Source organism: Nocardioides luteus (genome assembly GCF_000960475.2).
Classification (GTDB): domain Bacteria; phylum Actinomycetota; class Actinomycetes; order Propionibacteriales; family Nocardioidaceae; genus Nocardioides; species Nocardioides luteus_A.
Map to the genome: position 1 here is coordinate 1 of NZ_JZDQ02000014.1, position 54723 is coordinate 54723.

At 70.3% G+C, this 54723-nt stretch carries 62 protein-coding genes and 1 other RNA gene (1 of these 63 only partly in view); 26 read left to right on the forward strand and 37 right to left on the reverse strand.

The window, feature by feature from the left end:
* Positions 1-150 precede the first annotated feature (150 nt).
* Positions 151-1392: an inositol monophosphatase family protein gene (locus UG56_RS11300; RefSeq protein ID WP_256206564.1), complete on the forward strand. Its 1242-nt coding sequence runs from the start codon at positions 151-153 to the stop codon at positions 1390-1392.
* A gap of 10 nt (positions 1393-1402) precedes the next feature.
* Here UG56_RS11300 and UG56_RS11305 read toward each other — a convergent pair whose 3' ends face one another.
* Genes UG56_RS11305 through UG56_RS11315 form a run of 3 tightly spaced genes read right to left on the reverse strand, consistent with a single transcriptional unit; the run spans position 1403 to position 3513 of the window.
* Complete coding sequence (locus tag UG56_RS11305) at positions 1403-1975, reverse strand: hypothetical protein (protein WP_045548521.1); 573 nt, start codon at positions 1973-1975, stop codon at positions 1403-1405.
* An 18-nt stretch (positions 1976-1993) separates the two neighbouring features.
* Positions 1994-2638 carry a class I SAM-dependent methyltransferase gene (locus tag UG56_RS11310; RefSeq protein WP_045548522.1) on the reverse strand — a complete coding sequence of 215 codons (645 nt, stop codon included), beginning with the start codon at positions 2636-2638 and terminating at the stop codon, positions 1994-1996.
* Positions 2635-3513 (reverse strand): alpha/beta hydrolase, encoded by an 879-nt coding sequence (locus UG56_RS11315; RefSeq protein WP_045548523.1) that lies wholly within the window; start codon positions 3511-3513, stop codon positions 2635-2637. The genes UG56_RS11310 and UG56_RS11315 overlap by 4 nt, the downstream gene beginning before the upstream one ends.
* Before the next feature lie 45 nt (positions 3514-3558).
* Here UG56_RS11315 and cls point away from each other — a divergent pair, with 45 nt between their 5' ends.
* Genes cls through UG56_RS11330 form a run of 3 tightly spaced genes read left to right on the forward strand, consistent with a single transcriptional unit; the run spans position 3559 to position 6276 of the window.
* A complete protein-coding gene (cls, locus tag UG56_RS11320; RefSeq protein WP_045548524.1) occupies positions 3559-5025 on the forward strand; it encodes a cardiolipin synthase in 1467 nt (488 codons plus the stop codon).
* A gap of 49 nt (positions 5026-5074) precedes the next feature.
* Positions 5075-5563, forward strand: a complete 489-nt coding sequence (locus UG56_RS11325; RefSeq protein WP_045548535.1) for a thioredoxin family protein — start codon at positions 5075-5077, stop codon at positions 5561-5563.
* Positions 5560-6276 carry a cytochrome c biogenesis CcdA family protein gene (locus UG56_RS11330; protein ID WP_045548525.1) on the forward strand — a complete coding sequence of 239 codons (717 nt, stop codon included), beginning with the start codon at positions 5560-5562 and terminating at the stop codon, positions 6274-6276. The genes UG56_RS11325 and UG56_RS11330 overlap by 4 nt, the downstream gene beginning before the upstream one ends.
* A gap of 8 nt (positions 6277-6284) precedes the next feature.
* Here the strand turns inward: UG56_RS11330 and rdgB are convergent, their stop codons facing one another.
* The 5 genes from rdgB to UG56_RS11355 form a co-directional block, all read right to left on the reverse strand.
* Positions 6285-6899: an RdgB/HAM1 family non-canonical purine NTP pyrophosphatase gene (gene rdgB / locus UG56_RS11335; protein WP_084100916.1), complete on the reverse strand. Its 615-nt coding sequence runs from the start codon at positions 6897-6899 to the stop codon at positions 6285-6287.
* Positions 6889-7596 carry a ribonuclease PH gene (gene rph / locus UG56_RS11340; RefSeq protein WP_045548526.1) on the reverse strand — a complete coding sequence of 236 codons (708 nt, stop codon included), beginning with the start codon at positions 7594-7596 and terminating at the stop codon, positions 6889-6891. The genes rdgB and rph overlap by 11 nt, the downstream gene beginning before the upstream one ends.
* 9 nt (positions 7597-7605) lie before the next feature.
* Complete coding sequence (locus UG56_RS11345) at positions 7606-8385, reverse strand: SGNH/GDSL hydrolase family protein (protein ID WP_045548527.1); 780 nt, start codon at positions 8383-8385, stop codon at positions 7606-7608.
* A gap of 73 nt (positions 8386-8458) precedes the next feature.
* Positions 8459-9298, reverse strand: a complete 840-nt coding sequence (locus UG56_RS11350; protein ID WP_045548528.1) for an ABC transporter permease subunit — start codon at positions 9296-9298, stop codon at positions 8459-8461.
* Positions 9295-10224 (reverse strand): ABC transporter ATP-binding protein, encoded by a 930-nt coding sequence (locus UG56_RS11355; RefSeq protein ID WP_177191461.1) that lies wholly within the window; start codon positions 10222-10224, stop codon positions 9295-9297. Before UG56_RS11355 ends, UG56_RS11350 begins: the two co-directional genes overlap by 4 nt.
* A 133-nt stretch (positions 10225-10357) precedes the next feature.
* Here UG56_RS11355 and UG56_RS11360 point away from each other — a divergent pair, with 133 nt between their 5' ends.
* Both UG56_RS11360 and UG56_RS11365 read left to right on the forward strand, forming a co-directional pair.
* Complete coding sequence (locus UG56_RS11360; RefSeq protein WP_256206565.1) at positions 10358-11518, forward strand: sensor histidine kinase; 1161 nt, start codon at positions 10358-10360, stop codon at positions 11516-11518.
* Complete coding sequence (locus tag UG56_RS11365; RefSeq protein ID WP_084100919.1) at positions 11515-12201, forward strand: response regulator; 687 nt, start codon at positions 11515-11517, stop codon at positions 12199-12201. The genes UG56_RS11360 and UG56_RS11365 overlap by 4 nt, the downstream gene beginning before the upstream one ends.
* Before the next feature lie 131 nt (positions 12202-12332).
* Here UG56_RS11365 and UG56_RS11370 read toward each other — a convergent pair whose 3' ends face one another.
* Together UG56_RS11370 and murI are read right to left on the reverse strand one after the other, a co-directional pair.
* A complete protein-coding gene (locus tag UG56_RS11370; protein WP_256206567.1) occupies positions 12333-13103 on the reverse strand; it encodes an MBL fold metallo-hydrolase in 771 nt (256 codons plus the stop codon).
* Positions 13100-13957, reverse strand: coding sequence for a glutamate racemase (murI, locus tag UG56_RS11375; protein ID WP_045550181.1), 858 nt, complete (start codon positions 13955-13957; stop codon positions 13100-13102). Before murI ends, UG56_RS11370 begins: the two co-directional genes overlap by 4 nt.
* 118 nt (positions 13958-14075) lie before the next feature.
* On the opposite strand from murI, the gene UG56_RS11380 reads away from it, so the two are divergent.
* From UG56_RS11380 to UG56_RS11400, 5 genes are all read left to right on the forward strand, one after another.
* Positions 14076-15074: an alkaline phosphatase family protein gene (locus UG56_RS11380; RefSeq protein ID WP_084100922.1), complete on the forward strand. Its 999-nt coding sequence runs from the start codon at positions 14076-14078 to the stop codon at positions 15072-15074.
* Between the two features lie 42 nt (positions 15075-15116).
* The gene (locus tag UG56_RS11385; protein WP_045550178.1) at positions 15117-15782 is read left to right on the forward strand and encodes an alkaline phosphatase family protein; all 666 of its coding nucleotides are present in this window, start codon (positions 15117-15119) and stop codon (positions 15780-15782) included.
* Positions 15783-15803: 21 nt separating this feature from the next.
* On the forward strand, positions 15804-16136 hold the full coding sequence (locus UG56_RS11390) for a hypothetical protein (protein WP_045550177.1): 333 nt from the start codon (positions 15804-15806) through the stop codon (positions 16134-16136).
* 91 nt (positions 16137-16227) lie between these two features.
* Positions 16228-17460 (forward strand): FAD-dependent monooxygenase, encoded by a 1233-nt coding sequence (locus UG56_RS11395; RefSeq protein WP_045550176.1) that lies wholly within the window; start codon positions 16228-16230, stop codon positions 17458-17460.
* Between the two features lie 30 nt (positions 17461-17490).
* Complete coding sequence (locus UG56_RS11400; RefSeq protein ID WP_143055004.1) at positions 17491-17835, forward strand: hypothetical protein; 345 nt, start codon at positions 17491-17493, stop codon at positions 17833-17835.
* A 7-nt stretch (positions 17836-17842) separates the two neighbouring features.
* Here the strand turns inward: UG56_RS11400 and UG56_RS11405 are convergent, their stop codons facing one another.
* On the reverse strand, positions 17843-18790 hold the full coding sequence (locus UG56_RS11405) for a PLP-dependent cysteine synthase family protein (protein WP_045550174.1): 948 nt from the start codon (positions 18788-18790) through the stop codon (positions 17843-17845).
* 90 nt (positions 18791-18880) lie between these two features.
* On the opposite strand from UG56_RS11405, the gene UG56_RS11410 reads away from it, so the two are divergent.
* Genes UG56_RS11410 through UG56_RS11425 form a run of 4 tightly spaced genes read left to right on the forward strand, consistent with a single transcriptional unit; the run spans position 18881 to position 22428 of the window.
* Entirely contained in the window at positions 18881-19828 is a 948-nt protein-coding gene (locus UG56_RS11410) for an ABC transporter ATP-binding protein (RefSeq protein WP_045550173.1), read from the forward strand.
* A complete protein-coding gene (locus UG56_RS11415) occupies positions 19825-20568 on the forward strand; it encodes an ABC transporter permease (RefSeq protein ID WP_045550172.1) in 744 nt (247 codons plus the stop codon). Before UG56_RS11410 ends, UG56_RS11415 begins: the two co-directional genes overlap by 4 nt.
* A gap of 13 nt (positions 20569-20581) precedes the next feature.
* Positions 20582-21808 carry a sensor histidine kinase gene (locus UG56_RS11420; protein ID WP_045550171.1) on the forward strand — a complete coding sequence of 409 codons (1227 nt, stop codon included), beginning with the start codon at positions 20582-20584 and terminating at the stop codon, positions 21806-21808.
* The gene (locus UG56_RS11425; RefSeq protein WP_045550170.1) at positions 21805-22428 is read left to right on the forward strand and encodes a response regulator; all 624 of its coding nucleotides are present in this window, start codon (positions 21805-21807) and stop codon (positions 22426-22428) included. The genes UG56_RS11420 and UG56_RS11425 overlap by 4 nt, the downstream gene beginning before the upstream one ends.
* Positions 22429-22538: 110 nt before the next feature.
* On the opposite strand, the gene UG56_RS11430 is transcribed toward UG56_RS11425, so the two are convergent.
* The 3 genes from UG56_RS11430 to UG56_RS11440 all read right to left on the reverse strand — a co-directional run bounded on the left by UG56_RS11430 (position 22539) and on the right by UG56_RS11440 (position 25190).
* Positions 22539-22814 (reverse strand): MoaD family protein, encoded by a 276-nt coding sequence (locus UG56_RS11430; protein ID WP_008358635.1) that lies wholly within the window; start codon positions 22812-22814, stop codon positions 22539-22541.
* A gap of 32 nt (positions 22815-22846) precedes the next feature.
* Positions 22847-23275 (reverse strand): Mov34/MPN/PAD-1 family protein, encoded by a 429-nt coding sequence (locus UG56_RS11435; protein ID WP_045550169.1) that lies wholly within the window; start codon positions 23273-23275, stop codon positions 22847-22849.
* 82 nt (positions 23276-23357) lie between these two features.
* Positions 23358-25190, reverse strand: a complete 1833-nt coding sequence (locus UG56_RS11440; RefSeq protein WP_045550168.1) for an ABC transporter ATP-binding protein — start codon at positions 25188-25190, stop codon at positions 23358-23360.
* Between the two features lie 73 nt (positions 25191-25263).
* Between UG56_RS11440 and UG56_RS11445 the strand changes: the two genes are divergently transcribed.
* Complete coding sequence (locus UG56_RS11445) at positions 25264-25680, forward strand: MarR family winged helix-turn-helix transcriptional regulator (protein WP_084100928.1); 417 nt, start codon at positions 25264-25266, stop codon at positions 25678-25680.
* On the opposite strand, the gene UG56_RS11450 is transcribed toward UG56_RS11445, so the two are convergent.
* On the reverse strand, positions 25669-26259 hold the full coding sequence (locus UG56_RS11450) for a DUF2017 domain-containing protein (protein WP_045550167.1): 591 nt from the start codon (positions 26257-26259) through the stop codon (positions 25669-25671). The genes UG56_RS11445 and UG56_RS11450 overlap by 12 nt on opposite strands.
* Complete coding sequence (clpS, locus tag UG56_RS11455; protein WP_040755277.1) at positions 26259-26552, reverse strand: ATP-dependent Clp protease adapter ClpS; 294 nt, start codon at positions 26550-26552, stop codon at positions 26259-26261. Before clpS ends, UG56_RS11450 begins: the two co-directional genes overlap by 1 nt.
* A 26-nt stretch (positions 26553-26578) precedes the next feature.
* Between clpS and UG56_RS11460 the strand changes: the two genes are divergently transcribed.
* Genes UG56_RS11460 through UG56_RS11470 form a run of 3 tightly spaced genes read left to right on the forward strand, consistent with a single transcriptional unit; the run spans position 26579 to position 29768 of the window.
* Positions 26579-27871, forward strand: a complete 1293-nt coding sequence (locus UG56_RS11460) for a nicotinate phosphoribosyltransferase (RefSeq protein WP_071327033.1) — start codon at positions 26579-26581, stop codon at positions 27869-27871.
* Between the two features lie 21 nt (positions 27872-27892).
* Positions 27893-28468 (forward strand): isochorismatase family protein, encoded by a 576-nt coding sequence (locus UG56_RS11465; RefSeq protein WP_045550165.1) that lies wholly within the window; start codon positions 27893-27895, stop codon positions 28466-28468.
* 55 nt (positions 28469-28523) lie between these two features.
* Positions 28524-29768 (forward strand): MFS transporter, encoded by a 1245-nt coding sequence (locus UG56_RS11470; protein WP_045550164.1) that lies wholly within the window; start codon positions 28524-28526, stop codon positions 29766-29768.
* A 5-nt stretch (positions 29769-29773) separates the two neighbouring features.
* Here UG56_RS11470 and UG56_RS11475 read toward each other — a convergent pair whose 3' ends face one another.
* Complete coding sequence (locus UG56_RS11475) at positions 29774-30373, reverse strand: TetR/AcrR family transcriptional regulator (RefSeq protein ID WP_045550163.1); 600 nt, start codon at positions 30371-30373, stop codon at positions 29774-29776.
* Between the two features lie 61 nt (positions 30374-30434).
* Between UG56_RS11475 and UG56_RS11480 the strand changes: the two genes are divergently transcribed.
* The 4 genes from UG56_RS11480 (at position 30435) to UG56_RS11495 (ending at position 34496) form a co-directional block, all read left to right on the forward strand.
* Positions 30435-31373, forward strand: coding sequence for a patatin-like phospholipase family protein (locus UG56_RS11480; RefSeq protein WP_071327034.1), 939 nt, complete (start codon positions 30435-30437; stop codon positions 31371-31373).
* Entirely contained in the window at positions 31370-32851 is a 1482-nt protein-coding gene (locus tag UG56_RS11485) for a flavin-containing monooxygenase (protein ID WP_045549839.1), read from the forward strand. Before UG56_RS11480 ends, UG56_RS11485 begins: the two co-directional genes overlap by 4 nt.
* Positions 32848-33687 (forward strand): SDR family oxidoreductase, encoded by an 840-nt coding sequence (locus UG56_RS11490; protein ID WP_045549838.1) that lies wholly within the window; start codon positions 32848-32850, stop codon positions 33685-33687. The genes UG56_RS11485 and UG56_RS11490 overlap by 4 nt, the downstream gene beginning before the upstream one ends.
* An 83-nt stretch (positions 33688-33770) precedes the next feature.
* Complete coding sequence (locus UG56_RS11495; protein ID WP_045549837.1) at positions 33771-34496, forward strand: response regulator transcription factor; 726 nt, start codon at positions 33771-33773, stop codon at positions 34494-34496.
* Positions 34497-34532: 36 nt separating this feature from the next.
* Here the strand turns inward: UG56_RS11495 and UG56_RS11500 are convergent, their stop codons facing one another.
* A complete protein-coding gene (locus tag UG56_RS11500; protein WP_045549836.1) occupies positions 34533-35072 on the reverse strand; it encodes a DUF1697 domain-containing protein in 540 nt (179 codons plus the stop codon).
* 58 nt (positions 35073-35130) lie between these two features.
* On the opposite strand from UG56_RS11500, the gene UG56_RS11505 reads away from it, so the two are divergent.
* Complete coding sequence (locus UG56_RS11505; protein ID WP_045549835.1) at positions 35131-35556, forward strand: MarR family winged helix-turn-helix transcriptional regulator; 426 nt, start codon at positions 35131-35133, stop codon at positions 35554-35556.
* Positions 35557-35560: 4 nt separating this feature from the next.
* Here the strand turns inward: UG56_RS11505 and UG56_RS11510 are convergent, their stop codons facing one another.
* From UG56_RS11510 to UG56_RS11535, 6 genes are all read right to left on the reverse strand, one after another.
* Positions 35561-36292 carry a copper homeostasis protein CutC gene (locus tag UG56_RS11510; RefSeq protein WP_045549834.1) on the reverse strand — a complete coding sequence of 244 codons (732 nt, stop codon included), beginning with the start codon at positions 36290-36292 and terminating at the stop codon, positions 35561-35563.
* On the reverse strand, positions 36289-37815 hold the full coding sequence (locus UG56_RS11515) for a M81 family metallopeptidase (protein ID WP_218145198.1): 1527 nt from the start codon (positions 37813-37815) through the stop codon (positions 36289-36291). Before UG56_RS11515 ends, UG56_RS11510 begins: the two co-directional genes overlap by 4 nt.
* A 128-nt stretch (positions 37816-37943) precedes the next feature.
* Positions 37944-39734 (reverse strand): DEAD/DEAH box helicase, encoded by a 1791-nt coding sequence (locus UG56_RS11520; RefSeq protein WP_045549832.1) that lies wholly within the window; start codon positions 39732-39734, stop codon positions 37944-37946.
* Positions 39731-40009: a DUF3039 domain-containing protein gene (locus UG56_RS11525; protein WP_008358664.1), complete on the reverse strand. Its 279-nt coding sequence runs from the start codon at positions 40007-40009 to the stop codon at positions 39731-39733. Before UG56_RS11525 ends, UG56_RS11520 begins: the two co-directional genes overlap by 4 nt.
* A gap of 21 nt (positions 40010-40030) precedes the next feature.
* A complete protein-coding gene (locus UG56_RS11530) occupies positions 40031-40597 on the reverse strand; it encodes a YqgE/AlgH family protein (RefSeq protein WP_045549831.1) in 567 nt (188 codons plus the stop codon).
* A gap of 176 nt (positions 40598-40773) precedes the next feature.
* Positions 40774-41304: a hypothetical protein gene (locus UG56_RS11535; RefSeq protein ID WP_045549830.1), complete on the reverse strand. Its 531-nt coding sequence runs from the start codon at positions 41302-41304 to the stop codon at positions 40774-40776.
* Between the two features lie 125 nt (positions 41305-41429).
* Here UG56_RS11535 and UG56_RS11540 point away from each other — a divergent pair, with 125 nt between their 5' ends.
* A complete protein-coding gene (locus UG56_RS11540) occupies positions 41430-42119 on the forward strand; it encodes a TetR/AcrR family transcriptional regulator (protein ID WP_256206569.1) in 690 nt (229 codons plus the stop codon).
* A gap of 18 nt (positions 42120-42137) precedes the next feature.
* Here the strand turns inward: UG56_RS11540 and UG56_RS11545 are convergent, their stop codons facing one another.
* The 7 genes from UG56_RS11545 to UG56_RS11575 form a co-directional block, all read right to left on the reverse strand.
* Positions 42138-43178 carry a DUF3048 domain-containing protein gene (locus tag UG56_RS11545; protein WP_177191462.1) on the reverse strand — a complete coding sequence of 347 codons (1041 nt, stop codon included), beginning with the start codon at positions 43176-43178 and terminating at the stop codon, positions 42138-42140.
* Between the two features lie 93 nt (positions 43179-43271).
* Entirely contained in the window at positions 43272-44039 is a 768-nt protein-coding gene (locus UG56_RS11550; protein WP_045549828.1) for an SDR family NAD(P)-dependent oxidoreductase, read from the reverse strand.
* Between the two features lie 90 nt (positions 44040-44129).
* A complete protein-coding gene (locus UG56_RS11555) occupies positions 44130-45284 on the reverse strand; it encodes a glycerophosphodiester phosphodiesterase (RefSeq protein ID WP_045549827.1) in 1155 nt (384 codons plus the stop codon).
* Positions 45285-45360: 76 nt separating this feature from the next.
* Positions 45361-46272: a glycerophosphodiester phosphodiesterase gene (locus tag UG56_RS11560; protein WP_052693776.1), complete on the reverse strand. Its 912-nt coding sequence runs from the start codon at positions 46270-46272 to the stop codon at positions 45361-45363.
* Between the two features lie 125 nt (positions 46273-46397).
* Positions 46398-46805 carry an HIT family protein gene (locus tag UG56_RS11565; protein ID WP_045549826.1) on the reverse strand — a complete coding sequence of 136 codons (408 nt, stop codon included), beginning with the start codon at positions 46803-46805 and terminating at the stop codon, positions 46398-46400.
* Complete coding sequence (locus UG56_RS11570) at positions 46802-47629, reverse strand: hypothetical protein (RefSeq protein WP_045549825.1); 828 nt, start codon at positions 47627-47629, stop codon at positions 46802-46804. The genes UG56_RS11565 and UG56_RS11570 overlap by 4 nt, the downstream gene beginning before the upstream one ends.
* 36 nt (positions 47630-47665) lie before the next feature.
* Positions 47666-48547, reverse strand: a complete 882-nt coding sequence (locus UG56_RS11575) for a phenylalanine 4-monooxygenase (RefSeq protein ID WP_045549824.1) — start codon at positions 48545-48547, stop codon at positions 47666-47668.
* Between the two features lie 249 nt (positions 48548-48796).
* On the opposite strand from UG56_RS11575, the gene UG56_RS11580 reads away from it, so the two are divergent.
* On the forward strand, positions 48797-49531 hold the full coding sequence (locus tag UG56_RS11580) for a transglutaminase domain-containing protein (protein ID WP_045549841.1): 735 nt from the start codon (positions 48797-48799) through the stop codon (positions 49529-49531).
* A 302-nt stretch (positions 49532-49833) separates the two neighbouring features.
* Here the strand turns inward: UG56_RS11580 and ssrA are convergent.
* The 6 genes from ssrA to ftsE all read right to left on the reverse strand — a co-directional run.
* Positions 49834-50205: a transfer-messenger RNA gene (gene ssrA, locus UG56_RS11585) on the reverse strand.
* Between the two features lie 96 nt (positions 50206-50301).
* Positions 50302-50781, reverse strand: coding sequence for an SsrA-binding protein SmpB (gene smpB / locus UG56_RS11590; RefSeq protein ID WP_045549823.1), 480 nt, complete (start codon positions 50779-50781; stop codon positions 50302-50304).
* Positions 50782-50844: 63 nt separating this feature from the next.
* Positions 50845-52116 (reverse strand): M23 family metallopeptidase, encoded by a 1272-nt coding sequence (locus tag UG56_RS11595; protein ID WP_071327035.1) that lies wholly within the window; start codon positions 52114-52116, stop codon positions 50845-50847.
* A 74-nt stretch (positions 52117-52190) separates the two neighbouring features.
* The gene (locus UG56_RS11600) at positions 52191-53456 is read right to left on the reverse strand and encodes a M23 family metallopeptidase (RefSeq protein WP_045548283.1); all 1266 of its coding nucleotides are present in this window, start codon (positions 53454-53456) and stop codon (positions 52191-52193) included.
* A gap of 24 nt (positions 53457-53480) precedes the next feature.
* A complete protein-coding gene (gene ftsX, locus UG56_RS11605) occupies positions 53481-54389 on the reverse strand; it encodes a permease-like cell division protein FtsX (protein ID WP_045548284.1) in 909 nt (302 codons plus the stop codon).
* A 67-nt stretch (positions 54390-54456) separates the two neighbouring features.
* A protein-coding gene (ftsE, locus tag UG56_RS11610) for a cell division ATP-binding protein FtsE (protein WP_045548285.1) crosses the window boundary here: on the reverse strand, positions 54457-54723 show its final stretch. The gene runs 423 nt beyond the window's last position; 267 of the gene's 690 nt are visible here — the last part of the coding sequence; its start codon lies beyond the right edge, outside the window; the stop codon is at positions 54457-54459.

Below are 54723 nucleotides of genomic sequence, written 5' to 3' on the forward strand. Positions count from 1 at the left end.
ACAGGGTGGTCTCGACAAGCTCGACCACCGGAGCATCACGCCCCACACAGGGTGGTCTCGACAAGCTCGACCACCGGGCACCCCCCACCCAACAGCAGCAGCCGAAAAGCACTCCCGGCCACGAGGCACACACAGATAGATTCCCCCAGCGTGACCCAGTGGAAGACGATGGACGAGATCCTCGCGGCACGCACACGGTTCGAGACAGCCATCGCTGGCTGGACTCCCCCACAGGCCCACGGCGTCGGGCTCCGCCCCTCGGCGGCGACGTCCTACGAACCAGACCATTTCAAGCTGGTCAACGCCTACGGCCACCGCCTCCCGGCGGTGGTGATCGCGACGGTCGTCGGACACACGAGCGGCACCGCGGCGTACAGGATGACCAGAGAGGACCTCGAGCGGGCGATCGAGCTGATCTCCCCCGCGGAGGCGTACGGAGAGTACGACCATCCGAACCTGTGGAGCTGGCGCGACCGGATCCTGCCGGCGCTGACCGAGGATCCCGAGGCCGAGGTGGTGGCGGTCTTCATCGGCGACGAGCCGGAGGAGTCACTCGATCCGGCGATCGACGCCTTCCGGCAAGCATTTCCGGACGAGGCGGTCGCGATCGCGGCGGCGACGGCGGGGGCGGCGGTCGTACGAGAGATGTACGGCACGGATCTGAGCCACTTCGACAAGTCGCCGACCGACTTCGCGACCGAGGCGGACATCGCCTCGGAGAAGGCGATCCGGGAGACGATCGCGACCTACCGGCCCGAGGACGCCTTCGAGGGCGAGGAGACCGGCCGCAGCGGCGACGGCGAGCGGCGGTGGCTGGTCGATCCGCTCTGCGGGACCCTCAACTACGCCGCCCAGACCCCGCTGGCCGCGGTGAACGTCGCACTCGTGACGCCCGACGGCGTCACGGCAGCGGTGGCGGCGGACCCGATCAGCGAGGAGATCTTCTGGACCGACGGGGCCTCGACGAGCTCGACCACCGGGGCCTGGTTGCGCCGGGGCGGCGGCGACACGGTCCTCACCCCGACCCCGCGGACCCGGCTGGTCGACATCCAGTGCGACGGGATGCTCGACCGGCCGTTCGTCGGCGGACAGCTCGTCGCCGACCCGCACCTGCGCGCCAACTTCGGCCCGCGGGTGATGTCCTCAACCCTCGCGGTCGCCTGGGTCGCGGCCGGCCGACGGGCGGCGTACGTCACCGACGGCTACCTCGAGGGGAGCGTCCACTTCACCGCCGGCATCGCGCTGTGCCAGGCCGCCGGCTGCGTCGTGACCGACCTCGAGGGCAACCCGATCCACACCGGCCGCGGGATGATCGCCGCGGCCGACGAGGCCACCCACCGGAAGCTGCTGGACCTGGTCCGCCCGCACCTGGAGGCGACGGGCGCACCCTGAGCCGAGAGGATCAGCGCTGCATCAGCGCGTCCATCGCGACCGCGACGGCAGCAGCGACGCGGAAGTCGATGCGCGGGTCGTGGACGGTGACGGTGTACTTGTCACGGAAGGCGAAGCGGCGCTCGATCGAGATCAGCGGCTGACCCTCGGACGACACGTAGTCGAAGTGGATCGGCAGGAAGTCGAGCTCGGTGAAGCGGCGCAGGATCGCGACGAGCTGGTTGCGCTCCTGACCGGTGCCGGCGTAGCCGGGGCCTTCGATGTGGAAGGTCGAGCGCAGCAGGCTCTTGCCGAAGTCCTTGCGGAAGAAGCCCAGCGGCGCGCCGGCGGCGTCGGTGACGTCGTAGCCCGCGTTGAGGTCCATCACCGCACGCGCCTTGAACGCGAAGACGGCCTGCGACTTCGACTCGTCGGCGTAGAACGTCACCTGCTCCTTGAACGCCAGCCGCTTCTGCTGTGCGAAGGCGAGCACCTGCCCCTCCGAGCCGTCGGGGTTGGCGGCCTGGGCGACGTACTTGTTGGCGAAGGGCGTGACCTTCTGGCGAAGGTAGAAGCGGGGTACGTGGTAGGGCTGCTGCGTCATGGGCGCAACGTACCCTCGTCAGCGCCGCCGCGCGACGAGATATGCCTGCGGCGTCCGCTCCCAGTTCTCGGCCGAGCGCACCACGGTCGCGGTGACCTCGAAACCTGCCTCCTCGAGGAGCGCGCTGGTCGCCTCGACAGGGAGCCGGTAGCCGTCGAAGGTGACGTCGTGACCGTAGGCGCCGATGTGGCGGACGTGCTCGTCGCCGACCTGGAAGGCGGTGACGAAACGCCCACCGCGCCGGGTGACCCTGGCGAGCTCGGCGATCACCTCGGGACGGCGCGACGGCGGGGTGTGGATCATCGAGTACCAGGCAAGCACGCCGGCGAGCTCGCCGTCGCGGAGCGGAAGTCGTGCCATGTCGCCGACCTCGAACCGGAGCGCCGGATGCCGCTCCATCGCCTGCGCGATCATGCCCGTCGACAGATCGACCCCGAAGACGTCGAGCCCACGCGCGGCCAGGTAGGCGGTGATCCGCCCGGGACCGCAGCCGATGTCACCAACGAGCCCGCCCCCGTCCTTGCGTACGTAGGCCGCGAACGTGTCGAGCACGCCGGCGTCGAACGAGGTCTCCGCCACCGAGGGGTCGACGATCTCGGCGTACGCCTTGGAGACCGTGTCGTAGGCCGCCCGGGTCTCGGTGACGTCGTAGGGCTCGGTCACGGGCGTCCCCGCAAGAAGGCACCGGTCATCGCCATCACCGACTCCGCCGCGGGGAACGTCGTCCCGTGGCGCCAGAAGCCGTGGATCTGCCCGACCGCACGGAAGGCGACCACCTCGACGCCGAGGTCGGCCAGCCGGAGCGCGAAGTCCTCGTTCTCGTCGGTGAGGATGTCACCCTCGGCGCTGACGATCAGCGTCGGCGGCAGGCTGCGGAGCTCCTCGTCGGATGCGAGATAGGGACCGAGGTCGGGGTTGCGGAGGTCGGCCTCGGTCGCGGCGTACTGCTTCCAGTACCAGGCCGCCTCCTCGCTCCAGCCGTCCTCCATCGCGTAGCCCGGGGTGCTCATCGACGGGTCGAGGAACGGGTAGACCAGCACCATCGCGCCGAAGACGCCCGGGTTGCGCAGCGCCGCGACGAGGGCGAGGTTGCCGCCGGCGCTGTCGCCGTGGACGTACGCCGGCAGCGCGCTCAGCAGCGGGTCGTTGGCCAGCCACTTGATGACCGTGTCGACGTCGTCGGGAGCCGCGGGATAGGGGTGCTCCGGCGGCCTGCGGTAGTCGACCGACAGCACCCGCAGCCCGCTCCGGTTGGCCAGCTTCCGGCACGCGCCGTCGTGGACCTCGACGTCGTTGAAGACGAAGCCACCGCCGTGGAGGTGCACGATCAGCCCCTCGCGTACGTCCTCGGGGGTGTAGAGCCGGCACGGGACGCCGTCGGCGTCGATCCCGGTGACCTCCGCGACCTCCTCCTTCGCCTCGGCCGCGGCGAGCTTGCGGGCCTCGTCGCGCTGGGCGGCGACGTCGACCTCCCAGACCGGTGGCGAGGCCTCCTCGGCGGCGATGGCACGGCGGGCGGCGGGGAAGAGTCGAACCATGTCAGAAGATTCCCACACGAGTGGCCGTGGTGCATGCTGAGGCGCATGACAGTGACGGGGGTTATGGGGACCTCGATCTACATCATCGACCTGCTGGTCAAGGTCGTCGCCCTCGGTGTCGTGCCGAAGAACCGGCGTCCCGGCAGCGCGATGGCGTGGCTGCTGGCGATCTTCCTGATCCCCGGCGTCGGCCTGATCGGATACCTGCTGCTCGGGCAGACGCGGCTCGACCGCCGCCGCCACGAGCGGCAGCGGGCGCTCAACGAGGAGGTGACCCGGTACGTCGCCGGGCTGCCGAGGCCGCCCTTCCCCGACTCGCTCTCGCAGGTCGACGCGACGACGATCGAGCTCAACGAGCGGCTCGGCTCGCTGCCCGCCACGCCGGGGAACCAGGTCGAGCTCATCGCCGACTACCGCGGCTCGATCGAGGCGATGACCGCGGCGGTCGACCAGGCTGAGCACTACGTGCACGTGCAGTTCTACATCACCGCCTGCGACCACATGACCGAGCCGTTCTTCGACGCCCTCGACCGGGCAACGGCGCGCGGGGTGAGCGTCCGGCTCCTCCTCGACCACCTGGGCTCCCGTGGCATCCCGGTCTGGCGACAGCTCGTCAAGCGGCTCGATGCCTCTGCCATCGACTGGCACCGGCTGCTGCCGATCGACCCCCTGCGCGGCCAGATCCGCAGGCCCGACCTGCGCAACCACCGCAAGCTCCTGGTCGTCGACGGCAGGGTCGCGTTCACCGGCTCGCAGAACCTCATCGAGCCCGGCTACGACAAGCCGAAGAACCACAGGGCCGGCCGCGAGTGGGTCGAGCTGACCGCCCGGATCGAGGGGCCGCTGGTCTCGGCGCTCAACGTCGTCTTCGCCAGCGACTGGAACACCGAGACCGGCGAGCTGCTGCGCTCCGAGCTCGCCGTCTCGTCGTCGGTCTGGGTGAGCTCGGAGCCCGTCGGTGACGTCACCGGCCAGATCGTGCCGAGCGGGCCGGGCGTCGACGCCGAGAACAACCTGCGCGCCTTCACCTCGCTGATCTATGCGGCCAAGGACCGGATCTCGATCACCAGCCCCTACTTCGTGCCCGACGAGTCGCTCCTCTACGCGGTGACGACCGCCGCCCGGCGCGGTGTCGCGGTGGAGCTGTTCGTCAGCGAGGGCAAGGACCAGTTCATGGTCTACCACGCCCAGCGCTCCTACTACGAGGCGCTGCTGGAGGCGGGCGTCCGCATCTACCTCTACCCCAAGCCCGCCGTGCTCCACTCCAAGCACTTCAGCATCGACGACGAGGTCGCTGTGCTCGGCTCGAGCAACATGGACATGCGCTCGTTCGCCCTCAACTACGAGGTCTCGCTCATGCTCTTCGACGGCGACCCGGTCGCGCAGCTGCGGAAGGTCGAGGACGGCTACCGGGCCATCTCGCGCGAGCTGCTGCTCGAGGAGTGGCTCGCGCGGCCGAGGGTCGCGGCGTACGTCGACAACGTGCTGCGCCTGACCGCCGCTCTGCAGTGAGTCTCCCGGCGCACCAGTCCGGGCGGCCGTACGCTCCGAACCCGTGATCATGAGCGCTCGAATCCTTGTCCTGCTGGCCCTTGTCGCCGCGGTGACCGTCGGCTGCGGCTCGGCGGAGACCGCACCGTCGCCGGCCGAGTCGTCGGCACCCTCGGCGGCACTCTCGTCCGAGGCAGCGCCGGTCACCTCGCCGTCGGCCGAGGGCTCGTCGGCCTCGTGCGAGACGCCGGGCCGCTACGCCGACTACTCCGCCGAGGCGGCGGCCGACGTGTGCTACACCGACACGATCCTCTTCTTCCACGCCCCGTGGTGCCCCGAGTGCCGTGGGTTCGAGAAGGCGATCGAGGGCGGGACGGTGCCGGACAAGACGCAGATCCTGAAGGTCGACTACGACTCCGCGACCGACCTGCGCAAGAAGTACGGGGTGACGATCCAGTCGACCTTCGTACGCGTCGACGCCACCGGCACGCGGATCAGGCTGTGGTCGGGCTACGGCCAGGACAAGTCGGTCGACGCCATCCTCGAGCACACCCGGTGACGCTGCTGGTCGCGTCGTTCCTCGCCGGCGCGCTCTCGGTGCTCGCCCCGTGCGTGGTGGCGTTCGTGCCGGCCGTCTTCTCCCGCGGGACCGGCGAGCGGCGGCCGTGGGTGGCGGTGGCCGCGCTGGGCGTCTCGGTCGTCGTTTTCAGCGTCGTGCTCAAGTCGACGACGCTGCTGATCGACGTCCCGCCACGGTTCTGGAGCATCGTCTCCGGGGTGATCGTGGCGCTCTTCGGTGTCGTGATGATCTGGCCCCGGCTGTGGGACACCGTCGCGTTACGGCTCGGGCTCGGTTCGCGCGCCCAGGAGCGCCTGGCCCGCGCGAGCACCCGTCGCGGGCTCGGCGGCGACATCCTCCTGGGCGCGAGCATGGGCCCGGTCTTCAGCGCCTGCAGCCCGACGTACGCCCTGATCGTGGCGGCGATCCTTCCGGCCGACCCGCTGCGCGGGCTCGGCTACCTGATCGCGTACGTCGTCGGCCTGACCCTCCTGCTGGCTGCGGTCATGGCGGGTGGGCGCGCGCTGATCGGCCGGCTGACGTGGGCCATCGACCCCGAGGGTCTCTTCCACAAGGTGCTCGGCACCGTCCTCGTCCTCATCGGCGTCGCGATCGCGACCGGGTTCGACAAGGCCCTGCTCACCATGCTGGTGGAGCAGGGCCTCTTCGACTGGCAGATCGGCCTCGAGGATCGGCTCAGCACCGATCGGTGACCGCTGGCTCAGGCCAGCAGCTTCGCGATCTGCGGAGCGATCTCGCGCAGGGCGCGACCACGGTGGGAGATGGCGTCCTTCTCCTCGACCGACAGCTCGGCGGACGTACGTCCGTCCTCGGTGTCGACCGCGACGAACAGGACGTCGTAGCCGAAGCCGCCCGAGCCACGGACCTCGCGGATGATCCGGCCGTCCATGCGTCCCTCCACGACGAGCTCACCGCCGTCCCAGACGAAGGCGATCGCGCACGCGAAGTGGGCGCCGCGGCGCTCGTCGGGGACATCGGAGAGCTGCGCGAGCAGCAGCTCGTTGTTGCGGGCGTCCGACTTGGGCGGGCCGCCCCAGCGGGCCGAGAGCACGCCGGGCATCCCGTTGAGCGCGTCGACGCAGAGACCCGAATCGTCGGCGACGGTCGGCAGCCCGGTGGCCTTGAAGCCGGCCCTGGCCTTGATCAGCGCGTTGCCCTCGAAGTCGGGCGCGTCCTCGACCGGCTCGTCGTAGTGGGCGACGTCGTCGAGGCCGACGACCGAGACCCCGGGCACCAGCGGCGAGAGGATCCGGAACATCTCGCCCAGCTTCTTGGCGTTGCGCGAGGCGACGTGGACCTTGGGCTCAGCCGGCAAGTGCGGCCTCCTGCAGCTTGGTCAGGTCGGCACAGCCCTTCTCGCCCAGCGCCAGCAGCAGGTCGAGCTCGGCACGGTCGAAGGCGGCGCCCTCGGCGGTGCCCTGCACCTCGACGAACTTGCCCTCGCCCGTCATCACGATGTTCATGTCGGTCTCGGCGCGGACGTCCTCCTCATAAGGAAGGTCGAGCCGCGGCACACCGTCGATGATCCCGACCGAGATCGCGGCGACGGAGCCGGTCAGCGCCTTGGAGACACCCAGCGAGGCGACGGCGTCGGCCAGCGCGACGTACGCGCCGGTGATCGCCGCGGTGCGGGTGCCACCGTCGGCCTGGAGCACGTCACAGTCGATGTTGATGGTGTTCTCGCCGAGCGCCTTGTAGTCGATGACGGCGCGCAGCGAGCGCCCGACCAGGCGGGAGATCTCGTGCGTACGCCCGCCGATCTTGCCCTTCACCGACTCGCGCGAGGAGCGCTCGTGGGTGGAGGCGGGCAGCATCGCGTACTCCGCCGTCACCCAGCCCAGCCCGGAGCCCTTGCGCCAGCGCGGCACGCCCTCGGAGGCGGAGGCGGCGCACAGGACACGGGTCTTGCCGAACTCGATGAGGACGGAACCGGCCGCGTGGTCGAGCCAGTTGCGGGTGATCTTGATGGGGCGCAGCTCGTCGTCGGCGCGCCCGTCAGCTCGTGTGGTCACGGGACCACCCTATGCAACGGTCTCCTGCCGGGGTTCACCGCTGGGTCGTGCCCAGGCCCGGCGTACGACCCACGGCCCCAGATCCCGTGCCCGCCGACCCATCCACGGCACGCCCTCCCCGGCCATCCACGCCAGGTCCTGCCGCCAGCTGGTCGGCAGCCCGCCGGCCGGCTCCAGCGAGGGCGGCTCGAAGGAGAAGCCGTACGCCACCAGCTGCTCCCCGAACGCCCGCGCCATCCGCCGGTGGCCGAGCTCCGAGGGATGCAGCCGGTCGGCGGCCCAGAACCTCCGCTCGTGCAGGTCGGGAACCGCACCCAGGTCGAGCCGCAGGCCACCGTAGGTGGCATGGACCTCGTCCCAGATGGCGTTGAGATCGGCCGTACGCCGCTGGATCGACCGCTTCATCCAGCCCGGCATCGGCCACATCACCGAGTGGTCGTGGAAGCGCGCCGTCATCAGCAGCGCACCCTGGCCCGCGAGCGCGTCGGCGCAGGTCATCAGGTCGTTCCGCAGCCTGGTGGTGTCCCAGGCCGAGCGCATCACGTCGTTGACCCCGACGATCAGCGAGGCCACATCGGGCCGGTGCGCCACCGCATCGGCGAGCTGCTGCTCGACCACCACGGTCGAGGTCGCCCCGATGATCGCGGTGTTGCAGAAGGAGATGTCGTACGTCTGTCCCAGAGCCTCGGCGAGCAGCCGGGCCCATCCTCGCCAACCCTCGGTGACCGGGTCGCCGAGCCCAACGGTGGCGCTGTCGCCCAGCGCCGCGTAACGCAGGTAGGTGCCCACGTCCGACAACGGTGACGGGGGTGGGTGCCGAAGCACCCACCCCCGCGTGTCGTGTCGCGAACAGTCCGATGAACTACTTCACCTCGGACTTGAGGACCCGGTAGGCGCCGAGCGCGACCGGGACCACGACCCACAGGAAGATGCTGCAGATCAGTGCGAGCACCTGCTGCGTACCGACGTCAGGAAGGTCCGCGCCGGCCGGCACCGACCCGGCACCCGCCGCGAACGGCGACAGCGCGTAGCCCATGTCGATGAACGGGATCACGTCGGCGGCCCAGTCGAAGATGAAGTAGAGCGTCGACCAGACCATCAGCGGCAGGAGCAGCTGGTCGACGTAGACGACCACGATCGAGAACGGCGTGCTGAGCAGGCACATCGCAAGCCCGAAGGCGCTCACGAAGTAGAGCAGCTGCTGCACGATCGTCCAGGCGAGGACCTCACCGTTGATCGACCAGCTGGCGTCGTAGCCGCCGACGGCCGCGGCGAGCGCGTTGCCGACGACACCGCACACGAGCGCCACGGCGATCAGGACCAGGGCGAGCGCGACGACGGCGACCAGCTTCGCCGCCATCACCCGAAGCCGGCTCGGCTCGAGGCTGAAGGTGACCATGTTGGTCCGCTGGCCCCACTCCTGGGTGACGATCATGATCGCCAGCACCGGGGTGAGCAGCGAGAGCGGGATCGTCAGGATCGAGGACCAGGCCGAGAGCCCCAGCGAGAAGTTGTCGTTGAGCGCGGCCACCAGGACCACGATGCCCATCGCCAGCAGCAGCATGCCCGCCGAGATGATCAGCAGGGCGCGCCCGGCGCGGGTGTCGGTCATCTTGCGCCACTCGACCAGCAGGAGCCGACCGAACGGCACCTTGGTCACCGCCGGCAGCGGCGTCGACGGCGCTACGGATACGGCGCTCATGCGGAGACTCCTTCGGCGTGGATCTGCGCGACGTTCTCGCGCTGGGTTTCGGCGGTGAGCTGCAGGAAGATGTCCTCGAGGCCGGCGCCGCCGTCGCGCAGGTCGGTGAGCACGACGTTGGACTCCAGGGCAGCCTTGCCCACCTCGGCCGGAGCGGCCGAGACCCGCATGCCGGTGCCGACCGGCTCGACGCTGTAGCCCTTGGCCTTGAGCGCCACGGTGAGCGCCTCGTTGTCCAGGGAGGTGACCAGCGACTGGCCGGCGGTGCCCTGGCTGGCGAGGATGGTGTCCTTGGTGCCCTCGGCCACGATGCGGCCGTTGCCGATGAGGATCAGCTCGTCGGCGATCTGCTCGACCTCGTGCAGCAGGTGGGAGGAGAGCAGGACGGTGCCGCCGCGGTCGGCGTACTCCTTGAGCAGGCCACGCATCCAGCGGATGCCCGCCGGGTCGAGACCGTTGGCCGGCTCGTCCAGGATCAGCACCTTCGGGTCACCGATCAGCGCGTGGGCGATGCCGAGACGCTGCTTCATGCCCAGGGAGTAGTTCTTGATCCGGCGCTTGGCCTCCGACGGCGTCAGCGAGACCAGCTCGAGCATCTCGTCGACGCGCGACTTCGGCAGACCCATCGTCATCGCGGCGAGCGTGAGCACCTCACGGCCGGTGCGACCGTCGTGCTGGGCGCTGGCGTCGAGCAGCACACCGACGTGGCGGCCCGGGTTGGGGAGGTCGGCATAGAGGCTGCCGTTGATCGTTGCCCGACCCTTGGTGGGGTTGGTCAGGCCGACCATGATGCGCATGGTGGTCGACTTGCCCGCGCCGTTCGGGCCGAGGAAGCCGGTGACTTTGCCTGCCTCGGCGGTGAACGACACGTCGTCGACCGCGGTGAAGGTCCCGTAGACCCTCGTCAGTCCTTCGACTTTGATCATGACGTACATCCTGCCGTGCGGCCGGCCCGGGCAGCATCGGACATACGGATGACCTGCAACCCGACAAAAGTATGGGTCCGCTCGCGACCACGGCATCGGGTCCGAGGGCTGTCGGGTCATTAACGTGTACGCCGTGCAGCAACGTTCCCCGGACGACTATCAGCCACGCCTGAGCGTGTGGGGACACGTCTGGCGCTATCTCGCCGCGCTCGGGATCAGCGCCCTCGGTCTGTCGAGCAGCGTGGGCGGCTGGCCGGACTGGCGACTCGCGCTCGACCTCGTCCTCGGCGTCGGCAGCCTGGTCCTGGTCTTCTGGCGGCGTCGCTGGCCGCTCACGGTCGTCACCGTCGTCACCGTCGCCAGCGCGTTCTCGATCCTCGCCGCCGGCGCGTCCGCGCTCGCCCTGGTCTCGCTGGCCACCCGCCGGCGCTGGCGCGAGATCATCCCGATGTCGCTGCTCAGCTTCGTGGCCGGGATGTTCTGGCTCGCGGTGATGGACACGGCCACCCCGTCCGGACCGACGGGGTTCGCGCTGTGGGGCATCAACGTCGGTGTCAGCGTGGCGGTCATCGCCGCGATGGTCGCCTGGGGCATGTACATCGGCTCCCGGCGCGAGCTGATCGCGACGCTCCGGCTCCGGGCGGAGACCGCTGAGGCCGAGCAGGCGCTGCGCGTCTCGCAGGCCCGCGAGACGGAGCGGCGGCGGATCGCCCGCGAGATGCACGACGTGCTCGCCCACCGCATCTCCCACATCTCCATGCAGGCCGGCGCGCTCGCCTACCGCGAGGACCTCTCCGCCGACGAGATCCGGGGCCAGGTCGCCACCATCCGCGACGGCGCCCACCGGGCCCTCGACGACCTCCGGACCGTGCTCGGCGTGCTGCGCGGCAACGGCGAGGACCCCGAGACCGCGCCCCAGCCGACGTACGCCGACATCGGCCGCCTCGTCGAGGAGGCCCGCACGGGCGGCATGAACATCACCTTCGAGGACGACGTCGAGGGCTCGCCGCCGGAGGCGGTCGGACGGTCGATCTACCGGGTCGTGCAGGAAGGCATCACCAACTCGCGCAAGCACGCCCCGGGAGCCCTGCTGCAGGTCGCGCTGCGTGGCTCCGAGGAGCACGGCATCGACGTCGAGCTGCGCAACCGGCTCGGCTTCGACTCGAACACGCCCGGCGCCGGCCTCGGCCTGGTCGGGCTCACCGAGCGCGTCGACCTCGCGGGCGGACGGCTCGCGCACCGCACGGAAAAGGATGTCTTCATCCTCGAAGCATGGCTACCGTGGGGCCAGTGAGCAGCCCAGGGACCACTCCGGAGAGCTTGGCCAAGATCAAGGTGGGGATCGTCGACGACGACCCGCTCGTGCGCTCGGCCCTCGGGCTGATGCTCGGCGGCCAGGCCGACATCGAGGTCGTCGGCGAGGCGACCGACGGCCAGGAGGCGCTCGCTCTGGTGCGTACGTCCGCCCCTGACGTGGTGCTGATGGACATCCGGATGCCGCGGATCAACGGCCTCGAGGCGACCCGGCGCCTGATGTCCGAGCCGCAGAAGCCGCGCGTCATCGTGCTGACCACCTTCGGTGCCGACGAGTACGTCGTCGACGCTCTCGCCGCCGGCGCCGACGGGTTCCTGCTCAAGGACACGCCTCCGCCCGAGATCGTCTCGGCGATCCGTGCGGTCGCCGCGGGCGAGCCGATCCTCTCCCCCAAGGCGACCCGCACCCTGATCACCCGGCTCCGTGCCGAGCCGACCGGCGAGCGCGCCGCTGCCGCCGGGCGCCGCCTCGAGGCGCTCACCGAGCGCGAGCACGAGGTCGCGCTCGCCGTCGGGCGCGGGCTGAGCAACGCCGAGATCGCCAAGGAGCTCTACCTCTCCATCCCGACCGTCAAGGCGCACGTCTCGCGCCTCTTCGACAAGCTCGGCGCCACCAACCGGGTCCAGATCGCGATCACCGTCCACGACGCCGGGCTGGTCTGAGCGCTCGTCTCACCGACCACACGGGTCACACCGTTCAGGTTGTTCCTGCACTTCTCTGGCGTTGCAACACCTGAGAAGTGCAGGCCTGGAAAATTTGTAGAGGCCGGTCAACCGGGTATCCCTACCGGACCTCAGACGTCGTACACAGCCCCCGTAGCCGCCAGCTCGGTCGGCCCGTCGAACGCAGACCGCGCCTCGCGGAGCGCATCGGCGGAGTCGTGCCAGGGCGGGACGTGGGTGATGACCAGCTTCTTCACGTGAGCCTTGGTGGCGTACTCCCCCGCGTGGACGCCGGTGATGTGGACCCCGGGAGGATTCTCGACGCCGTCGCGGAAGGCGGCCTCGCACACGAACAGGTCGGCGTCGGTGGCGATGTCGAGGAGCGCCTCGGTCTCGGCGGTGTCGCCGCTGTAGGCGATGACCTTGCCGTGCGCCTCGATCCGCAGCCCGTACGCATCGACGGGATGCTCCACGGGCGTCGGGGTGACCACGAACGGACCGAGATTGATCGGCCCGGTGTAGGTCGAGAACGCGAACTCCTCGCGCATCCCGGGGCGCTTGGGGAGGTCGTAGGCCTTCGCCAGCCGCCGGCCGGTGCCCTTGGGGCCGTAGACCGGGATCGGCGGCTGCGGGCCGGTCGGGTGCCACTTGCGCAGGACGTAGTAGGAGGTCATGTCGACGCAGTGGTCGGCGTGCAGGTGCGAGAGCAGGACCGCGTCGATCAGCAGCGGGTCCACGTAGCGCTGCAGGACACCGAGCGCGCCGTTGCCCATGTCGAGCACGATCCGCCAGGTCCGCCCCTCCGAGTCGTCGGCCTCGACGAGATAGCAGGAGGCGGGGCTCTCGGGCCCGGGATAGGAGCCCGAGCACCCGATGACGGTCAGCCGCATGCCGGACGTCATCCGAGGCCTCCGGCGAACTGCTGGGCGGCCGCGAGCTCGGGGCCGAGGAACCGGGCGCCGATGGCCTTGAACTCGGCCGGGTTGCCCGTGGTCAGGAACCTGTAGGTGGGCTCGCCGCCTTCGCGCATGAGGTCGTTCTCGGCGAGGACGCGGTAGACGTCCTTCGCCGACTCCTCGGCGCTGCTGACCAGCGTCACGTTGTCGCCCATCACATAGGAGATCACACCAGTCAGGAGCGGATAGTGGGTGCACCCGAGGATCAGCGTGTCGACCCCGGCACTGGTCAGCGGGTCCAGATATTCGTGCGCGGCAGCCAGGAGCTCGTCGCCGCCGGTGACGCCGGCCTCGACGAACGGGACGAACCGGGGGCACGCCCGGGTGTGCAGCGAGACGTGGGGCGCGGCGGCGAAGGCGTCGTCGTAGGCCATCGACTCGGCCGTCGCGTGGGTACAGATCACCCCGATACGGCCGGTGCGGGAGGCGGCGACGGCGCGGCGGGTCGCCGGCAGGATCACCTCGACCACGGGCAACGGCTTGTAACGCTCACGGGCGTCGCGCAGCATCGCGGCCGAGGCCGAGTTGCACGCGATGACCAGGGCTTTCACGCCCTGCTCGACGAGATGGTCGAGGCACTCCAGGGCGTACTCGCGCACCTCGGCGATCGGCCGCGGCCCGTAGGGCGCACGGGCGGTGTCGCCGACGTACAGGATCGACTCGTGGGCGAGCTGGTCGATCACCGACCGCGCCACGGTCAGACCACCGAAGCCCGAGTCGAAGATCCCGATCGGAGCGTCGCGGTCGGGCTGGGCTGAACCCAGGGGCGAGGTCGAACCCAGGGACGAGACGGACTGCACGATCGTCAAGGCTAGGCCCAAACACCGCTGCTTGGCAGTGCTGGGGGTCACTCGAGACATACCCGAGATCCATCTCACGTTCATGAGCAGGGCGGTTCGATGTTGTTAACGTCCGGTTATGACGATTTCTCGGCGCTCGCTGATGCTGGTGGTCCTGATCGCCCTGCTGGGCGTCACCTTCGCGGTCGTCGACCTGCCCGGACGGCCCGCGCAGGCGGCGACGACGAAGCGGGTGCTGGCGATCTCCGTCGACGGGCTCAGCGTGACCGCGATCGAGAAGCTCGGGCCCGGGCACCTGCCGAACCTCTACCGGCTGATGCGTGGCGGCGCCTCGACCCGCGAGGCGCGCAGCGAGTACGAGCAGAGCGTCACCCTCCCCAACCACACCTCGATGGTCACCAGCCGCCGGATCACCCGCTCCGCCCACGGCCACGGGGTCACCTGGAACACCGACCGGTCGTGGATGACGGTGCAGGAGGCCGCCGGACACCCGGTCTCGTCGGTCTTCAGCCAGGTCGGGCGCGCCGGCCGGAGCAGCGCCCTGTTCGCCTCGAAGTCCAAGTTCGGCCTCTTCGACCGCTCCTGGCCCTCCATCGACCGGTTCGTGGTCGACGGCGACGCCGACCTGGTCGACCGCGCGGCCACCGACCTGGCGACCAGGAAGCGCGCCTTCACCTTCGTCCACCTCGGCTCCCCCGACCACTACGGCCACCGCGACGGCGGGATGAGCGCGGCCTACCGCGCCTCGGTGATCCGCACCGACGCCCGCATCGGCAGGCTGCTCAAGGCGATCGACTCCTCGAGCGCGCTGAAGGGGTCGACGTACGTCATCCTGACCGCCGACCACGGCTTCAAGTCGGGCGCCACCGACCACAGTGCCCACCTCTACCCCAACTACCGGATCCCGTTCGTGGTGTGGGGTCCCGGCGTCGCCCGCGGCGCCTCGCTCTACCGGCTCAACCCCGACTACCGCGCGCCCGGGACCAGCCGGGCGACGTACGACGGCAGGCAGCCGATCCGCAACGGCGACCTCGGCAACCTGGCCCTGGACCTGCTCGGCCTGGGCCCGATCCCCGGCAGCACGCTGAACTCCGCTCAGTCACTAGACATTCGCTGAGCGTTCGCCCGGGGTGCCGTCGGGTTCACTTAGGGTGTGCCGGTGCGTCGCCTCTTCCCTCTCGTCTCCCTCGGCATCTTCGTCGTCGTGGTGCTCGTCGTCGCCTTCACCGCGCTGCCCGACCGGGACGGCGACGGCGGCAGAAGCGCGAAGCGTGAGCCCGCCCAGTCCGACCGGAAGGTGCTCGCGATCTCGATCGACGGGCTCAACCCGGACGCGCTGACGAAGCTCGGTCCGGCGAAGACGCCGAACATCCACCGGCTGATCGACGAGGGCGCCTCGACGCTCAACGCCCGCACGGCGTACGAGAAGAACATCACCCTGCCCAACCACACCGGCATGGTCACCAGCGACCCGATCGACGCCGACGAGGGCGGTCACGGGGTCACCTGGAACGTCGGCGACCCGTCGAAGTCGATCTCGAAGGACGAGGACTCGGTGTTCACCGTGGCCCACGAGGCCGGGCTCAGCACGGGCGTCTTCGTGACCAAGCAGAAGTTCGAGCTGTGGCAGCGGGCCTGGGAGGACGACATCGACCTGTTCGTGCCGATCGACGACCACGCCAAGCTGGTCCCGGAGGCGGTCGAGGACCTGGCCGACGAGCAGCGGGACCTCACCTTCGTCCACCTCTCGCTCCCCGACGTCGCCGGGCACAAGTCGGGCGGGATGTCGCCGGACTACCTCGACGCCGTCGCGGAGTCGGACTAGGAGGTCGGTGAGTTCCTGAAGGTGATCGACGAGGACGCCGACCTGAAGAAGGACCTCGACGTCATCCTCACCGCCGACCACGGCTTCAAGCCGGGGATCACCAACCACTCCGAGAAGGTCTACGAGAACTACCGGATCCCGTTCGTCGTGTGGGGCCCGGACGCCGCTGCCGGCGCCGACCTCTACGAGCTCAACACCGACGACTACCACGATCCCGGCAAGGGCCGCCCCGACTACGAGGGTCCCCAGCCCATCCGCAACGCCGATCTCGGCAACCTGGCCCTGGACCTCCTCGGCCTCGGCCCCATCGAGACCAGCGACATCGGCAAGGACCAGACGCTCGACGTCGAGTAGCCGGTAACCGAGTGCCGAGCTTGTCGAGACCACCACAAGGAAACGCAACCGTGAGGTACGTTCGCAACGTAACCGCGTGAGGGGAGCGTTGATGTCAGTCGGCCGGATCGCTCGGGCCGCGTTGCGCAGGGACCGCCGGGACCGGCGGGTCACGGTCGTCGGCGCCGGGATCGGTGGCCTGACCCTCGCGATCGAGCTGCGCCGACAGGGCATCGAGGTCGAGGTGTACGAAGCCGCGACCGACCCGCACCCGACCGGCGAGGCCGTGCTGCTCCCGGCCAACGCGACCAGGCTCCTCGAACGCATCGGGCTCGGCCCCGGCCTCGCAGCGGCCTCGGCGACCGTCGACGGGCTGGTCTGGCGCGACGGCCACACCGGCGCCGCGATCGGCCGGGTGCTCTCGGCCACGGAGTACGCCGGCCGAGCCGGCGCATCCTGCTACGGCATCCGTCACGCCGATCTGCATGCACTTCTGAGCGACGAGCTCGGCACCGAGGGACTTCACGTGGGCCACCGGCTGGCCGGGCTCACCGACTCCGGCGGTTCTGTCAGGTTGGAGTTCGCCGGCGGCGAGACGGCCGAGGCCGACCTGGTCATCGGCGCCGACGGCGCCCGCTCGATGCTGCGTGAGCACGTCCTCGGCTACGACGACGCCCAGTTCTCCGGCTGCGTCGCCTGGCGTGGGATCGTGCCGCGCTCGCGTCTCACCCTGCTCCCCGACCCCGATCGCCTGCAGCTGTGGCTCGGGCCCGACGGTCATCTGATGCATCATCCGGTCGGCGACGGCGACCATGCGTTCCTGCTGGTCAAGCGGCAGCTCGGCCCCTGGGTGCCGGACTCGTGGTCCTGGCCGGCCGACCCGGACGAGCACGTCCACGCGTACGCCGGCTGGCATCCGGCCCTCGTCCAGATGATCTCGGCGGCGCCCGGCTCGGAGCGCTGGGGGCTCTTCCATCGGCCACCGCTGACCACCTGGTCGCGCGGCCGGGTCACCCTGCTCGGCGACGCCGCCCACCTGATGCTCCCGCACCACGGCCAGGGTGCCGCCCAGGCGATCGAGGATGCGATCGTCCTCGCCGACTGCCTCGCCTCCGACGACGACCGGGACCGCGCCCGCACGACCTACGAGGTACGCCGCCGCGACCGCACCCGCCGGATCCAGGTCGCCTCGCTGGCCGCCGCCGACGTCCTCCACCTCCCCGACGGTCCGCGCGCCCAGGCCCGGAACAAGCGGCTCGGGTCACCCGATGTCTACGACCGCCATCTCGCCTGGATCCACGAGCACGACGCGGCCGACCCGGCCCCGGGGGCCGGCGGCCCGTAACTCCGCGGCCCGCTGCCGCGTTGCCCGGTAGTGAGAGCCATCCCCGGACGCAAGGGCTTCATGGCGCTCGGCATCTGGACGATGTACGCATCGGCCCTCGCCGTAGCGCTGGTGCAGCTCGGCTCCACCTCGGCGTCCGGCGGACTCGACTCCGGACGCCCGCTCGCCCCCGGCAGCCCCGCGGCCCTCATCGACAAGCACGACTGCTGGAGCGCCGAGGCCCCACGCGACATGATCGGCAGGCTCCCCGGCCACGCCATCGTCGCCACCGGCTCCGCCCCGCGCTACGTCGACGCCCACCTCACCGGCCAGGCCCTCGACCAGGTCTTCTCCGGCGAGGACCACGGCCTCGTCGTCTACGCCTTCTGCCGCTGACCGACGCTCACGCCCAGAGCTGACCCTCGAGCCCTTCCTCGGCCTCGTCGATGGTGCCCTCGTAGGCCCCGGTGGAGAGGTACTTCCAGCCGCCGTCGGCGACGACGAAGGCGATGTCGGCCTTCTCGCCGGCCTTGAGGGACTTGGCGGCCTGGGCGAGAGCGGCGTGGAGGATCGCGCCGGTGGAGATGCCGGCGAAGATGCCCTCCAGCTCGAGGAGCTCGCGGACGCGGCGTACGGCGTCGCGGGGGCCCACCGAGAAGCGGGCGTCGATGAGCGAGGCGTCGTAGAGCTCGGGGACGAAGCCCTCGTCGAGGTTGCGCAGGCCGTAGACGAGCTCGCCGTAGCGCGGCTCGGCGGCCACGATGCGTACCTCCGGCTTGGCGGAGCGGAAGAAGCGGCCGACGCCCATGAGCGTGCCGGTCGTGCCGAGGCCGGCGACGAAGTGGGTGATCGAGGGGAGGTCGGCGAGCAGCTCGGGACCGGTGCCCTCCTCGTGCGCGAGGGCGTTGGCGGAGTTGCCGTACTGGTAGAGCATCTCCCAGTCGGGGTGCTCGGCCGCCAGGCGCTTGGCGACCCGGACGGCCTCGTTGGAGCCACCGGCGGCGGGCGAGGAGACGATCTCGGCACCCCACATCCGCAGCAGCTGCCGCCGCTCCTCACTCGTGTTCTCGGGCATCACGCACACGATCCGGTAGCCCTTGAGCTTGGCCGCCATGGCCAGCGAGATCCCGGTGTTGCCGGAGGTCGGCTCCAGGATCGTGCAGCCGGGGCGGAGCCTGCCGTCCTTCTCGGCCTCCTCGACCATGCGAAGAGCCGGGCGGTCCTTGATCGAGCCGGTGGGGTTCCGGTCCTCGAGCTTGGCCCACAGACGTACGTCGGGCGAGGGCGAGAGGCGGGGCAGGCCCACCAGAGGAGTGCCACCGACCGACGCCAGCAGGTTGTCGTAGCGCATGGGGTCCATCGTCGCATCAACCGATCGGCTGACGCCCACTCGCGCCGATCGCCCGATCCGTGAGACCGCGTCACCGACCACGCTGAGGGTATGCATCAGGAGCGAGAACCAGCGGTCGTCGTGGACGGCCTGCGCAAGACGTACGGCGACAAGGTGGCGGTCGACGAGATCAGCCTGAGGGTCCACGAGGGCGAGATCTTCGGCATCCTCGGGCCCAACGGGGCCGGCAAGAGCACGACCGTGGAGTCGATCGCCGGGCTGCGGGTCGGCGACCGGGGCCGGATCCGGGTCCACGGCATCGACCCGTGGTCGGACCGGGCGCCGGTGACGGAGGTGCTCGGCGTCCAGCTGCAGGAGGCGAGGCTGCAGGCGAAGATCACCGTCCAGGAGGCGCTGGAGCTGTGGAGCGCCTTCTACGCCGACCCGGAGCCGTGGGCGCCGCTGGCCGAGCGGCTCGGTCTCGGAACCCAGCTGCGGCAGCGGTTCGAGAACCTCTCCGGCGGCCAGCAGCAGCGGCTCTCGATCGCGCTGGCGCTGATCGGCCGGCCGCGGGTCGTCGTGCTCGACGAGCTCACCACCGGCTTGGACCCGCGGGCGCGTCGGGAGGTGTGGGACCTGGTGCGCGACGTACGCGACCGGGGTGTGACCGTCCTGCTGGTCACCCACTCGATGGAGGAGGCGCAGGCCCTCTGCGACCGGATCGCCATCGTCGACGCCGGCCGGATCCGGGCGCTGGACACCCCGGCGGGGCTGATCGAGGCGGCCTCCGCCGCCACGATCACCACCTTCGAGACCTCGGTCGCGGTCGACCTGGCCTCCCTGCGCGAGCTCGACGGCGTCACCGCCGCGCGCAGCGAGCACGGCACCGTCACCGTCGAGGGCGCCGAAGGGGTCGCGCTCGCGGTCATCGAGGCGTTGCGTACGCAGGGAGTGACCCCGCTTCGGCTCCGGGTCGCCGCGGGCAGCCTCGACGCCGCCTACCTCGACCTCACCGAAACCGAGACCGACACCGAGACCCGCCAGGAGGCGCTCCGATGACCAGCCCGACCGTCGCCGTGATCCGTACGGAGTCCCGGCTCTTCGCCCGCGAGAGGCTCTCGCTGTTCTGGATCGTGCTGTTCCCGAGCCTGCTGCTGGGGGTGCTCGGGCTGATCCCGAGCTTCCGCGAGGACACCGCCGACCTGGGCGGCCGGAGCATGATCGACCTCTACGTGCCGGTCACCGTGCTGCTCTCGATGATCATGGCGGCGATCATGACGATGCCGCCGACGCTGACCGGCTACCGCGAGAGCGGCGTCCTGCGCCGGCTCGGCACCACGCCGGCCCGGCCGTCCTCGATCCTGCTCGGCCAGTTGCTCGTCCACGCCGTCGCGGTCGCGGCATCCTCGGTGATCGTGATCGTCCTCGGCCGGCTGGTGTTCGGGACGCCGCTGCCGGAGTCGCCGGTCGGCTACGTGGTCGCCTACGTCCTGGCGCTGGCCGTCTCGCTGGCGATTGGTTCCGCGATCACCGCGGTCTCCCCCAACGGGAAGGCCGGGCAGGTCGTCGGGATGGTGGTCTTCTTCCCGTCGATGTTCACCGCGGGGGTCTACGTCCCGGTCGAGGTCCTCAGCGGCACGGCACGTGACATCATCTCGTTCACGCCCTACGGGGCGGCGTCGAACGCGCTCAACGACGCGGCCGCGGGAACCTTCCCCGAGCTGGTCGATCTGGCGGTGATGGGCGGCTGGGCGGTCGTGCTCTACCTGATTGCCGTGCGCGCCTTCCGCTGGGAATGAGAGGGTCCTTCACATGACCTCGGCCGTCGAGCACGAGCAGCGCTGGGCGCGCAACCTCAAGGCGATGCCCTTCGTGCTGCTCGCGCTCGCCACGGTCATCAGCGTCGCCACCTTCCCCGAGATGGGGCCACGCTCCGTCGGCATACGGGTGACCTTCGGCGTGCTCGTCGCGGTGACCGCGGTGTGGATCTGGCGATGGATGTATGTCTACGGCCGCCCACATCCGGTCGGCTACGTCGGTCGCACCCTGCTGGCCGGCGCCCTCACCGTCATCCATCCCCTCTTCTGCCTCTTCGCCTGGGTCGGGTTCCTAGACGCCTTCGAGTCCTTCCGCGGCCGCTGGAGGTGGGTGGCGATGGCGGCCACGTCGCTGATCATGGCCGTCGGTCAGACCGGTGGTCCTCCGCCCTACGAGAGCCCGTGGCAGAGCGCGGCGCTGCCCATGCTCTTCGTCGTCAACTTCGGGCTCGCCACCCTGATGGCCCGCTACAGCATGCACCTCGACGCCGTCAGCCAAGAGCGCGCCGACACGATCATCAGGCTCGAGCATGCCCTCGCCGAGAACGCGCGCCTGCAGGAGCAGCTCGTCGCGCAGTCGCGGCAGACCGGCGTACGCGACGAGCGCGAGCGCCTCGCCCGCGAGATCCACGACACCATCGCCCAGTCCCTCGCCGGGGTCGTCGCGCAGCTCCAGGCCGCCCAGGGTTCGGCGGACGACGAGGACGTACGCCGCCGGGTGACCAGGGCCACCGAGATGGCCCGCACCGCGCTGGTCGAGGCCCGGCGCTCGGTGCAGGACCTCGCCCCCGCCGAGCTGGCCGACGGCTGCCTCACCGATGCGCTCTCGGGGCTGGTCACGGCCTGGGGGTCGGACCACGGGGCGACCGTCTCCTTCACCGTCGTCGGTGAGGCGCGGGCGCTGCACACCGAGGTCGAGGCGACCCTCCTCCGCATCGCGCAGGAGGCGCTCGCCAACGTCGCCAAGCACTCCGGTGCCGCCCGCGTCGGGGTGACGCTGACCTTCGACGACGTCGCCGAGGGGCCAGAGGTCACCTTGGACGTACGCGACGACGGCGCCGGCTTCGAGCCCGGGCTCCCCCGCAAGGACACCTCGTTCGGCCTCGGCGTCATGCGCGACCGCGCCGAGCGCCTCGCCGGCACGTTCACGCTGGAGTCCGCCCCCGGCTCCGGCACCGCCGTCTCCGCCCGGGTCCCCGCTCTGCCCCGAGGAGCCGCATGATCCGGATCGTGGTCGCCGACGACCACCCAGTCGTACGCGACGGGGTGGCGGGAGCGCTGCAGACCGAGTCCGACTTCGACGTCGTCGGCCAGGCCGGCGACGGCGCCGAGGCGCTCACTCTGGTGGAGTCGCTGGCGCCGGACGTACTCGTCCTCGATCTGCGGATGCCCGGCACCGGCGGGGTCGAGGTGATCGAAAGGCTCCATGCGCAGGAGTCCCGGGTCGGCGTACTGGTGCTGACCACCTTCGACACCGACTCCGACGTCGTCGCGGCCATCGAGGCCGGGGCGACGGGCTACCTCCTCAAGGACGCGCCCACCGCCGATCTGGTCGCCGCGGTCCGGGCGACCGCGGCCGGTGAGACCGTCCTCTCCCCCGCGGTCGCGACCCGGCTCGCCTCCCGGCTCCGCTCGCCCGGTCCGACGACCCAGCTGAGCCCGCGCGAGCGGGAGGTGCTCACCCTGGTCGCCCGAGGGACCACCAACCGCGCCATCGCCGCCACGCTCTTCGTCAGCGAGGCGACGGTGAAGACCCACCTGGGTCACATCTTCGACAAGCTCGGGGTCACAGACAGAGCAGCCGCGGTCGCACGAGCGTACGACCGCGGCATCCTGGGGTGAGAAACCGCTGGCTGCTGACCGAGGTACCTCGGTCAGCAGCCACCGACTTCGCGGAACTCCGCGAGGGGAGTGAGCGCTCACCGAGTTACCTCGGTGAGCATCCACACAGTTCAGCAGCCGCCGGCGACCGCGGGCAGCACGACGACCTGGTCGCCGTCCTTGAGCTCGGCGTCGAGACCGCCGATGAAGCGTACGTCCTCGTCGTTGATGTAGACGTTGACGAAGCGGCGCAGGTCGCCGTTGTCGATGAGGCGCTCCTTGATGCCGGAGTGGTTCGCCTCGAGGTCGTCGATGAGCGCGCTCAGGGTCTTGCCCTCGGCGCTGACTGCCTTCTCACCGGCGGTGTAGGTGCGGAGGATGGTCGGGATCTTGACCTCGATGGCCATGGGTTCGTTCTCCTAGATGTAGGTGGTGCGCGTCACGACAACGTCGGGACGATGCTGATTTCTTCCTCGGTGACGTTGCCGTCGACGATCCGGTAGGACCGGAACTCGACCGGGCCCGCGTCATTGCCGTGCTCGCGGGTGCTGACCAGCACGTAGTGAGCGTTCGGCTCCATCGCGAGGCCGATGTCGGTGCGCGAGGGGTAGGCCTCGGTGGCCGTGTGGGAGTGGTAGACGATCACCGGCTCCTCGTCGTTCGCGTCCATCTCCTTGTAGAGCTGGAGCAGATCGGTCGAGTCGAACTCGTAGAAGGTCGGCGAGCCGGCGGCGTTGATCATCTCGATGAACCGCTCCGGCCGGTCGGACCCCTCAGGGCCCGCGACGATCCCGCACGCCTCGTCGGGATGGTCGCGCTTCGCGTGGGCGACGATCGCGTCGTACGTCGCCTGGTCGATGGTCAGCACGGGATCAGCCTAGGCGGACCCGGGCCCGCTCCTGAACGTGACCGGCACTCGGACGCCCGCCGGCCGAGCCCGGCCGACCGTGCTAGGCGGCGACGGTCAGCCCGCCGCGTACGAGGTCGGCATAGGCGCCGCCCCGAAGCAGCAGCTCCTCGTGGGAGCCGACCTCGACGACCCGGCCGCGGTCGAGGACGGCGATCTGATCGGCGTCACGGACGGTGGAGAGCCGATGGGCGATGGTGATCGTGGTACGCCCCTCCGCCAGCCGGTCCAGGGCCGCCTGCACCTCTCGCTCGGTGGTGTTGTCGAGCGCGGAGGTGGCCTCGTCGAGCACGAGGACGCGCGGGTCGCGCAGCAGGGTGCGGGCGATCGCCAGCCGCTGCTGCTCGCCACCCGAGAAGCGGTGGCCGCGGGAGCCGACCAGGGTGTCGTAGCCGTCGGGGAGCTCGACGATCAGATCGTGGATGCGGGCCGCACGGGCGGCCGCCTCGATCTCGGCGTCGCTCGCCTCGGGACGGGCGTGGCGCAGGTTGTCCCGAACGCTCGCATGGAGCAGGTAGGTCTCCTGGGTGACCATGCCGACGTTGGCGGCCAGGTCGGCCAGGTCCAGGTCGCGCAGGTCGATCCCGTCGATCGTCACCCGGCCGGAGGTCGGGTCGTGCAGCCTCGCGACCATCCCGGCCAGCGTCGACTTGCCCGAACCCGTCGCCCCGACCAGCGCCAGCGAGCCGCCCGCGGGAACGCGCAGCGAGATGTCCTCGAGGACCGGGTGCGAGCCGTCATAGCTGAACCCGACCTCGTCGAAGACGACCTCGCCGCGAGCCTCACCCAGAGGCACCGGGGAGGCCGGGTCGTCGATCTCGACCGGCAGGTCGAGATACTCGAAGATCCGGGAGAAGAGCGCCAGCGAGGACGTCACGTCGACCCCCACGTTGAGCAGCCCCATCAGCGGCCGGAAGAGCGAGCCCTGCAGGGAGACGAAGGCGACCAGCGTCCCGATCGTCAGCGCCCCGGAGGTCGCCGGGAAGCCGGCCGCGAGGTAGAGAGCGGCGGGAACCGCGGCGAAGACCACCTGCATGGTCGCCATCCGCCACCGACCGGCGAGCTGGCTGCGCACCTCGAGGCCGACGAGGTCGTGAGAGGTCTGCTCGAAGCGGGCAGCCAGGGCCGGCGCGGCTCCGAGGGTCTTGGTCAGCAGGATCCCGCTGACCGAGAGCCCCTCCTCGACCTGCACGTGCAGGTCGGCCATCCTGGCCTGCCGCTGGCTGGTCACGGCGTAGCGCATCTGCGCCACCTTGCGGGTGGTCCACACCGCAGGCGGCAGCACCACCATGGAGATCAGCGCGAGCCGCCAGTTGAGTGCCATCATCGCGACCACGGTGCCGGCCACGACGGTGACGTTGGCCGCGATCGAGGTCGCGGTGGAGGTGACCACCGACTGCATCGAGCCGATGTCGTTGACCATCCGCGACTGGACCTCCCCACCCCGCGTACGGGTGAAGAAGTCGAGCGACTGGCGCTGCAGGTGCCCGAAGAGGTCCGTACGCAGCCGGTGCATGACCCGCTGCCCGATCTCGGTCGAGATCAGCGTCTGCGCGACCCCGAGGGCGGCGGAGGCGATCGCGACGAGCACCATCGCGGCGACGCAGAGCATCAGCAGCGCGGTGTCGCCCTCGGGCAGGGCGGTGTCGATGACGTGCTTGACCAGGAACGGCTGCGCCAGCCCGATCACCGAGCTGACCACGATCAGCGCCACGACGAGAAGCAGCCGCGCTCGGTAGGGCGCGAAGAGACGCGCGATCCGGCGCAGCGAGACCGGCTTGGCCTCCAGCTGGGCACGATCGGCGCGCTTGTTGCCGGGGTCACGGCCGGAGCGGCCGGACTCGCCGGAAGACTTGTACTGGTGAGAGTCACTCATCCGAACACCTCGATCCTGATTACTGAGGTTTGCTCACAATGAGGTGAACCGAGGATCGGTTAGGGTTATTCCCGTGGAAGAGACCGCCGACCTGCTGATGGCGGCAGCTCGCGACCTCCGGCGGCGCTTCGGAGCCGCCACGGCCCGCTGGGGCATCACGCCCTCGCAGAGCCGAGCGCTGCGCATCGTGCTCGCCGCCGACGACCCGATCCGGCTCTCGGCCCTGGCCGAGCGGCTCCACATCGTCCCCAGGTCCGCCACCGAGGTCGTCGACGGCCTCGAGGGTCACGGCCTGGTGGCGCGGCAGCCCGACCCGGCCGACCGCCGGGCGGTCTGCGTGGTGGCGACCGAGGAGGGCGTACGTCTCGGCCGGAAGATCGACAGGGCCCGCCAGGAGGCGGCCGACGAGTTCCTGGCAGTCCTTCCCGACGGCGAGCGGGAGAGCCTGCGCCAGATCCTGGTCAGGCTGACCGACGACTCACTCCGCTGACCACAGCGCTTCGACGATGGTCTCCTGCAGGATCCCGACCCACTGGTAGATCCCGTAGACCTGGCCGGCGGGGTCGTCCTCGGGCAGGGAGTCCCAGAAGTCCTCGTCGCCCTCCTCGACCCCGAGCCGGGTGGCGAGCGCGAGCCGGATGTCGGTGAAGGAGCGCATCCAGGCCTCGGCGTCGCCGATCGAGAGCTCGACGTCGATGACCAGCCCGTCCTCGTCGAGCTCGGGCGGCAGCCCGGCCTCCTCGAGCGAGTCGATGATCGTCGAGGCCGCCCGCGCCTTGCCGTCGCGCAGCCCGCCCTCGGTGAACCGCCGGAACTCGCCGGCCGCCTCGGTGTCGTCGCCATAGGCACTCGGGAAGAGCCGCTTCAAGACCGGATCCTCCGGCTCCGTGGTCGGACCCGAGAAGTCGAGCAGCGCCTCGAGCGGGTCGTCGCTCTCGGCGGGCGCGGCGACCTCGTTGCGCAGCAGCTCGACGAGCTGCGAGGCCAGCGAACGGAGCAGGTCGGCCTCGAACCCGGAGAACGTCGCGATGATCTGCTTGCTGCGGCGGTGGTAGCTGAACCCGCCCATCAATCCTGCTTCTCCAAGGTCGCCCAGAGACCGTATTCGTGCATCGCCTGCACGTCGCGCTCCATCTCCTCGCGAGACCCGGAGGAGACGGCCGACTTGCCGTCGTTGTGCACCTCCATCATCAGCTTCTCCGACTTCTTCTTGGAGTAGCCGAAGTACTTCTGGAAGACGAAGGTGACGTAGGACATCAGGTTGACCGGGTCGTTCCAGACGATCGTCACCCACGGGGTTGCAGGCGCGACGAGGTCGTCGACCTCGGGCTCGTCGAGCTCCACAGGGCTTGGCGCGCTCATGCAGTCCATCGTGCCACGATGTGCTCGTGGACTCGACAGCGGACTCGACCGCGCTCCTGACAGATCACTACGAGCTGACCATGCTCCAGGCCGCCCTGAAGGCGGGCACTGCGGAGCGCCGCGCCGTCTTCGAGCTGTTCCCCCGGCGCCTGGCCGGCGGACGGCGCTACGGCGTGGTCGCCGGGGTCGGCCGGGCGCTCGACGCGCTCGAGGCCTTCCGCTTCGAGTCCGAGCAGCTGGCGATCCTGGAGGACGTCGTCGACGGCCGGACGCTGGAGTGGCTGGCCGGCTACCGCTTCACCGGGGACATGTGGGGGTACGCCGAGGGCGAGACCTTCTTCCCGCAGTCGCCGCTGCTCGTGGTCGAGGCCAGCTTCGCCGAGGCGGTCGTCCTGGAGACGGTGCTGCTCTCGATCTACAACCACGACTCGGCCATCGCCACCGCGGCGTCCCGGATGACGCTCGCCGCCGGCGAGCGGCCGTGCATCGAGATGGGCTCGCGCCGCACCCACGAGGCGGCCGCGATCGCCGCCGCCCGCGCGGCCTACGTGGCCGGCTTCACCGCCACCTCCAACCTCGCCGCCCGGGCCCGCTTCGGCGTACCCACCACCGGCACCTCCGCGCACGCCTTCACTCTCCTGCACGACTCCGAGGAGCAGGCCTTCCAGGCCCAGGTCGCCTCCCTCGGCAAGGGCACCACGCTGCTGGTGGACACCTACGACATCGCCGAGGCGGTGGCGAAGGCGGTCGAGATCGCCGGTCCCGAGCTCGGTGCCGTGCGGATCGACTCCGGCGACCTGGGGCTGCTCGCCCATGACGTACGCCGCCAGCTCGACGACCTCGGCGCCACCGGCACGAAGATCATCGTGACCAGCGACCTGGACGAGTACGCGATCGCCGGCCTCGCGGCCGCCCCGGTCGACGGCTACGGCGTCGGCACGCAGCTGGTCACCGGCTCCGGCCACCCGACCGCCGGCTTCGTCTACAAGCTGGTCGCCCGCGAGGGCGCCTCCGGCGACCTCGAGCCGGTCGCGAAGAAGAGCGCGTCCAAGACCTCGATCGGCGGGCGCAAGTACGCCCTGCGCCGCCGCAACCGCAAGGATGTCGCCGACGCCGAGGTGATCGGCATCGGCACCGCTCCCCAGGGCGACAACAACGACCGGCCGCTCCTCCCCCAGCTGGTCAAGGGCGGCGAGGTCGTGGGCCGCGAGCCGCTCGACGCGGCACGCGATCGCCACCAGGCCTCGGTCGCCGAGCTCCCCGTCATCGCCCACTCACTGCTGAAGGGCGACCCGGCGATCCCGACGCTCTTCCAGTAGAGCCGGTCTAGGCTGGCGGGCATGACGCGTGCACTGATCGTGGTCGACGTACAGAACGACTTCTGCGAGGGCGGGTCCCTGCCGGTCGAGGGCGGGGCCCGGGTGGCCTACGACATCGGTCAGCTGCTGCGCGAGCGCGCGGCGAGCAAGGAGCCGGAGCAGACGTACGGGCTGGTCGTGGCCACCAAGGACCACCACATCGACCCGGGCGACCACTTCGGCAACCCGCCCGACTACGTCGATTCCTGGCCGGCGCACTGCGTGGTCGGGACCGACGGCGAGGCCTTCCACCCGAACCTCGACCCGGTCACCTTCGACGAGATCTTCCGCAAGGGCGAGTACGCAGCCGCCTACTCCGGCTTCGAGGGCGCGGCCACCGGCGGCGCCACACTGACCGACTGGCTCCGCGCCCAGGCCGTCGAGGAGGTAGACGTGTGCGGGCTGGCGACCGACTACTGCGTACGTGCCACCGCCCTCGACGCACGGGCCGCCGGTTTCCACACCAGGCTGCTCACCGACCTGGCCGCCGGGGTCGCCCGGGCGACCAGCGCCGACGCCATCGAGGAGATGCGAGCGGCCGGGATAACGGTCTCGTGACAGATTTGGGAATTTTCTGGAGATAGAAATCCCCCGAAGGTCTATTGTCTCTCGAATGGCTCGGATCTCGGCGACAGCCCCCCTTCGCGAACCCCACTTCCGCTGGTTCTTTGCTTCCCGCTCGATCAATCTGGTGGGCAACTTCATGGCGCCCGTCGCCCTGGCCTTCGCCGTCCTGGACGTGAGCGACGCGCCGATCGCCATCGGCGCCGTCCTCGCGGCCCGCACCATCCCGATGATCGTCTTCATGCTCATCGGCGGCGTTCTCGCCGACCGGATGGGCCGGGCCCGGATCCTGTTCGCCTCCAACCTCGTCTCCGGCCTGAGCCAGGCGGTCGTCGCCGTCCTGGTCATCTCCGGTGTCGCCGAGCTGTGGCACCTGATCGCGCTCTCCGCGCTCAACGGCATCGTCTCCGCCGCCGGGCTGCCCGCTCAGCAGGGCATCATCCCGCTCGTGGTTCCTCGCACCATGCTGCAGGAGGCCAACGTGCTGATGTCGCTGACCCGAGCGGTCGTCGCGGTCGCCGGCCCCGGCACCGCCGGGCTGCTCGTGCTCACCGTCGGTGCGGGCTGGGCGCTGGCGCTCGACGCCGCCACCTGGATCATCGCCGCGCTGCTGTTGCTGCCGGTCAAGCTCAGCGGCACGGTCAGCAAGGCCTCGGTCGTCGGCGACCTCCGCCTGGGCTGGGACTACTTCCGCACCACGAGCTGGCTGTGGCTCTGCGTCGGCGCCGCGACCGTCCTCAACGCGCTCTACGAGGGCGGGCTGCTCACCCTCGGCCCGCAGCGCGCCGAGGGCTCGTCGCTGGGCGCGGGCGGCTGGGGTCTGATCCTGACCTTCCAGGGGATCGGCGTGCTCGCCGCGACGCTCGTGCTAATGAAGGTCCGGCTGGAGCGGCCGCTGTTCTACGGGATGATCGGCATGGCCCTGTTCGGCCTGCCGATCGCGGCGCTCGGGTTCTCCACCGACCTCTCGGTGCTGCTGCCCGCGGCCGCCCTCTCCGGCGCCGGCATCCAGGTCTTCAGCCTCGGCTGGCAGCTGTCGATGCAGGAGAACGTCCCCGGCGAGCTGCTCTCCCGGGCGTCCTCCTACGACCAGCTCGGCACCTACATCGCCATCCCCCTCGGGCAGCTGGCGATGGGGCCGTTGGCCGCGGCGTACGGGATCGAGAACATCCTCGCGATCGCCGGCATCGCCTACGTCGTGATCTCCCTGGCCACGCTGCTGAGCCCGGCCGTGCGCGGCCTGAACCGCGCCTCCTTCCCCTCGCCCGAGCGCAACGGCGCCCCGGCCCACTAGGCCCGTCAGGCGCGGTCGGCGCCCTCCAGCAGCGACCGCAGCAGGTCGACCAGGCTGGCGACCGAGAGGTCCGGGTCGAAGGCGCGCTGGACGCCGAGCCCGATGCCGAGGGAGAGCAGCTGGACAGCGGCCTCCTCGGCCGGTGCGGGCAGGGTGAGACCGAGCTCGGTGGCCTGCTGCTCGATGAGCTCGGCGACGGCCGCGGTGAGCTCGCGACGCCGGGAGGCCAGCTGCTGGCTCACGCCCGGCACCCGGCGGGTGCTGGTCGCGAACTCGACCTCGAGCGCGGTCCAGCCGACGTCGCCGATGTTGGCCTCGGCCCATGCCGCGAAGGCGTCGATCCGGCCCTCGACGGTCTCGACCCCCTCGACGGCTCGCGTGAGCGACAGCGCCCGCTCCTGATGGATCACGTCGAGGACGGCGAGGCCGAGCTCGTGCTTGGTCGAGAAGTTCGAGTAGACCGCGCCCTTCGAGAAGCCCGCCTCGGTGGCGACCTTGTCGAGCGAGGTCGCGTTGTAGCCGTCCGAGAGGAACAGCCGATGGGCGGTCTGGATGAGTCGCTCGCGCGTCTGCGCGTGCGACTCCTTACGCGTGATCCGGCCCACGAGGCCAGATCCTAGCACTTCGACCTACCGCCGGTATTCAAATACCGTTAGTATTCGAAGCATGACCCATCGACGCGCACTCGCCATCGGCTGCGGCGGCACCCTCGGTTTCGCCTGGACGGCCGTCGCCCTCCGCGCCCTGGAGAAGGCTCTCGGCTGGGACGCCCGCACCGCCGACGTCCTCGTCGGAACCTCCGCGGGCTCGGAGCTCGTCGCGGCCCTCGGCTCCGGCCGTACGCCGCAGGACCTGCTCGACGCCCTCGACGGGACGCCGGGTGCCGACCCCGTGCTCGCGTCCCACGTCGCCACCCACCCCGGCAAGGTGCCACCGCTGCCGGCCCCTGCCCTGCCCGCGCTCGGCCTGGTCCGTGCGGGTGTCTCCGGCCGCTCGCCCTACAGCGCGCTGGCCGGGCTGCTCCCCCGCGGTCGCGGCGACGCCGGCTGGCTGCGGACGTACGGCGACGCGCTGGCCGGTCCCGGCGGCTGGGTCGGCCACCCCGCGACCTGGCTGGTCGCGGCGGACGCGGCCACCGGCGAGCGGGTGGCGTTCGGCTCCGCAGGCGCCCCCGCGGCCACCCTGGGAGCGGCGGTCGCCGCCTCCTGGGCGATCCCCGGCTGGTTCCCGCCGGTCGAGATCGCCGGCCGTCGCTACGTCGACGGCGGCGCGGTCTCCTCCGTCTCCGCCGACCTCCTCCTCGGCCAGGCGGTCGACGAGGTCGTCGTGGTCGCGCCGATGACCACCGAGGGCGGCGCCCCGGCCCGTGGAGTCGACGGGGTCGAGCGCCTGCTCCGCTCCCAGATGACCGCCGTGCTCGACCGTGAGATCGCGCGGCTCCGGGAGGCCGGGGTGCGGGTGATCCGGGTCGAGCCCGGGCCTGCGGAGCTCGCCGCCATGGGCCCCAACTTCATGGATCTCGGCCGACGCGAGGCCACCCTCGCCGCGGCCCGCCGACACGTTCCCGGCCGCGTCGCGGCCGCACTCGAAGGAGCAACCGCATGAGCACGCACCACGAGGTCGTCGTCATCGGCGCCGGCATCTCCGGCATCGCCGCCGCAATCAAGCTGCGCGAGGCGGGTGTCGAGGACGTCGTCATCCTGGAGAAGGCCGACACCTACGGTGGCACCTGGCGGGCCAACACCTATCCGGGATGCGCCTGCGACGTACCGTCGAACCTCTACTCGTTCTCCTTCGCCCCCAACAGCGACTGGTCACGGGTCTACGGCAACCAGCCGGAGATCCTCGCCTACATCGACGGCGTCGCCCGCGACCGTGGCCTCGAGGAGATCACCCGGTTCGGTGTCGAGGTCCTCGGAGCCTCCTGGGACGCAGAGGTCTCGGGGTGGCACCTGGACACCAGCGACGGCGAGATCACCGCGCGCTTCCTGATCGCCGCCGCGGGCCCGTGGAACGAGCCGAATATCCCGGACCTGCCCGGTCTGGCCGACTTCCCCGGCGAGGTCTGGCACTCGGCCCGGTGGAACCACGACGTCGATCTCGACGGCAAGCGGGTCGCCGTGATCGGCACCGGCGCGTCGGCCGTCCAGTTCGTGCCCCAGATCCAGAAGCAGGTGGACGCGCTGCACCTCTTCCAGCGCACCGCCCACTGGGTGCTTCCCAAGGTCGACCACCCCGTGCCCGACGCGGAGAAGTGGGTCAAGCGCCACGTGCCCTTCTTCGAGAAGGCGCTCGGCGCGATCGAGTACGCCGCGATGGAGACCGTCGGCCTCGCCTTCCACCGTCCCAAGCCGCTGATGCACGGGCTGCAGAAGATCGGTGAGGCCTATCTGCGCGCCGCCGTCCGGGACCGCGAGCTGCGGGCCAAGCTGACGCCCGACTACCTGCTCGGCTGCAAGCGGATCCTCTTCTCCAACAACTACCTCCAGTCGCTGACGAAGCCGAACGTCGAGGTGCACGCGACCGGCGTCGAGCGGGTCGAGGGCACGAGCGTGGTCGGCTCCGACGGCAGCACGGCGGAGGTCGACGCGATCATCCTCGGCACCGGCTTCCACATCCTCGACATGCCCGTCGCCGACCTGATCCGCGGAGACGACGGCCGGACGCTCGCCGAGCACTGGGCGGGCTCCCCCGAGGCGTACCAGGGCACCTCGGTCGCCGGCTTCCCGAACGCGTTCGTGGTGCTCGGCCCGAGCCTCGGCACCGGCCACGGCTCGGCCTTCGCCGTCGCCGAGTCGCAGGTCGCGATGATCACCGACGCCATCACGACCGCCCGCTCCCAGGGCTGGACCCGGCTCGACGTGAGCGCACGAGCCCAGGCGGCGTACGTCGAGGAGGTGCAGGCCGCGCTCACCGGCACCGCCTACAGCGGCGCGTCCTGCCACAGCTACTTCATCGACGCCAACGGCCGCAACAGCTTCTCCTGGCCGTGGTCCACCGGCGAGCTGGTCCGCCGGATCAGCCGCTTCCAACCCACCGACTTCGAGATCACCGCAGACGAGACCGTGGAGGTCTCCGCATGACGCGCTACCCCGACATCGACCTCGACGGCGCGCTCGTCGTCGTCACCGGCGCCGCCCGCGGCATCGGCCTGGCCACCGCGAAGGAGTTCGTCGCAGCCGGCTCGCGGGTCGCCCTCGGCGACCTCGACGACGCGCTGGCCCAGGAGGCGGCGACAGGGCTCGGGGCGCGGGCCAGCGGCCACCGGCTCGACGTCACCGACAAGCAGTCCGTCGCGGACTTCCTCGCCGCCGCGGAACAGGCCCACGGCAGGCCGGTCGACGTCCTGGTCAACAACGCCGGCGTCATGCCCAACGGCTCCTTCCTCGAGCAGGAGGACCGGATCGACCGCCTCACCATGGACGTCAACGTCCACGGCGTCATCCACGGCATGCGGCTGGTGCTGCCCGGGATGATCGCGCGCGGTCACGGCCACGTCGTCAACGTCGCCTCCCTGGCCGGCAAGTTCCCGCTCAAGGGCCTGGCGGTCTACAACGCCAGCAAGTACGCCGTCGTCGGCCTCAGCGCCGCCACCCGGCTCGAGCTCGACGGCACCGGGGTCTCGCTCACCACCGTGCTGCCGAGCGCCGTACGCACCGAGCTCTCCTCCGGCATCGACCTCGGCGTGCTCCCGGCGGTCGATCCCGAGGACGTCGCGGCCGCCGTGGTGAGGTCGGTCCGGACCCGCGCGGCCGAGATCGCGGTCCCCTCCTACGTCGGTCTCGCCGCCGCCGGCGCTCCGCTCGTTCCCGAGCGGGTGATGCGCCTGATCCGCCGCGCCGTGCACGACGACGCCGCGATCACCCGGGTCGACGGCGACGTACGCCGCGCCTATCTCGACCGCATCGAGGCGCAGTAGGGAGACCATGCCGGGCCTTTGGTCCCGAAAGTCGGGCCTTGCGTACCGTCACGCAGGCGCTCGACCACACCAGGCTTGTGTCCATGACAACCACCCCCACGACCGTCAGCAACCGGGTGGCCATCGTGGAACCCCACCCGGTGCTCGGCGAATCACTCGAGCTGGCACTGTCCCGGTATCGCTTCGACGCTCGCCTCCTGCCCGCAGGATCCGATCACGCGAGCGCGGCGGCACTCACCGCACCGATCGTGCGCACCCGGGCGAGCATCGTGATCCTCGGCACGACCCTGGACGCAGGTGACCCATGGCTGGCGACGATCGCACCGCTGACGCGCGCGGGCATCGACGTCGTCATCCTGACGTCGACGACCGACCCGGCCCGTTGGGGCCAGGCGTTGCGCCGGGGTGCCCGGGTGGTGCTGCCGAAGTCGCGGCCGCTCAACGATCTCATCTCCATCGTGCGGCGCCTCGCGGAGGGACTGCGCGTGCTCGACGTGCACGAACGCGAAGAGCTCATCGCGCAGGCCGTGCGTCGCGATGCCGCGCTCGCCGGGCTCCGCGAGCGCTTCGAGCGTCTCTCCGCCCGGGAGTCGGAGGTCCTGGAGCACATCAGGAACGGGCTCAGCGTGTCGCAGATCGCCGCCCTCGACTTCGTCTCGCCCGCCACGGTCCGCACCCAGGTCAAGGCCATCCTGACCAAGCTCGAGGTCACCTCGCAGATCGCCGCGGTGGGCGCCGCCCACCGCCTGGGCTGGCGCCCACCGAGGACTCCCGACCATCAGGATCATCGGCTGCCGGCAGCCGGATGACGAGTCGTCCCGTGCACGACGAGCGGCGGCGCGGGCTCACGCCCACTTGTCGGCGAGGGTGCGGATCACGTTGAGGTTGCGGTTGGTGCTCGTCGCGATGTGACGCTCGACGACGGCGTTGGTGATCTTCGTCTGCTGGAAGTTCTCGGTGAGCAGGTGCACCGCACGGCCGATGACGTAGACCCGCTCGCCCTCGCCGGCCCGGGCGACCAGGGCCTCCCGGGAGCTGGGGTCGCTGTGGTCCTTGCACAGGAACACGAACTGCCTGCCCTCGTGGCCCGCGCCGACCGCCGCGGCGTCGTTGGCGATCACCTTGAGCTCGGCAGGCGTGACGCAGATCGTCGGCACCTCGAAGAAGCGGTCGGCCGCGAAGGCCTCCTCCAGGATCGACTCCATCTCGGCCCGGTCGCCGACCGGGTGGTCGAAGCGTACGTTGCCGGTGTTGATGTAGGTCTCGACGTTCGTTCCGCCGGCCCTCACCACAGCGGCGGCGATGGCCTGCTTCGGGAACTTCCGGGTCGCGCCGAGGTTGATGGCGCGCAGGAACGCGATCCAGGTGTGCCGTTCCGTAGTCATTCTCAGATAGTCTCCACCCGTTCACCGCGCCGCAACCCCCAACACTGGATTCCGATCGATGCCTTCGAAGACCCTGGACCTCTCCAGCGACCTGGTCGTCAACGCGGCGCGTCTCATGCGCCTCGTCCGCCGCGCCCTCGACCTTCCGGCGAGTGTCCGGGTGCTCACGATCCTGGACGCCATCGGGCCGCTCGGGATCACCGACCTGGCCCGTGCCGACGGCTGCTCGCAGCCGACCATGTCGGCCCAGATCGCCCAGCTGGTGGAGACCGGTCTGGTCAGCAAGGAGCCCAACCCCGCCGATGCGCGGGCGAGCCTGGTGACGCTGACCGACGCCGGTCGCGCCGACCTGGCCGAGGTGCGTGAGCGCATCTCCCACCTCATCGCGGAGCGGCTGGAGTCGTGCAACCGCACCGAGGCCGACCTCGAGGCCGCCGTCGCCGTGCTGCGCGACCTGGTCGAGGGCGACTCCTCGACCTTCTAGGCTTCTAGGCCAGGGCCGCGACCGCAGCCGCGACCACCGCCGGGTCGGTCACCCAGTGACCGCCGTCGTCGGCGACGCCCAGCGCCACCCGGCCGGTGGCGACGACCCGTCGCTTCGCGGAGAGATGTACGCCCTCGACGCCGAGCGCCGCGAGCGGACCGATCGCGTCGACCGTCACTCCTCCCCCGGCCAGCACGTCCGGCCCGCCGACCGCGACCATCTCCGCGATCGTCGCGGCCCCCGCAGCCGCGGCCGGAGCGCCTCCCGAGGTGAGCACCCGGTCGACCACACCGTCCAACGAGCGGATCGCCGAGACCGGGTCGGGGCTGAGGTCGATGGCCCGGTGGAACGTCACCGTCGCCTCGTACGCAGCCGCAGCATCCGCCAGCGCCCCGACCAGCTCCACGTCGGGCTCCCCGTGCGGGGTGAGCGCCCCGATCACGATCCCGTCGGCCCCGGCCGCGAGGATCGTCTCGGCCTCGCGCTCCAGCAGGTGGCGCTCCTGTGCGGAGTAGGTGAACCCGCCGGGCCGCGGCCGGACGAGCACGTGGACGCCCTGCCAGCCGTGATCGGCATCGGTGCCGCCGACCTCGTCGAGGACGGCCTCGACGAGCCCGTGCGAGGGGGTGACGCCGCCGACCTCGAGGGCCGAGCAGAGCTCGACGCGGGTCGCCCCGGCCGAGCGCGCGGCGAGCGCTCCGTCCACCGAGGTCACCGCGATCTCGAGCGCGGTCATCGCGCCGTCCCCGAGGTCGGGACCAGCACGGCCGACGGAGTGAAGGTGAAGCCGGTGTCGAACGGGTACATCGGTCTCTGGATCCGCCGGTGACCGAGGCGGAGCAGGTCCTGGTCGACCCCGCCCCGCGTCAACGCGAGCACCCAGTCGGCCGCGATCTCGAAGAGCTCGGGCTCGAGGTAGCCGATCTTCACCACCAGCACATCCACCTCGCGGGGCGAGATCCCGAGCGTGGTGAAGTCGGACTCCAGGTGGTAGGGCCGCCGCGCCCGGGTGACGATCACGTCGACGCAGCCGACCCGCACGACCGTCTCCAGGTTGCCCGGCGCGGTGTCGGCGTAGCCCTCGGTGGTCTCGACGACCGCGAGCACCTCCCCCACCAGCCGCACCGGAGCCTCCAGCCGGGAGTCGACCCGGGCGCCGACCTCGACGTCGACGTGCGCGCCGACCCCGGCCCGCGCGATCGCTTCGGCGGCACCGGCGTCCGGGATCGAGGCGTAGACGAGCCGCTTCCCGCTCCGCCTCAGCCGCTCGTCCTCGAGCAGGCGGGCCAGGGACCAGGTGACGTCACCGGCCCCGCCGGCGGTCGGGTTGTCGCCGGAGTCGGAGATGACGTACGGCGTCAGGGGGCTGGCGACCGCGAGCCCGATCGCCTCCTCGAGCGAGGCGGTGGGTGCGACGAACTCGAACTCCTCGTGGCGCTTCCAGATCTCCTCGGCGAGCGCCGTGCACTCACGCAGGCAGATCTCGGCGGAGTCGCCGGTCACCATCACGACGGCATGGTTGCGCGGCTCGTCGGCCCAGGGATACCCGACCCAGTAGGCGGCGTCGACCACACCGTCGAGCTCGGCGACCTCCGCCACCCGCCGGTAGAGCGTGGCGGCCGGCTCCAGCCGCGTCGAGGTCTTCTCCCCCGGCAGCAGCACCGGCACCATCGCCCACGCCTTGGCCGGCTTGCGCGCCTCGGCCGGCAGCGCGAGCCTGTCCAGCAGGTGGCGTACGGCCCGTTCCTTGGTCTCCAGCCAGTCCTCGTGCGGCGCCATCCGGTAGCAGGTCAGCAGGTCGAGCGCCTCGGCGAGACGCGGCGAGACGTTGCCGTGCAGGTCCATCCCCGTCGAGATCAGTACGTCACCCCCGACCGCCTCCCGCACCGCGACCGCGAGATCGCCCTCGAGATCGTCGAGACCCACCGCGGAGGCGGCGCCGTGCAGGTCGAGCACGATCCCGTCGAGCGGCCGCTCGGCGTGCGCGGCGGCCAGACCGGAGACGATCTCGGCTTTCATCGACAGGTAGTCGTCGAGCGGGATCGCTCCACCGGGTATCCCGCGCGCCTGCATCACCGGCACCCAGTCGGCAGCCTCGGCCAGGGAGCCGCCCGTGGCCCAGAACGGCCGCGCGTCCAGGATCTCCTGGCCGCGCTTGGGCGCCAGCATCCCGGTCGTGGTCAGCGCCGGCGAGAACGTCGACGCCTCCAGGCTGATCCCCGCGATGCCGACCCGTGGCCGGCGTGCTCCAGTGCTCACGCCGGACAGTGTGCCGCACCCCACCCCGGCGAGTCGGCTCGTTCTGACCAGATCACTCGCCGAGTCGGCTCATCGTGACCGAAGTCTCTGCCGAGTCGGCTCGTCAGGACGAGCCGACTCGGCAGGGGCTAGGCAGATCCCCGAGCCGCCCACTCGCGCAGGGTGTCGATGCGCGCCTTGAGCTGGTCGGCGTTGGCGACGGCGGCGGGCGGACCACCACACTCCTTGCGGAGCCGGTTGTGGGTCACGCCGTGGGGCGTCTTGGTGCGGTGGTGCCAGGCGGCGACCAGGCCGTTGAGCTCGCGCCGGAGCACGGCGAGGTGCTCGTGGGCCGCGACCGCGGCGACCGGCTCGTCGGCCGCGACCGGCCCTGCGGCGGAGGCGGACTTCTGCTTGCGGGCCCGTTCGCTCTGCCGCTGCTGGAGCAGGGTCTTCATCTGGTCGGCGTCGAGCAGCCCGGGGATGCCGAGGAAGTCCATCTCCTCCTCCGAGCCGACGTGCACCTCCCCGGAGTGGCCGAACTCGCCGCCGTCGAAGAGCACCCGGTCGAAGCGTGCCTCGGAGCCGAGCGCCTCCCATGGGCCCAGCGCCTCCTCGTCGGAGGCGCCCTCGGACGCGTTCGCCTCGGCCAGCAGCTGGTCCTCGGCCGCGAAGATGTCGTCCTCGCTGGTGATCTTCTTGCCGAGCACGTGGTCGCGCTGCAGCTCCAGCTCGGAGGCGAAGCCGAGCAGGTTGGGCACCGACGGCAGGAAGACGGAGGCGGTCTCGCCCCGCGTACGAGCGCGGACGAAGCGGCCCACCGCCTGGGCGAAGAAGAGCGGCGTCGAGGTGGTGGTCGCGTAGACCCCGACCGCGAGCCGAGGCACGTCGACGCCCTCGGAGACCATCCGGACCGCGACCATCCAACGATCGTCGGACTCGGCGAACTTGGCGATCTTCTTCGATCCGGCCTTCTCGTCGGAGAGGACGACGGTGGCCGACTCCCCCGTGATCGACTTGATCGTCTTGGCGTAGGAGCGCGCCGAGTCTTGGTCGGTCGCGATGACCAGCCCGCCCGCGTCCGGCACATGGCGGCGCACCTCGGTCAGCCGCTTGTCGGCGGCCGCGAGCACCGACGGGATCCAGGATCCGGCCGGGTCGAGCGCGGTCCGCAGCGCCTGGGAGGTCAGGTCCTTGGTCAGCGGCTCGCCGAGGTGGGCGGCGATCTCGTCGCCGGCCCGGGTGCGCCACTGCATCTGTCCCGAGTAGGCCATGAACAGCACCGGCCGGACGACGTGGTCGCGCAGCGCCTCGGCGTAGCCGTAGGTGTAGTCGGCGGCCGAGCGCGGGATGCCGTCCTCGCCGGGGGCGTAGGTGACGAACGGGATCGGGTTGGTGTCGGAGCGGAACGGCGTACCGGTCAGCGCCAGCCGGCGAGCGGCCGGCTCGAAGGCCTCCCGGACCCCGTCGCCCCACGACAGCGCGTCGCCGGCGTGGTGGACCTCGTCGAGGATCACCAGCGTCTTGAAGCGCTCGGTGCGGATCCGCATCGCGAGCGGGTTGACCGCGACACCCGCGTACGTCACCGCGATCCCGACGTAGTCGGCCGACGTCTTGCCCTGCCCGGCGGAGTAGGTGGGGTCGATCGGGATCCCCGCCCGTGCGGCCGCCTCGGCCCACTGGACCTTGAGGTGCTCGGTGGGCGCCACGATGGTGACCCGGTCGACCAAACGACGGCCGAGGAGCTCGGCGGCGACGGTCAGCGCGAAGGTCGTCTTCCCGGCGCCGGGCGTCGCCACGGCGAGGAAGTCACGAGGATGGTCGGTGAGGTAGGCGTTGAGCGCCTCCTGCTGCCAAGCACGGAGCTTGGGCGCAGTGCCCCAGGCGGCCTTGTTGGGCCACGCAGGTGTGAGAGCGCCGGGCAGATCGGCACCACTCACTCGTCGTCGCCCTCGCCACCGCCTGGCGGCATCCCCTCGAAGATCTCCTTGCAGTCGGGGCAGACCGGGAACTTGGACCCGTCACGGCTCGGCACCCACACCTTGCCGCACAGCGCGACCACGGGAGTGCCCATGACCATCGCCTCGGTCAGCTTGTCCTTCTCCACGTAGTGGGAGTAGCGGTCGTGGTCACCCTCCTCGGTGGGGACGTCTTGATGACGAACGTCCTCCCGTTCCTTGACGGCTTCTTTCGTGCCGAATCCCAGGATGCCCATGTCCCCCAGTCTACTGGTCTTCTAGTTGAGCTCGGGATCGGGCGGGCGCGTGGCGTGGAACGCCAGCTCACCGGGCTGGCGTCGCAGCACCGCGGACCACATCGAGCTCACGTCGTCCAGGAAGGAGTCGTAGGGCTCGCTGTCGACGACGTACCAGGACCCCTCGTCCACCTCGCCCTGGAGCTGAGCGGCGCCCCAGCCGGCGTATCCGGCGAAGATGCGCAGCCGCGACAGCGTGCCGTCGACCAGCTCGACGGGAGTGTCGAGGTCGAGCAGCCCGAGGCGCCCGACCACCGGCCGGAAGCCCAGGGGCGGGTCGTCGGAGTCGACCAGGAGCGCGACCGCGATCGCGGCGTCCTTGCTCACCGGGCCGCCCTGGAAGAGGACGTCGGGAACGGCGACCGAAGTCGCCCACGGATGGAGCACCTCGGCGACAGGAACCGGCGAGGGCCGGTTCAGCACCACGCCGAGCGCACCGTCGTCGTTGACCTCGATCAGCAGCACGACGGTGTCCACGAAGTTGGGGTCGCGAAGCTCCGGGGTGGCTACCAGCAGCCGCCCGGCGCGTACGTCCTTCTGCTCCGTCATGACGCCATGATCGCACCACCTGGGTCACGTCAGCCGCAACAAGAAACCAACAAAGCACGCCGATCGGAACGAGACAGGAAAGACCCCGGGGCCGGCACTCAGGGAGTTGCGGAGGGAGATCCGCGGGAGGGAGCGCGCCGGCGCCCGGGGCCTTGGTCAGAGGGCAGTACGCAGCGTCAGGCCGCTGAGCGCACCGCCCGGAACATGTCGACGAGGCCGGCGAAGGGCCCGCGCTCGACGATCTCGACGGCCGGCTCGTACTCGGCCCGGGCGCGCGCCTCGATCATCGAGCCGAGGCGGACGCACTCGGCGTCGGCGTACGCGCCGCGACCGGCCATGACCGCGAGGGTCAGGTGCTCCTTGGCCTGCGACTTGGCCAGCGCGGTGGCCATCGCGTCGTCGACCGGAAGGGCGTGGTAGCGGTCGAGGACCTCGCGGACGCCGGGCAGGTCATCGGCAGCGCCGTGCCAGGCCCGGACGACGGCGTCCTCCAGGTCCATCGGCTGGTTGGCGAGCTCGCTCTCGATGCGGCCGGACAGGCGGGTGTGCCAGCGCAGCTGCAGGGCGGCGAGCAGGTCGAGCTCGTCGGTGAAGGTTTCGGTGACGCCGGGAAGATCCATGGGCAGCAGGCCGTCTCGACGCTCGTCGATGGCGGCGACCACGCCGCGGAGGATCTCCCCGCGCCTGTGATGGCTGGTCCAGCTCATGTGTCGGCTCCTTGCGGAAGGTAGTGACTCACATACCGTGAGTACGTACCTATAGTATTGGACATACCGTCGGTATGGCCAATACCTCGGACGGTGATTCCCGACACGGCCGTTAGAGTGGATGGGTGGCAAAGTCGTCCGTGAGCAAGCTCGTCCCCAAGGTCCCCCCGCTTCCGTCGGTGCCGGGGATGTCACGGAGGCAGCAGTTCTCCGCCTCGACGAAGAAGACCCTGGTCGATGTCGCCGAGCGACTCTTCACCGAGCACGGCTACGCCAGCACCTCGCTGGACGCCATCGTCGCCGGCGCCGAGGTCACCAAGGGCGCGCTCTACCACCACTTCAGCGGCAAGCAGGCGCTCTACGAGGTCGTCTTCGAGAAGGTCGAGGCCGCGACCGCGCAGAGCATCGACGCCGCCATGCGCGAGACGAAGGATCCCTGGGAGCAGGCCCGCGCAGGACTGCGTACGTTCCTGCAGGCCGTCCAGCAGCCCACCTACCGCCGCATCGTCGTGCAGGAGGGGCCGGCCGTCCTCGGCTATCAGCGCTACCGCGAGCAGGAGGAGCGCTCCACCTTCACCGTCGTCGAGGACATCGTCGCCGCCGTCCTGCGGGCCGGCGACCGGACCGTCGACGACGAGATGGTCGCCACCTTCGCCCGGCTCTTCTTCGGGGCGATGTCGGCCGCCGGGGAGTCCGTCACCGAGGCGAGCAACCCCGAGGACGCGGCCGAGCGCATCGAGCTGGCCGTGACCTACCTGCTGACCGGGGTCCAGACCCTGGCCAAGCAGGGGGTCAGGGTCGAGGACATGCGCTGACGCGCAGGTCCCCGCGTCCTACTTGACGGTCACCCCACCGGGTGCAACCTGACCGTTGCCCTGCGGGATGAGGTCCAGCCAGACCTTGCCCGGCGGGATCTCGATCGCGGCGCCCTTCGCGTCGGTGAAGGTGACCGCACCCTTCTCGCCCTTCTTCACCCAGGTCGCCTCGACGATCTGGCCGGCGCGCAGGATCCACGCCTTGCCCCGGCCGGTGAAGTGGGAGACCGGCACGATCGCGCCGCCCGGGTCCTTGTAGGGGGCGATGGTGGTCTTGGTCTGGGCGACGACCACGGTGTCAGCGAGGAACTGGCCGCTCTTGGCCATGTAGTTGTTCTGCAGGTGGTACTTGCCACCCTTGAAGAGCCAGTTGTCCGTGCGCGCTGCGGAGAACCTCACGTCCACGGCCTTGGCGGGCTTGCCGCCGGCCAGCTGGGTGGTGGCGTCGCCCCACGGCATGAAGTCGCCGGGACGCCTGGCCTTGCCCTTCTTCTCCGCGGCCTTGCCGACCTTGGCCACCTTGCCGACCACGCTGTGCAGGAAGTCGTGGGGCTTGCTGGTGTCGCGTACGACGTAGGGGGTGGACATGTCGATCCACGAGATGTCGTGCTTCTTCAGCTGCGCGAACGTGTAGGGGGCCGCGCCGCTCGTCATGATCTTCGCCCCGATCGGCGCCGCGATCCCGGCGTCAGTCGCCCGCATCGAGCGGACCGGCCCGGCCTCCTTCGGAAGCTGGGAGTAGTACGCCACGGCCAACCGCGTCACGCCGCCCTCGACGAGCTCCTGGACGACCAGGTCCGCCTTGGCGACACCGTACTGCGGGTCGCTGGCCGAGGTGTTGTCGATCTTGACGATGTAGGCCGGGTGCTTGCGCGCGGCGGTCTGCCCCTCGGGCAGCTCGACGCCGGTCAGCGGCTCGTGGTCGGGCTCAGCCGGCGCGGACGGCGACGGCTTCGTCTCCTCGGGCTCCTCGGAGGAACCACAGCCGGTCAGGACCAGACCCGCGGCGGCCAGCGTTGCCACGGCTCGCAGGAGGATCCCCGGGCGGGACGTACGCATCATCAATCTCCATCTGCTTCGGCTCAGGTACCAAGACGAGTGTCAGACGGTAATCGTTGCACCCGACGAAGCCGCGCCCGGGGGTTCCCCGGATCAGGCGACCGTGGCTCCGCCGTCGACGTAGAGGGTCTGACCGGTGATGTAGGAGGCCTCGTCGCTGGCCAGGAAGGCAGCGGCCGCGGCGATGTCCGCGGGCTCGCCGACGCGCTTGACCGGGTTGGCCTCGGCCGAGAGCTTGCGGAACTCGTCCACGTCGAGGCCGAGGCGGGCCGCGGTCTGGTCGGTCATCTCGGTGGCGATGAAGCCCGGCGCGATCGCGTTCACGTTGACGCCGTAGGGGCCCAGCTCGATGGCGAGGGTGCGGGTGAAGCCCTGCACGCCCATCTTGGCCGCCGAGTAGTTGGCCTGGCCGCGGTTGCCGAGGGCCGAGGTGGAGGAGACGTTGATGATCTTGCCGTACTTCTGCTTCACGAAGACCGCCTGCGCCGCCTTCGACATCAGGAAGTGGCCCTTGAGGTGGACGTTCATGACCAGGTCCCAGTCGTCCTCGGTCATCTTGAAGAGCAGGTTGTCGCGGGTGATGCCGGCGTTGTTCATCAGGATGTGCAGGCCACCGAGCTCCTCGACGACGCGGGCGATCGCGGCCTCGGCGTCCTCGGCCTTGGCGACGTTGGCGCCGATGCCGACCGACTTGGCGCCCTCCACCAGCGGGAGCTTGGCGGCGGCCTCAGCGGCGGCGGCCTCGTCGAGGTCGATGATCGCGACCGAGGCGCCCTCCTCGGCGAAGCGCGTGGCGACTCCGAAACCGATCCCTCGCGCTGCACCGGTGATGACTGCGACGCGTCCGTCGAAACGACCCATGACTCAAGCTCCTTTGGTTGTGACCGGCCCCACCAACACGTGCGGCCCCCGCCGACTGTAGCGAGGGCCGTACGTGATGTCGCGAGGTGTCTACTGATTGGTAGCAACCCAGGCGTCGCGTGCCGCCACGCCCAGGTCGGGCTGGTCGGTGAAGAACGCGTCGACACCGGCTGCGAGGTAGGGACCGACCTCGCAGCCGAGGTCACCGATCGCGATCGGGTCGGTGCCCTTGCGGCACTCCGTGGGGAGGTACTTGTTCTCGGCGCGCATGGTCCAGATGACGGTCGGCAGCCCGACCCGCTCGGCGCGGTCGGCGAGGTCGGTGGGCTGACCCAGCGTGCCGTCGGCGTCGCGCGGGATGAAGTAGTACTTGTAGGGCGCCACCTGGTCGGCGTACCTCTTGATGCTCCGCAGGCCCTTGTCGGTGACCAGGTAGTCGTTGGTCACGCCGGTGCCGGCCACGACCTGGTCGTAGGGCGCACCGCCGAAGTCGATGAGCTGGACCAGCGGCGTGTCGACCATTCGGTTGAGGTCCTCGAGGTTGCTGACCTCGAAGGACTGGATCACCGCCGCGGCGTGCTTGCCCCCGAGGCGGTGGCGCTTGAGGATCTTCGCGAGGGGCTCTTCCAGGGAGAGCCCGATGGAGTCGAAGTACGTCGGGTGCTTGGTCTCCGGGGCGACGCCGATGGTGCGGCCGGTCTCGGCCTCCTCGGCCTCGACCAGGTCGAGCACCTCCTCCAGGGTCGGCACCTCGAAGAGGCCGTCGTAGGCGGTGTTGGCCGGACGGTCGCCCGGGATGCGCTCCTTGGCGCGCAGCGTCTTCAGCTCGGCGAGGGTGAAGTCCTCGGTGAACCAGCCCGTCAGCGCCTTGCCGTCGATGGTCTTGGTGGTCTTCCGGCCCGCGAACTCGGGGTGGTCGGCGACGTCGGTGGTGCCGGAGATCTCGTTCTCGTGGCGGGCGACGAGCACACCGTCCTTGGTCGAGACCACGTCGGGCTCGACGAAGTCGGCGCCCTGCTGGATGGCCAGCTCGTAGGAGGCCAGGGTGTGCTCGGGCCGGTAGCCGGAAGCACCGCGGTGGCCGAAGACGAGCGGCTCGGAGCGCTGGTGCTGGACCGCCTGGACGGCGGTCGTGGTGGTGGCCGCCGCGGAGGCGGAGTTCGAGACCAGGGCGGTCCCGGCGGCGAGCGCCGCGGCGGCAGCAAGCGCGAGAGCACGCATGCGAGTGGGGTTCAACGTGGTCATGCGCCGATCACACCGGCCCCGGGAGTCTCCGGGATCGGCGTGCGGTGAACGTGGCGTGACGATCTGTCGAAGCGCTTCAGGCCGCATCGCCCAAGTCTAGGGAAGCCGTACGCTGCCCGCCGATGACGTCGCGGAGCACATCGGGATGGTTGGTGATGATGCCGTCGACGCCGCGGTCGAGGACGTCGCTCATGGTCTCGGCGTCGTCGACCGTCCAGGCGTGGATGTGCATCCCGAGCGCGTGCACCCGGGCGACGTAGCCGGCGTCGAAGGAGCCGAGGTGAGGATTGATCTGATCCGCCCAGGTGTAGCCGTCCAGGTCGGCATAGGCCGGGGTGCCGAGCAGGCCGACCGGCACCTCGGGCTGGATGCTCTTGTAGCTCTTCATCGAGTCGAAGTCGAAGCTCTGCACGGCGAGCCGGCCGGCGGCGACCGCGGAGCGGACGTAGCCGGGGAACGAATCGAACTCGGCCGCGACCTGCTTCTCGATGCCCGGGTAGAGCTCGGGCGACTTGAGCTCCATCAGGATCCCGGACGGCGTCGGCCGCACGAGCTCGACCATCTCCTTCAGCGTCGGCACCGGCTCGCCGGCGTACTTCGCACCGAACCAGGAGCCGGCGTCGAGCGTCTTGATCTCGGCGAGCGTGAAGTCCCTGACGTTCCACGGCGAGCGGCCGGGGAAGCGCTGCTCGACGTCGGTCGTGCGGCTCAGGGTGGTGTCGTGCATCAGCACGAGCTCGCCGTCCTTCGTCGCCTGCACGTCCGACTCGATCCAGTCGGCGCCCTGCTCGACGCCGAGGGCGAAGGCAGCGAGCGTGTTCTCCGGGGCGTACGCGCTCGCCCCGCGGTGGGCGATCACGATGATGTCGCCGGCCCGGTGGGCCTCGACGGCGTTGACCGCCACCGGAGCCATCATCGTGCCTGCGGCCAGCGCCACGCCGGCCAGCGCTGAGGTGAAGGTCTTGGACGCGACGGACGACAGCGACATGACGCACTCCCGAGATCAGTGGATGACGACTGATCTCGAGTGAATCGGTCGCCGCCGACCACGCCCCGACGGATTGATGGCCGAAGCCGTACGCCTCGGTGAACTCAGCCCGGACCGTCAGACCGTCAGCCCAGCACGGCGCGCAGCCGGTCGGCGTACTCCTGCTGCTCGCCGGCGGCGTACTTGTGGCGGGGCCAGAAGAAGCCCTTGAGCCCGTCGCCGCGGCTGCGCGGGACGACGTGGAGGTGGAGGTGGGGCACCGACTGGCTGACCACGTTGTTGACCGCGACGAAGCTGCCCTGGGCGCCGAGGCCGTCGACGACCGCGGCAGCCAGGCGCTGAGCGTTTGCGACGAAGCGTCCATGCAGGTCAGGAGGGAGATCGAGCAGCGTCTCGAGGTGCTGCCGGGGCACCATCAGGATGTGCCCCTTCTGCACCGGCCGGTGATCGAGGAAGGCCAGGAAGCCGTCGTCCTCGAAGACCACCTCGGCCGACAGATCCCCCGCGACGACGTCGCAGAAGACACAACTCACGACTCCCCTCCCCACGACAGCGTCGCAACCACCAGGTCGACGGTCGGCAGGGTCAGGTCGGCGAGGTCGGGGTGCGGGAAGGAGTAGATCAGCCGCGACTCGTAGAGCCGGTCGGGCGAGGCGACCCAGCGCTCCCCCACCGTCGTGGTCTCGGCCTGCAGCGGATGCCGCACCATGCCGAACGGAGCCGGCCGGCTCAGCGCGACCGCCAGCCCGGCGGGGCGCCGCCCGACCCGCTGCAGCCAGTAGGCCAGGAACGCGGCCCCCTGCTGGGCCGCCGCGTCCTTGGCCGCGGTCATCCACCGAGCCCAGTCGGGCTGCTCGATCCTGGACCGCTGCACCTTCGGGAGGACCTTGTCGGCCAGGTCGGCGAGCTGGTAGTCGCGGACGTCCTCGTCGGACATGTCCACGACGTACCACTCCTGGGCCTTCGGCAGCCGCAGGTCGACGTGCGGCTTCGGGCCGAGCGCCTTGAGCACGTCCCTGATGCCCGCTCGGAATCGGTTCGGCCCGGCCGGGTCGAAGGTGACGTGCCCGATCTCCTCGATGTTGGCCATCAGGAACTCCCGCAGCCCGTCGGCGTTGCGCAGCTGCGCGCGCCGGCGGGTGTCCTCGGCGAGGAACGTCTCCAGCGCCTCCTGGGAGGAGAAGAGCATCGCCTCGTACGGTGGCCGGTTGCCGCGATCCCCGGGAAAGACCCTGATCCGGGCCTCGTCGAGCTGGGGAACGACAACCTGCCCCGTACGTAGCGCGGCACCGACCGCGTCGGCGTCGGCGGCGGCGAGCGCCACCTCCAGCGCGCGGTTGCGGTAGCCGTCGATCATCGTCCGAGGCTAACCCTCGGACGTGATCGAATCTGTCTAGACGGCGCCGAGACGCTGTGGCGTGTCGTCGTCGCAGGTCGCGAAGAAGTTGCCGACCACGTCGACCATGTGGCTGAACGACTCCGCCGCGAAGAGCACCGGCTGGTAGTCGGTGATGTCGTAGGCGAGCGTCGCCATCTGGGCGAAGTCGATCGGACGCACCTCCACCTCGCGGAACTCCTCGATCTCTCCGTAGGAGGAGAGCAGGCCCGCGCCGTACGCCTTCAGCTCGCCGTCCTCGTGGAGCACGCCGAACTCGATCGTGAACCAGAAGACATCGGCGACGACCTGGAGCGCCTCCCGGGTCTGCACCCGGCGCGCGGCCGCGCCGGCGAGCCGCTTGACCTCGGCGATCTGCGGGTCGGCCAGGAGGTTCCCGTGGCCGATCACCTCGTGGATGATGTCGGGCTCCGGGGTGTAGAGCGGCACCGCGTGGTGACGCAGGTACTGCGTCGAGTGGAACTGGCCGTCGGCCAGGCTCCCGTAGAACTCCTCCAGCGGCACGATCCCCGCGGCCGGGACGTACTCGAACCCGGTCAGCGGCTTCAGCCCCGCGCTCACCTCGTCGAGCTGTGGCACCCGGTCCTGCGGGAGATCGAGGGCCTCGACGGCCGCGATGTAGTTGCGGCAGGCATATTTGGCGTGCAGCGGCGCGATCTCCCGGCACACCGTCCGCCAGATCTCGTTCTCCGTCTCGGTGTAGTCGATCCGGGGAACAGGCATCCCCGGCTTCCAACCAAGCGCTGCGGCAGCGATCTCGCTCCGTCGTGCTCGGTAGTCCTGGTCTGCGAACCCGGGGTGGTTGTTCCCCAGATGCACCTCGACCTGCCCGTCCTCGCCCACGGTGACGGGCGAGTAGAGCTGTCCTTCCTCGAACATCCTTACCTCCATGTGACGTACGCCTCACAACCCTATCGCGCACGCCAGGAAAGGCCTCCTGTCAGGGAGGTGAACAACAGGAAGTCTTCCGCCCGCAGTCGCATCCCTGGCTCCGCTGCGCGGCCATCATCCCTTTCGGCCCGGGATTTTTCCGCCATGGCGCGAATCTGCGGGCCGATCATTGCGTGCACGGTTTGTATTCGGACTCGGCCCCGCTGGATCAAGCAGGTCGTGGGCGACAATGGGTTCGTGACCTCGTCCTTGTTGGCTCCTCGTTGCCAACGACACGGCGCGTTGGGACGAAGCCCAGACAAGGTGATTGGGGAGACACGGGCGACAACGATTCTCGACACAGCAAGCGGCCCCGTCGAGGCGCTCGTCGCCAAGCACTCCGATGCGCCAACGCAGCGCGAGTTCCTCAAAGCAGTTCACACGGACCTCGCCAGCACCGTCCGAGCGGTCTACGCGATGGAAGACCTCCAACCTGCCTCCCTGACACTGCGGCGCGGACGAGGTTCGTGTAGCCAGCGACTGGCAGTGCTGGAGGCTGCGGCTCGCGGCAAGGGCATCAGCACCCGCGTCCGCGGCATCGCAGTGGACGGCTCGTTCTGGTATCCAAGGTTTCCCAAGCTGAAGACGCTCGTCCCCGACCATGTGATCCTGGCTTGGCCCGAATTCAAGATCGATGGCACCTGGGTGCCCGTCAGCGAGCTCTACGGCTCGCTGGGCGAGATGGCCATCTGCGGGATCGGATTTACCAACGAGGGCGGGGAGACCCTGTTCGATGCGATCGGACGAACGGCAGTCGACTGGGACGGGGCAACGGGCGGCCAGTGCGACCTTTCGGCAGTTGTCTCCGATTGCCTGGGCTACTTCGACTCGCGCGACGAGCTGTTCCGCACGCAGGGCCAGACGTTGGCGTGGCTGCCGCGCAAGATCGCCGATGGAATCATGAGCCGTCGCTCCGCGGCCGGCGCACGTTGAGACATACGCGTACGAGTTCGAGCATCCGGTCAAGCGTCTCGCTGGGGCCACACCACACGCCAGAGCGTGCCCCGACACGCCGAACCACGGCGTGTCGAGGCACCTCACAGGACACCTCGTGGCCCCACAACACCGACCACGTAGGGCTAAGGGGGTGCGGGGGATGGCCCCGCCGCGACGCACCAGCAACGCGCGACATGAAGGGGGGTGCGGGTGCGAAGCCCCCGCCTCCGCGCGAAGCGCGGACAAATGACGAGAGCGACGTGGCTCGCGCTTTCCGCGAGCACACGCCGCCCTCGATCGAGTGGAGCTGCGGGGAATCGAACCCCGGTCCTCGAGCGCCGTGCCAGGTCTTCTCCGGGTGCAGTCTGTGGGTGGCGTTCTCTCATCCCCGGGGCTCGACGCAGACACGTCCCCGACAGGCTCAGCCGACTAGATGTCCCTCATGCCCCGTCGGCATGTGCATGAGGTGGAGTCTCCTAGATGACGCCTGGATCCGAGCCGGAGACGGATACTCGGTCAGACGCTTCGATCACCGCGTCAGGCGGCGAGAGCGAAGGAACTGCGCTTAGCGTTGGCAGTTATTGGTTTCCAGCGATCGTTTACGAGATGACGCTGGCTCCTCGACCCGCTTCCCCTGGGAGCAACGTCCCAAGTCGAAACCGATCAGCCCCTTTTGAGTTTTCAATGCCAGCGATGCTGGCAACAGGACAACACTACAGTCCCCGCCCGGCATTCCCCACTTGGTTATCGCCCAGCGCAGGCAACCTCTATCCCTTCATCCCCTTGAGCTTGCGCCCGACCTCGACCTCGGCCTCCCGCTTGGCCGTACGCTCCGCGATGGTGTTGCGCTTGTCCCACGACTTCTTGCCCTTGGCGACGCCGATCTCGACCTTGGCGCGGCCGTTGAGGAAGTAGAGGGCGAGGGGGACGACGGTGAGGCCCTTCTCGGCGACCTTGCGCTCGATCTTGTCGATCTCGGCACGGTGCAGGAGGAGCTTGCGCTTGCGGCGGGCGGAGTGGTTGGTCCAGGTGCCGTTGAGGTATTCGGGGATGTGGATCCCGTGGATCCAGGCCTCGCCACGGTCGATGTCGACGAAGCCGTCGACCAGGGACGCGCGACCCTCACGCAGCGACTTCACCTCGGTGCCCTGCAGGACCATGCCGGCCTCGTAGGTGTCCTCGATGTGGTAGTCGTGTCGCGCCTTCTTGTTCTGCGCGATCATCTTGCGCCCCTGCTCCTTCGCCATTCCTCCATTCTCTCAGGCGCACGGTCATGACCGCGAAACGTTTAGGCCGTCCTGGTCGAGCAGTCACAGACCGAGCATCGGCATCGGGTCGATGATCTCGCCGTCCCGCAGGATCATGAAGTGCAGATGGCACCCGGTGGACCACCCTGTCGTGCCGGCGAGGCCGATGACGTCACCACGACCGACGGTGTCGTCGACCTCGCTGCGGTAGGCCGAGAGGTGGTTGTACACGGCCGTGTAGGAGTGCCCGTTGATGTTGCCGAGGAAGAGGTGCAGACGGTTTCCGTACGCGTCGTTCCACTCCTGCGCGATGACGGTGCCCGACTCGGCGGCGAGGAGCGGCGTGCCGCAGGGGGCGTGCAGGTCGACACCGTCGTGCAGCTTGTATTCCCCCGTGGTCGGGTGGGTGCGCATCCCGTAGGGCGAGGTGACGTACGAGTCGGCGACCGGCATCGCCAGCATGCCCACGAGCGTGTCGACCGTGCGGTTCTGCGCGCCCTCGGCGAGCGCGGCGATCTTCTCCTTCAGCGCCGCGTCCTGCTTCTCGAGCTCGGCGAGGACCTTGCGGTCCTCCTCGGCCAGCTCGGCCGCCTTCTTCCGCGCCGCGGAGGTCCGCGTCACGAGCGCGGCGATCTCGTCGCGGGCCTCGGCGGCGCGGACGCGGAGCCGCTCGATCTCGGCGACGTTCCGGGCGGCGCTCCGCTCGGTGGCCGCCACGGCGGCGGTGGCACGGCGCTGGCCGCGCTCCCGGCGGGCGACCAGCCGTTCGCCGGCCTGCAGCCGCTCCAGCGTGCTGGCCTGGGAGGAGGTCACCGCGTCGGTGTAGTTGCGCCGCCGCATCAGCTCCTCCAGCGTCGCGCCCTCGAGCAGCGCGGAGAACTCCTGGAGCGTCGGGTCGCTGGCGGTGGTGAACTCCTCGAGGATCGTGTCGCGCAGCTCCTCCCGCGCCTCGGTCGCCCGCTTCCGCGCGGTGCGCAGGTCCGTACGCGCGGCGGCGAGCACGGCCCGCTGCCGCTCCAGGGACGCCTCGGCACGGCGGTGCGCGCGGGTGGCCGCGCGCAGGCGTACGTCTGTCCGCTTCAGCCGCGACCGGGCACCGGCCAGCTTCTTCTGGGCCCTGGCGAGGGCGGTCGTGGCTCGCTGCAGGGCGTCGCTGGAGTGCTCGACGGCGTCCTCGGCCGCCTCCTTCTCCTTCTCGATCTGCTCCTGCTGGTCCTCGAGCGAGTCGTCCGCTCGGGCGATCGGGGTGATCAGCGTCCCGGCGAGCACGCAGCCGACGAGCAGCGCGAGCAGGGGACGGCTGCGGCGGGTGGCGCCGAGTCGCGCGGGGTACAACGGATTGCCTCCGGTGGCGGTGGGGGAACCGGACGAGCAGGAGACGATACCCCCGTGGGTTCCACCGCCCGACGTCAGCCCAGCAGCGGCATCGGGTCGACCGGAGTCCCGTCGCGCAGGATCGTGAAGTGCAGGTGGCAGGCCGTGGACCAGCCCGTCGTGCCCGCGTAGGCGACCGTCTCACCGCGCCCGACCGTGCCGGAGCGCTTGGCGTAGCTCGAGATGTGGTTGTAGACGGCGGTGTAGGAGTGCCCGTTGACCCTGCCGAGATACAGGTAGAGACGGTTGCCCCACACGCTCGAGTAGGACGTCGAGATGATCTGCCCGGAGTCGGCCGCGCGCAGCGGCACACCGCACGGCGCGTGGAAGTCGGTGCCGTTGTGCAGCGAGACGTAGCCGTAGATCGGGTGCTTGCGGATCCCGTAGGGCGAGGTGACGTAGGTGTCGGCCACCGGCATCTCGAAGAGACCGCCGACGGACCCTACGTTGCGGTCGGACCCGGACCCGGCCGAGGCGAGTGACCGGATCTTGCTCCGCAGCGCCGACTCCTCGGCCTCGAGCTTGCGCAGCTCGGCGGCGTCGGCCGCCTTCGCCGCCTCGGCGGACCGCTTCGCGATGGCCGCCTTGTCGACCAGGGTGGACAGCTCGGCGTGGGCCGCCGCGGCCTGGTCGCGGAGCGAGTCGACCTCGGCGACCAGCTCGCGGGCCTTCTTCTCCTTGGCCGCGATCGCGTCGGTCGCCTCCTGCACCTCGCCCTCGCGGACGACGAGCATCGTCTCGGTCGCCTCCATCCGCTGGAGGGTGGCGTCCTGTCCCGCGGCGGCCGCGTCGACGTACGTCTGCTGGCGCATCAGGTCCTCGAGCGAGCCCCCGGAGAGCAGGGCTGCCGCCTGGGCGAGCCGCGGGTCTCCCCCGGTGAACCGGGTCAGGATCTCGTCGCGCATCTCGTCGCGCTGCGCCTTGACCTCGGCCTTGCCCTCGGCGAGCTCCCGCTTCGCCTCGGCCAGGAGCCGCTTCTGCTCGGCGAGCTCGGCCTCGAGCTTGGCGTGGGCCGCCTGCACCTCCACGAGCCGTGCGTTCAGCTCATCGAGTCGGGTCTGGGCCTGGTCGAGCTTCTCCCGCGCCGCGGCGTACGCCGCCGATGCCTTGCGCAGGCCGGCGCTGGAGTGCTCGAGGTCCTCGGCGGCAGCCTTCTGCTCCTGCTGGACCTCGCGCTGCTCCTGCTCGAGACGGTCCTTCTCGTCGGCGGAGGACGGAAGACTGGGCGAGAGCAGCACGGCACCCACCACGGCGCAGCTGAGCGCAGCGGCGAGTCTGCCGGCACGGGGGAAGACGTGCACGCCCCAGACGGTAGGGGATCCGGGTCAGACCTTGATGTATTTGCGGGTGAGCAGGAGTGTCGGGACGAGCGTCAGCAGGATGCCGAGGACCGCCACGATCGCGAAGGAGCTGAAGAACTCCTCCCAGCCGACCCACTGGGTCACCGCGGTGGACGAGAGCCGCTGCTCGACGCCGAAGTACATCACCGCGGCCAGCGCCATCCCGGACAGCCCGATGCCGACCAGTGCGACCACGAGCGACTCGAGGAGGAACGGCAGCGCGATGTAGAGGGTCGAGGCACCGACCAGCCGCATGATCCCGATCTCGCGGCGGCGGGCGAACGCGGCCAGCCGGATCGTGTTGGCGACCAGCAGCAGCGCCGCGATGACCAGCACGATCGCGCCGACCAGGGCCGCGCTCTGCAGCCCGTCGACGGCGGCGAGGATGGGCCCGGTGACCTCGTGGACATCGCCGACGTGGTCGATGCCGTCCAGGCCGGCGACCGCCTCGATGATCTCGGCGGAGTGGTGCGGGTCGGTCATGGTGACCCAGTAGGACTGCCACATGTCGCTGGACTTCACCACCGGGTCCGGGCCGCTGACGCCTTCGACGTCGAGAGCCTGCAGCCGCTTGTAGGCCTGCTCCTGGCTCTCCTCCTCGATCTTGTCGACGTAGCGGTTGTCCTTGAGCGCAGCGGTGATGACCTTCTTCTGGCTGTCGTCGACGGCACCGGCGCACTGCGGGTTGCGGTCGTTGGCGCCGTTGCACATGTAGAAGGTGATCTGCAGCTCGTCGCCCCAGACCTCCTCGGTCAGCTGAGCCTGCTCACGCAGCAGCAGGCCGACACCGGCCAGCGTGAGCGAGACGAGCAGGGTCAGGGCCACCGCGACGTGCATCGACAGGTTGCGGCGTAGCCCCTGGCGGAGCTCGGTGAATACATAACGCAGCTGCATGACGGGTCGAGAAACCTTTTCTGGTCGTGAACCTGGTCGGTGAAGGGGTCCGGCTCGGAGCCGAAGCTCAGAACTGGGCCCCGTAGCCGCCCTGGACCTGGTCGCGTACGAGGTGGCCGTGCTCGAGCTCGATGACGCGCTTGCGCATCTGGTCGACCATCTGGACGTCGTGGGTCGCCATCACGATGGTGGTGCCGGACCGGTTGATGCGGTCGAGCAGGCGCATGATGCCGACGGTGTTGCCGGGGTCGAGGTTTCCGGTCGGCTCGTCGGCGATCAGGATCATCGGACGGTTGATGAAGGCGCGCGCGACGGCGACGCGCTGCTGCTCACC

What these genes read in the sequence shown, in the direction of transcription:
- UG56_RS11535 (WP_045549830.1), bottom strand. Translation starts at nt 41,304, where the DNA reads ATGAGCTGGACCAGCCATCACAGGCGCGGGGAGATCCTCCGCGGCGTG.
- UG56_RS11420 (WP_045550171.1), top strand. Translation starts at nt 20,582, where the DNA reads ATGACCTCGGCCGTCGAGCACGAGCAGCGCTGGGCGCGCAACCTCAAG.
- UG56_RS11395 (WP_045550176.1), top strand. Translation starts at nt 16,228, where the DNA reads ATGTCAGTCGGCCGGATCGCTCGGGCCGCGTTGCGCAGGGACCGCCGG.
- UG56_RS11380 (WP_084100922.1), top strand. Translation starts at nt 14,076, where the DNA reads ATGACGATTTCTCGGCGCTCGCTGATGCTGGTGGTCCTGATCGCCCTG.
- ftsX (WP_045548284.1), bottom strand. Translation starts at nt 54,389, where the DNA reads ATGCAGCTGCGTTATGTATTCACCGAGCTCCGCCAGGGGCTACGCCGC.
- UG56_RS11575 (WP_045549824.1), bottom strand. Translation starts at nt 48,547, where the DNA reads ATGTTCGAGGAAGGACAGCTCTACTCGCCCGTCACCGTGGGCGAGGAC.
- UG56_RS11495 (WP_045549837.1), top strand. Translation starts at nt 33,771, where the DNA reads ATGACAACCACCCCCACGACCGTCAGCAACCGGGTGGCCATCGTGGAA.
- UG56_RS11510 (WP_045549834.1), bottom strand. Translation starts at nt 36,292, where the DNA reads ATGACCGCGCTCGAGATCGCGGTGACCTCGGTGGACGGAGCGCTCGCC.
- UG56_RS11315 (WP_045548523.1), bottom strand. Translation starts at nt 3,513, where the DNA reads ATGGTTCGACTCTTCCCCGCCGCCCGCCGTGCCATCGCCGCCGAGGAG.
- UG56_RS11370 (WP_256206567.1), bottom strand. Translation starts at nt 13,103, where the DNA reads ATGACGTCCGGCATGCGGCTGACCGTCATCGGGTGCTCGGGCTCCTAT.
- smpB (WP_045549823.1), bottom strand. Translation starts at nt 50,781, where the DNA reads ATGGCGAAGGAGCAGGGGCGCAAGATGATCGCGCAGAACAAGAAGGCG.
- UG56_RS11470 (WP_045550164.1), top strand. Translation starts at nt 28,524, where the DNA reads ATGGCTCGGATCTCGGCGACAGCCCCCCTTCGCGAACCCCACTTCCGC.
- UG56_RS11530 (WP_045549831.1), bottom strand. Translation starts at nt 40,597, where the DNA reads ATGACGGAGCAGAAGGACGTACGCGCCGGGCGGCTGCTGGTAGCCACC.
- UG56_RS11325 (WP_045548535.1), top strand. Translation starts at nt 5,075, where the DNA reads ATGAGCGCTCGAATCCTTGTCCTGCTGGCCCTTGTCGCCGCGGTGACC.
- UG56_RS11480 (WP_071327034.1), top strand. Translation starts at nt 30,435, where the DNA reads ATGACCCATCGACGCGCACTCGCCATCGGCTGCGGCGGCACCCTCGGT.
- UG56_RS11430 (WP_008358635.1), bottom strand. Translation starts at nt 22,814, where the DNA reads ATGGCCATCGAGGTCAAGATCCCGACCATCCTCCGCACCTACACCGCC.
- UG56_RS11550 (WP_045549828.1), bottom strand. Translation starts at nt 44,039, where the DNA reads ATGGGTCGTTTCGACGGACGCGTCGCAGTCATCACCGGTGCAGCGCGA.
- UG56_RS11350 (WP_045548528.1), bottom strand. Translation starts at nt 9,298, where the DNA reads ATGAGCGCCGTATCCGTAGCGCCGTCGACGCCGCTGCCGGCGGTGACC.
- UG56_RS11355 (WP_177191461.1), bottom strand. Translation starts at nt 10,224, where the DNA reads ATGATCAAAGTCGAAGGACTGACGAGGGTCTACGGGACCTTCACCGCG.
- clpS (WP_040755277.1), bottom strand. Translation starts at nt 26,552, where the DNA reads ATGAGCGCGCCAAGCCCTGTGGAGCTCGACGAGCCCGAGGTCGACGAC.
- UG56_RS11505 (WP_045549835.1), top strand. Translation starts at nt 35,131, where the DNA reads ATGCCTTCGAAGACCCTGGACCTCTCCAGCGACCTGGTCGTCAACGCG.
- UG56_RS11450 (WP_045550167.1), bottom strand. Translation starts at nt 26,259, where the DNA reads ATGGGCGGGTTCAGCTACCACCGCCGCAGCAAGCAGATCATCGCGACG.
- UG56_RS11555 (WP_045549827.1), bottom strand. Translation starts at nt 45,284, where the DNA reads ATGACCACGTTGAACCCCACTCGCATGCGTGCTCTCGCGCTTGCTGCC.
- UG56_RS11425 (WP_045550170.1), top strand. Translation starts at nt 21,805, where the DNA reads ATGATCCGGATCGTGGTCGCCGACGACCACCCAGTCGTACGCGACGGG.
- UG56_RS11405 (WP_045550174.1), bottom strand. Translation starts at nt 18,790, where the DNA reads ATGCGCTACGACAACCTGCTGGCGTCGGTCGGTGGCACTCCTCTGGTG.
- UG56_RS11560 (WP_052693776.1), bottom strand. Translation starts at nt 46,272, where the DNA reads ATGTCGCTGTCGTCCGTCGCGTCCAAGACCTTCACCTCAGCGCTGGCC.
- UG56_RS11305 (WP_045548521.1), bottom strand. Translation starts at nt 1,975, where the DNA reads ATGACGCAGCAGCCCTACCACGTACCCCGCTTCTACCTTCGCCAGAAG.
- UG56_RS11485 (WP_045549839.1), top strand. Translation starts at nt 31,370, where the DNA reads ATGAGCACGCACCACGAGGTCGTCGTCATCGGCGCCGGCATCTCCGGC.
- UG56_RS11570 (WP_045549825.1), bottom strand. Translation starts at nt 47,629, where the DNA reads ATGATCGACGGCTACCGCAACCGCGCGCTGGAGGTGGCGCTCGCCGCC.
- cls (WP_045548524.1), top strand. Translation starts at nt 3,559, where the DNA reads ATGACAGTGACGGGGGTTATGGGGACCTCGATCTACATCATCGACCTG.
- UG56_RS11500 (WP_045549836.1), bottom strand. Translation starts at nt 35,072, where the DNA reads ATGACTACGGAACGGCACACCTGGATCGCGTTCCTGCGCGCCATCAAC.
- UG56_RS11440 (WP_045550168.1), bottom strand. Translation starts at nt 25,190, where the DNA reads ATGAGTGACTCTCACCAGTACAAGTCTTCCGGCGAGTCCGGCCGCTCC.
- UG56_RS11490 (WP_045549838.1), top strand. Translation starts at nt 32,848, where the DNA reads ATGACGCGCTACCCCGACATCGACCTCGACGGCGCGCTCGTCGTCGTC.
- UG56_RS11415 (WP_045550172.1), top strand. Translation starts at nt 19,825, where the DNA reads ATGACCAGCCCGACCGTCGCCGTGATCCGTACGGAGTCCCGGCTCTTC.
- UG56_RS11525 (WP_008358664.1), bottom strand. Translation starts at nt 40,009, where the DNA reads ATGGGCATCCTGGGATTCGGCACGAAAGAAGCCGTCAAGGAACGGGAG.
- UG56_RS11545 (WP_177191462.1), bottom strand. Translation starts at nt 43,178, where the DNA reads ATGCGTACGTCCCGCCCGGGGATCCTCCTGCGAGCCGTGGCAACGCTG.
- UG56_RS11465 (WP_045550165.1), top strand. Translation starts at nt 27,893, where the DNA reads ATGACGCGTGCACTGATCGTGGTCGACGTACAGAACGACTTCTGCGAG.
- UG56_RS11410 (WP_045550173.1), top strand. Translation starts at nt 18,881, where the DNA reads ATGCATCAGGAGCGAGAACCAGCGGTCGTCGTGGACGGCCTGCGCAAG.